A 44109-nucleotide genomic window follows, 5' to 3' on the forward strand; every position below is an offset into this window, starting at 1 on the left:
TGTGGGAGATTTTTAAGAACATTTTTCGAACTAGGGGTTTTTCGACAGTCTCGTTAGGCAGTCACCTATCTGTCCTGCAATTCATTAACAACAATGTGTAAGCTCCGCGAATAGCAAGGAGTACGCAAAATGAATGATTTCGAACGCAAGAAGACAATCTGGCTCATCGTGACCTTTACTGTTCTTGTAACTGTTATTGCTTGGGTCAGCCCCTTGCTGGGGGGGAGTCCATCTTCACCTGGGCTCGGATTTATACTTTGGGGGACTGCTCCATTACTTGTGTCATTGACGATGCGCTTCGTAACAAGAGACTGGTCCGACTTTGGGGTAAAACCTGCAATCAGTAAGAACGCCAGATGGTACTTGGTCAGCGTTCTAGCTTTCCCTGTCATTATGATACTGACACTGCTTATTGGTGTTTTGATTTCGGTTTCCTCAATATCTGAATTCTCGATGGGGAAATATCTTCAAACTGCGCTGACTGCATTGCCAATATTCTTTATTTTTGCCATCTTTGAAGAAGTGGGATGGCGTGGGTATCTCTCTCCAAAGTTGGCTTCACTCGGAATCAATAGTTACATTGCGGCGGCTCTGGTTGCTGTCGTGTGGGCTTCATGGCATCTGCCTTATTTTCGTGAACTTTCATGGGTCTACAGTTCGGAAGATTTAATCACCTTCATTCCCAGATTTTATCTGACCTGCTTTGCCTTATCCATTGTCTATGGCGAAATCAGGAGTATTACGGGTACCTTCTGGCTAGCCGTACTTATGCACGCTGTTGGCAATTCGTTCGGACATCCACTGTCCGCTGAATATGTCACTGTCGTGGCGGGCAAGGAGTATCTTGGCTCGATCAGCAATGGACTTTTCGTGATTGTTTTCTTTGTCTTTTTAGGGGTAGCCATAAACCGACGGCGATTGAAGGAATCTGCGCTATCAAAACCCTCAACCTAGCACAGTATGCACCCGACTGGTGGGAGTCGGCGCGTTTTCAGGCAGTTTTTGTGGCTTGGAGTTGGCTCCATCAAAGCGGCATTCTCTCGTCCCGCCCACCAGCGGGTAACGCAGGTCGTTACTCCCTAAAATAGTAGAATCAGAATATGCTTAATCAAAATTTCGTAATAGTTGGCACTCTAATTGGTGCCGCAGGTGCTTTCGCGTATTTATGGGACACAATTAAGGGGAAAGTAAAACCTAATAGAGTCTCTTTTTTATTATGGTCTATCGCTCCGATGATTGCCTTCGCAGCCCAAATAAAGCAAGGGGTGGGTTTAGAGTCATTAATGACTTTTAGTACTGGTTTTCTACCTCTTTTAACTTTTGTCGCCTCCTTTACCAATAAAAATGCTGAATGGAAATTAACAAGGTTTGATTTAGCCTGTGGCATTTTGTCTGTGGTAGGTCTGATCCTTTGGCTGATAACAAAGGTTGGTAATGTGGCTATTTTCTTTAGCATCGTGGCTGATGGTCTGGCTGCACTACCAACACTGGTTAAGGCTTATAAACATCCAGAAACGGAGATTGCATGGCCCTGGCTGGCAACTTGTTTTGGTGTTGCTTTAACATTACTAACATTAAAGGAGTGGACATTTGCCAATAGCAGTTTTATTGTTTACATCTTTATTGTGGACCTAATGATTTTTAGCTGTGTGCAATTCAAGTTAGGAAAGCGGGTTTAAAATACTTTAGTGGTATTGAAATAGAAGCTGATTTGTTTGCTGGTAAATGACTTCTGGATACTGTAACGCGTAGGAACTAACGAATGATATTACCAAAGAAGCGAGACCTCAGGTTCATCACTGTGCGTCGCGGCGGTACCCTCCAAGACTCCGATCATCACCTGCTTGCAGTATGGGCAGCCGATTGCGCACAGCATGTGTTGCACTTATTCGAGGAAATGCAATCTAATGATGATCGGCCTCGTCGAGCCATCGAATTGGCTCGCGCTTGGACGCGCGGCGAGATCGCAATGTCTCAGTCCCGCGCGGCGGGTGGCCATGCCATGGCTGCGGCAAGAAAGTTGAGTGGAGCCGCTCGGCATGCCGCGTATGCTGCCGGCCAAGCGGCGGTGGTGGCGCATGTCGCTGCACACGAGCTCGGTGCTGCGGCCTACGCGATCAAGGCCGCGCGTGCGGCGGCGCTTGACGGTCAAGCCGAAGAAGCTGGTCGCCTTGAGTGCGAATGGCAGCGTGCACAACTTCCAAGCGAAATCCGGGATCTCGTGCTTGACGACCAGAAGTTGCGCAACGAAATCTGTTGGTTTGTATTCGATTGTTGACTGGCTCGCTCAAATCACTCCTTCTGCTAGGCATTTTGTTCTGGCTTGATGCTGTCATGAAAAGACACCATGTTCTTATCCTTGTAATTGCCGTAATCGCAAGCATAATCTTGCTTCCATTCCTTGCGACATATTGGCAGATAAATCGCTATGATGCGAGCCTACAACTTTGGGAACAGAGTAAACCAACACATTACTCCTATGATGTGATATGGCAAGATGCCATCGCTATTGAACGTCAAACTCAACATCATTGGCATATTGAAATGCAGGACAGCCAGTTCATTCAGGTGCGTGACCTTGCGACAGGTCAATTGCTAGACCCACACACTTTATATTACCGTGAAGAGTTTGTGTTGACAGATAAACTGTTCCTACGTATTGATGAGAGCCTTCCGCGACAATTGAGCATTGGCGGATACCTTGGGCGCGCATATCCGAGTCTCGTTCGATTTCTGTCCAGTCATAGCATATCCATTCCGTATGACTGGGTTTGCGTTCCGCCTCTTCCCAAAGTTGTTTATGATGCCCGATGGGGTTATCCAACTTATGTTGAGTCCGAAACCAACCCGTGTTTTGCCACTTCAGCTGATAGAACAAAAGTAAAAGTGACAATCAACAACTTTCAACCCTTACCATGAACGTGGTGTAATTCCATCCCGCCCACCAGCGTGTAGCGCCAACCGTTAGCCGCCTGTACGAATCGAGAATCGATGAATGAATTACTGGAAATAGAAATCGAAGGACATCGACTGGCAGCCACTTTGACCCACTCTAACGATTCGGGGATGCCAGTTTTCTTTCTGCATGGCATAGGGGGCTCAATATATTTTTGGACTCCCGAAGAAACATCTCTCTTTCAAAAATTAGGCTCTTGTTGCTCTCTAAGTTTGCCAGGTCACTACCCCGCCATCCTTCCCAAAGAATTTACCGCCACCTCCCTTACAGCCGAGTTGATAGCCCAACTTTTAGCAAAAGCCATTCAAGAAATAGTTGGAAACAGGAAAGTTTTGTTGGTTGGTCACTCCACAGGCGGATTTGCAGCCTTATGCACAGCAATATACTTTCCTAAAGTTGTAGCAGGAATAATTTCTATTGCTGGTTTTTCTAAAGGTCAATGGACAGGTGCATTAGGCTTCAATCAATGGCTTGTTCGCCAAGGCTCAATGGGCTGCGCCATGTTCAAAAAGATATATCAACTCGGGGGTGTAAACAAAGAAGTTTTTCGAATGTTCTGGCAAGTCTACGCAAGGGACCACATGGCTTTATTCAAACATCCACATTTCAATGCGGTGGTGAATAGCACATTCCCTTATGTTCAGAACCTCGATTTAGATTCAATGGTCAGTTACTTTACAGCAATGTCCCAAATTGACATAACTCTACATCTATCAAAAATAGATGTTCCAACATGTGTGATCGCTGGGGATAAAGACCCTATTGTCCCCTCAAGGCAATCATTAGTTATTGCAGAGAAAATTGCCAACTCAAATCTAACCGTAATAAAGGGCTGTGGGCATCTTCCATTTTTTGAGAAGTCAATTGAATATAAAAGAGCAGTAGATACCTGGCTTGCAGAATTTCAATCTTTATCCTAAAACACCCAACCAAACATTCCTGATACAGAGCAAAAACTATGCCAAAATCAGTCAAAATAGCAGTTGTTCAAATGAAAGCCTCACCTGCCCCTACCAAAGAAAGGTTGGCGCGGGCTGAAAATTTTGTTGCCATGTGCGCTGAAAATGGCGCACGCCTTGTCGTTTTGCCAGAAGTTTTCAACACGGGATATGAATATAGCGACCAAAACTATTTGCAAGCAGAGTCATTTGATGGCATAACTGCCACTTGGATGAAACAAACTTCCGCCCGTTATCATGTTCACTTGGCGGGGTCATTTCTTCGCAGAGAGCAAAACGATATATTTAACACCTTGTTGCTTGTTGCCCCAAATGGTCGTCAGTGGCATTACGATAAAAACTACCCCTGGATATGGGAACGAGCCTATTTTCAAAAAGGAACAAATGTAACCATTGCTGATACCGAATTCGGAAAAATTGGATTCCTTATCTGTTGGGATGTTGCCCATCCAAATTTATGGCGACAATATTCAGGTAAAGTTGAACTAATCATAGTGAGCAGTTGTCCCCCAAAGGCTCTTGACTTGGCATTGGTCTTTCCAGACGGGAAACGGATTATGAGCAAGAATACGGGCGCGTTTACCCAATATGTAAAGCGCACCTCTGATAAAACATTTGGAGAATATTTGCGCAGGCAGGCCAGTTTTTTAGGAGTTCCAGTGGTGCAAGCAACAAGTACAGGAATTTTCACTTCATCCTTTCCGAATCCCAAATCATCTTTGGCTATGCTTTCAGTTGTTTATCCACCATTATTGAAATACAAATCTCAATTTGACCATGCTCGCATGGAAAGCGACTACTTCAACGAAACTTATATAACTGATAATTTGGGAGTTGTTTTACAGTCTGTTCGACCCAACACCGAAGGTTTTGCTATAAGTGATGTAACCTTGCCTGATTTCCCTCCGCAATCAAAAGGGAAACAACCTGCCTTTGGTATTCCTAAATCCATGTATTTGATTGACTCAATTGCTGAAATGATGTTTGCATCCGAATATAATAAAAAGACACAAGAGTAAATCTAATGTCAATATCTCGGTTTTTGAAACTTGTCTCGAACATAATAATTCTTGGATGCTTTACCTATGGGTGTAGCAGTCAATCCCAACAAGTTCCCACAAATATACCGACAATACTTTTGACGCCGTTAACATCAGGCATTCTTATTAGCGACGAAATTAACGCATCCAATTTATTGAAAGTGGATGATGGTCTGATAATATCTGATCGTAGCGACTGCTTGCCAAAAGACTGTGCTCGCAGCGTTTGGGACATTCTTGAGCAAGACTCGCTTGCGCTTACTGTTTCCAACTCAACCCTACAACTTGGAATATCACTAAGAAGTTTTCAGACCGCAGAGGACGCAAACTCCCATGCAGAAAAGATAATAAGGGAAAACGGCGGACAGCCCGGCATTCGGATGATCGAAATACCCAGTGAAGTCCTGCCTGAACAAAGTTGGGCATATGCGGAAGATGGAAGAGTCATTTATGTAATTACCGTCTACGGAAATATACAGATTGGCGTCTCACTCAGTCAATACACAGGAGGAATAAATGAAACGGAGAAAGCAGTAGTTCTTTTGGCAAATTTGGCTAAAATGCAAATCGATAAACTTGTGCTTTCAAACAAAAAATAAAGATCTGTGCCATGGATGTCAAAAACTCCTCTTACACATCCCCGCACACCTCGCGCCATGATATGCAAATAAAGAAAGAGGTAACATGGAATTTAGTCCTCTTTATCAGGAACTTCAAAATAGCACAGAGATGATCCATGCATTATTGTCAGGAGTCGCACCAGATGCAGCGCGCCTCAAACCGAGTGCGGAGTCGTGGTCGATTCTCGAAGTGGTGTGTCACTTATACGATGAAGAGCGCGAAGATTTTCGAGAACACCTCGATTTCATTCTTCACCGCCAATATGAAGAATGGCATGCGATTGACACCGAAGGTTGGGTAACCCAGCGAAAATATAACGAGCAGAACTTCGCTGAGATGCAGGAAAAATTCTTTGTCGAACGTGAAAAATCATTTGCCTGGCTCAATGGATTACAGAATCCAGATTGGGAGAAAACCTATACAACGGAGTACCGCACAATCAGTGCGGGAGAAATGTTCGCCTGTTGGGTCGCGCATGACAACCTCCACATCCGCCAATTGGTGGAACTCAGGCGCCTGATGCTGGAAAATATCACAAAGCCTTACAATCTCGAATACGCAGGTAATTGGTAACAGAATAGACGCAAATCGTATGTCGTGCAAGTTTGTTGGCATTCCAAGAGTGCGCCCATGGCATTAAAATTGAGTTCGGCTATAGATAATATGAATAATATACAAGAACGAATCACGGACAGTTTCAAATCACAAGGATTAATGACAACTTTGGGCGCACGGATTGTCTCGATTGCAGACGGTGAAGTCCAAATAGAATTACCGTTTTCTGAAAAACTTTCTCAACAACATGGGTACCTTCACGCTGGCGCAATCACAAGTATCGTTGATAGCGCATGTGGTTATGCAGCACTAACAAAAGCACCAGCAGAGTATGAAGTTGTGACTGCCGAATTCAAAATCAATCTCATGCGCCCTGCAATTGGCGAAAGATTTATAGCAATTGGGAAAGTGCTAAATTCAGGCAAAGTTCTCACCGTTTGCACAAGAGAAGTTCAAGCCTATTCAGGCTCAGATTACAAAGTGATTGCTGTCATGCAGGCAACTATCGTCAATGTTCGGATATAGCGCAAGAAAGTACCATTCAAACCTTATCATTTTTTCGCCCCATCTTTTGGTAGTTGTCAAAGACTATTTTTGTGTAAAAATTTTGTTGAGTTGGTTGCGTGCTAACGCAGGCTGCTGGCTGGCTTTGGGCAGATACTTTTAGGCAAAAAGGGATAAAGAGATGAAAGAACAACCCACTTCCCCTAAAGAAGTGATCTTCACACGAAGAGATAATGTCATAGGAAATATTGTCAAAGGAGTTATTTTCACCATTGTCTTCATTGTTGCCTGTGGCTATTTTATCTTGGCACTTATTTTTAATGGCGGAATAGATGGGCTCATAAGTAATTTGAAACCTGCACCAAACCCAAACAGTTCAGCAATGAACGCTAAAAGAGAAGCGGTTACAGCAGAAATCAATCAATCTTTTGATGAATTACAAAATATTCTTCACTACAATTATTACGAAACGGCTACGCATGACTATTGTTCCAGAGGAGATAATAATTATAAAAGATCTGACGGCTATGCTTATCGTTGTTCGCTCCGAATAACAAATTTTTACGGGTTCAATGGCGATTTTCGTCAACAAATGATTGACTTCGAGCAGAAAATTATTAGTATTGGCTGGTTCCCTCCATCCTATAGACAAGATAGCCCTTGTGAAAGGATGCTGGAAGAGTATTATGACCCGTATCCAGGAAAGCTTGTATCTGACCTACCTGGTTTTGATTGTAGTTATGAGAAAGACGGTCTTTCACTAGAACCTGAATTTGCCGAAAAAGAAACTCGTAGTTTTATTCTTCAAAATGCCGTTCAAAAAGTTAGCGGGGGGTCTTATGACGAGATTTACGATGAAAAGAATTTTCAAGATAGTAGTTTGGTTACAAAAATGATTACCGATACTGACAGGTTTGTTTTAATTATTTCAATACAAAAAAACTATTTTCAAAATTAGATTAAACTCGCGTCATACAATAGGTGATTAACTTACTGCCATAAAAGCCGGCCACCGATGAATAGCAGTTGTCAAAAGAAAATAAATGGACTTGGGAATAGGTTGAAGAGCCCGGAAAACATAAAAATTAATATTCTCTCATCCTTGACACATCCCATGGGCGAGAGGTAAACTACGATACATAGTTAGAAAATCTAAAGAAAGGAGCGCACTCTTGATGTCCACCATAATTTTCATCACCCCTAACGCAGTTGGCTTTTTGCCTTCTCGGAGTGCGCCTATAGACCGAATCTAGGTCTCTTTCTGTCCCTTGTTCGTTTTGGGCTGTGGCGCATGTGCCACAGCCCTTTTTGTTTAATTTGATTCATCGTCATTGCGAGGAGCGCACTTGCTCTTTGCGACGAAGCAATCCCCAACTCAATTATGAGATTGCTTCGTCGGGAAGAACACTCTCCTCGCAATGACGGAGCCACGGAGTAACCATGACCACACTACAACCCACCCACGAGCCTGCGCTCACTTTTGACTTCCGCCCCACCCTCCAGGAAAACCGCCTCAAGGGTTTATGGCAGATGATGTCTGACTATCGACTGTCCTATATTACGGCGACAGTCGCGCTTGCCATTTCAGCGCTTTCCAAAACCTTCACATATCTGCTTTTACGCTTCTTCGCGGATGATGTGCTTGCGCAGGGAAAATACATCGGTGATTCGTTGACCAGCTCCATGGTTTGGATCGCCGTTGGATTCGTCGGCCTGGCTACGTTTGAAGGCGGCTTCGCGTTTCTTTCGGGACGTTTGGCTGCTTACACAGCCGAGGGCATTACCCGCCGCCTGAGGGACTTCCTCTTCGACCACATCCAGCGCCTCAGTTTCTCCTATCACGCCACAACTCCAACAGGTGACCTGATCGAACGTGTCACCTCGGATGTGGATGCATTGCGCCGCTTCTTCAGCGAGCAAGCCATCGGGGTGGGGCGTATCGTCCTGTTGTTTGTGATCAACTTCATCGCCATCCTCAACCTCAATGTGGAACTCGCGCTTGTTTCGGTTGTGGTGATTCCTTTGATCCTGCTGGTCTCGCTTTGGTTCTTCAAAAAAGTGACCAAGGCCTATGAAGAATACCAGGCACAGGAAGCGATTCTTTCCACGACTCTGCAGGAGAACCTGACGGGTGTGCGTGTGGTGAAGGCCTTTGCACGGCAGGATTACGAAAAGAACAAATTCGAGAAGGATAACTGGGGTAAATACTTGAAAGGCAAAATTCTGCTTTTCATGCACTCCATGTTCTGGCCTCTCTCGGATATCGTGCTGGGCTTCCAGATGCTGTTCGGATTTATCTACGGCGCGACCATGGCAATTGATGGAGAGATTTCCGTCGGCACATATATTGCTTATGTGGGTCTCGTCGTCTGGCTGATCTGGCCGATCCGCAACCTGGGTCGCATTATCGTACAGACTTCTACCGGCATGGTTTCATATGCGCGCCTGATGGAAGTGGTCAAGCAGCAGCGTGAGCCGTTGTTCGATGGACGGCACCAGTTATCGGGTCAGGTACGAGGCGATCTTGTCTTTGACGATGTCTCGTTCATGTACTCGGATGGCAAATCGGATGTGCTGAAGAATGTCTCCTTCCATGCGAAACCCGGTCAGGCCATCGCTTTGCTTGGGTCAACAGGTTCAGGCAAGACTTCGCTAGTGAATTTGCTGCCGCGCTTCCACGAATACACAGGCGGACGAATTCTGCTCGACGGCGTGGAGTTGAAGGATTACTCGCGTTCTGATCTGCGAAAGCAGATTGGCATTGTGGAGCAGGAGCCTTTTCTGTTCAGCCGCTCGATCCGCGAGAATATTTCCTACGGTGTGGGGCGCGATGTTTCGCAAGAGGAGATCGAAAAAGCCGCGAAAGCCGCTGCCGTGCATGACGTGATACTAAGTTTCCCGGATGGTTACAACACGTTGGTCGGCGAGAAAGGCGTGACCCTCTCCGGCGGACAAAAACAACGCGTTGCCATCGCCCGCACCTTGTTGAAGAATCCGCGCATTCTGATCTTGGATGACTCCACCTCATCGGTGGACACCGAAACCGAAGCCGAGATCCGCGAGGCTCTGAATGGATTGATGAAAGCCCGGACCACCTTCATCATCGCGCACCGCATCCAATCTGTGATGGTTGCCGACTTGATCCTTGTACTCGATAAGGGTGAGGTCGTTCAGATGGGAACACATGCAGAGTTACTCAAGGATACAAACGGAATGTATCGTCGAATTTACGATATCCAAACCAAGATCGATGCGGAGTTGGAACAGGAAATTGCAAGAGTAAATTAGAAAAATTTCAACCCCTGATGGTCGAGTAGCCCCGAATGATCTTTGAGGGGCATATCGAGACCATCAATGACGAGAAAACAAAAAATAAAATGTATACCTATTATTAGTGGTTTCGATACGGTCTCGCGAAGAACGCTCGACCTACTCGACCACCGTCTATAACGGAGATTTTACAATGACCGAAGATCTTATCGAACTCGAAGAAGAAGAGTTCACCTCCCAACTAACTACCCCCATACTAAAGCGCATTGGTGGGTTGCTCAAACCGCATTGGAAATGGGTGGTCGGCTTTCTGATCACCATTGCCCTAACCTCGGCGCTCGATGCGTACTTTACATACCTGAACAAGCAATTCATTGATCAGGGTATCTTATTGAAGGACAGGGCAAGGATCATGTTCCTGGCCACCGTTTACGGCGGATTCATTTTGGTTCAATCCGCCGCCGTATTCACCTTTATTTACCTAGCTGGCGTACTGGGCGAGCGCATTCAATATGACTTGCGCAAGATGCTCTTCAATCACCTGCAAGACCTGTCGCTTTCGTATTATGCCCAAAACGCGGTGGGACGTCTAATCGCGCGTGTCACCTCGGATACAGGCCGCGTCTCTGACCTGCTGACTTGGGGCATCGTGGATACAACCTGGGCTGTAATGAATATCATTTCATCCACCATTTTCATGGCCATCATCAACTGGCGGCTGGCGCTGATCGTGCTGACCATCATCCCGATCATGATCTATGTCGGCATCGAATTTCGCAAGAAGATTTTGGCGGAGTTTCGTGTTTCGCGCCGCGCCAACAGCAAGATCACGGGTGCGTTCAACGAAAGCTTTCAAGGTATGCGCATCACCAAAGCCTTGGGCCGTGAGGATGAGAACACGCGCGAGTTTCAGGGCCTCACTACCAAGATGTACAACGCCTCTTATCGCGCGGCCTGGCTTTCGGCGCTCTTTCTGCCCACGGTGCAGATCATCGCGGCGATTGCGTTGGGCGTTATCGTCGGCTATGGCGGCAATCAAATTACCATCGGATTGATGACCATCGGCGGTATTCAAGCTTTCGTCTCGTATCTCACCTTCATGATGTGGCCGATCCAGGACCTGGCGCGCGTGTATGCCGAAATGCAGCACAGCATCGCATCAGCGGAGCGAATTTTCAAGTTGGTGGATACCCCGCCCGAGGTCCATAACAGAAGCGATGCCATCGAAGCGAAGACCCTGCTCGGCGAGATCGAATTCGATCACGTGGATTTTTACTACGAGGACAGGAAATCCGTTTTGACTGATTTCACGCTGAAGGTGAATCCCGGCGAAATGATCGCTCTGGTCGGGCCGACAGGGGGTGGCAAAAGCACGATAGTGAATCTACTGTGCCGCTTTTACGAACCACGCAACGGCGTGATCCGCATCAACGGCATGGATTACATGGACTATAAGTTAGAGTCGATACACGACAAGATCGGCATCGTCTTGCAGACCCCGCATCTCTTTTCGGGGACGGTGCGCGAGAACATCCGCTATGGGAATTTATCGGCCAGTGATGAGCAGGTGGAAGGCGCTGCCAAGATCGCAGGCGCGCATGATTTTATCGTGACGCTCGAGAAGGGTTACGAGCAGAACGTGGGTGAAAGCGGAAACCTGCTTTCGGTTGGTCAGAAACAATTGATCAGCCTGGCACGCGCTGTGCTTGCCAAACCTGAACTGTTCATCATGGACGAAGCCACTTCATCGGTGGATACGCTGACCGAGGCCTTGATCCAACGCGGCATGGAAGCTTTGATGAAGGGACGCACGTCCTTTGTGATCGCGCATCGCCTCTCCACCATTCGCCGCGCGAACCGCATCATCGTCATCGAAGACGGCAAGATCGCGGAGCAAGGCACACATGCCGAATTGCTCAAACAACGCGGACATTACTACCGCCTTTACACCCAGCAGTTCCGCCATCAGCTGGAAGTACAATATGGGGTGGCAGACGAGGTGATTGAAGGCAATGAACGCGAAGGTGTAACAGCCGATTCGATCATGGTGAGGCGTGAACAGCCAGCCGAAGAACCCACTGCGGCGGATTAAATAAATATAGACCTGACATGTCTCTACTAAACCGCGATTAACTCGCGTCATTGTCCGCGCAAGAGCTATGGTTAACAACGGCGCGGATGAGACATGTCAGGTCTAATAACAGCAGACCTCCGAGATTTTAAGCGAAGCGTCTCGGAGGTCTGGGGGGTTAACATAGTCTAGTGTATCTGGCCGCGAACTTCTCCACCAGGAAGATCACCCGGCCCTGTGTTTGTCGGAGCCACGCCATCGTTCGTGTGCACGTTGACATAGGCATTTCCGGCCTCAATTTCTGCAATTAGCGCACTAAGCGGTTGTCCTGCTAATAGGCCGGTCAGGTTTGCCGCGGTGATCGTGCCTTCTGCAAGGACGCCACTAAAACTGCCTCCTCCCGCTGCTGCCGGGCCATACAGGAATGCAACCACGGGGCCATTCACGCCTGCCGGCCCTAGATGGATGTGCGATGCGACAACACTATCGATGTTCGCAACGATAAGCATATAATGCAACTCAGTGCCGTCCTTGCTAAGTTTAAAGACAGCTTGACCGCTGGCCAGGCTTGCATTGGCGGGAACCTCTTCGTCACCAGTAAGATGTGCCACAAAGCTCCTGTTTTCGGCGGATACAACACCCGTGGTGCCAAAGGCAAACAACAAGGCGATGAGTATCAATATCATTGGACGGAATTTCTTCATGGTTCGTCTCCTTTCACTGTAATCAAAATTATAGCAATTTTGACTGCCCATCTTCAAGCAGAGAAAAAGACTATTAGGTCTTTCTTAAGTATTGTCAGAGAAAATTAGTGAAAATCACAGTAAAAACCATCCCCATAATCGCGTCCATTTTATGCAAGTCCAATAATCAACATTCGCCTGCCATAATAATGTTGGAGTCCAAAGTCTCCAGACTTTGATAACGTGAGTACAATGACTGGAGTCGTTGCACTCACGTTATGCCCAAGGCAGGTTATTAGGAGTAAAATTATCCGTATTACCAGCAACCAAATCATAACAATAGCAGGCCTCAATGAGCGATACTTTAAAGTTACTAGCCATATTAGCCCACCCCGATGATGAGTCACTTGGCGTAGGAAGCACGCTTGCAAAATACACGGCAGAGGGCGTGCATGTTTTTTTGATCTGCGCCACAAAAGGTGAAAGAGGCTGGATGGGGGAAGAAAAAGAGTATCCCGGTGAAACTGAATTGGGAAAGATCAGGGAAAAAGAGTTGCTTTGCGCGGCTGAAATACTTGGCATTCAACAGGTTTATTTTCTTGATTATATAGATGGGGATTTGGATCAGGCAGATTCAAATGAAGCTATGGAAAAAATTGCTGCCATCATCTGTAAAGTCCGTCCGCAGGTGGTGCTCAGCTTCGGACCCGACGGCGCATACGGTCACCCCGACCATATTGCCATATCCCAATTTGCAAATGAAGCGTGTCTACTGGCAGCAGACATGAACTATAAAGATTCGCATGGTCTCGCTCCACACCGCGTTAGCAAGTTCTATTATTTTGTGAATGATGCAAGCATCATCAAAAACTACACGGGCATTTTCGGGGATATTCAAATGGAGATCGATGGCGTCGCCCGCTCCTTCGTCCCCTGGCCCGATTGGATGTATACCACTGTGATCGATGGCTCAAATCATTGGCAAACTGCGCTTAAGGCAGTGAATTGTCACAAGTAGCTATTTATGGGGACTTGAACAAATTACCCGATGAAGAAAGTATTGCCTTATGGGGAAAGCGAGTCTATTATCGCGTGTTCAGTTCGGTCAACGGCGGCAGGGAACTTGAGACGGATTTGTTTCAAGGGATCAGGTAACACAACCAAATCATAAGGAGGCTCAAATGTCAGTTCTCGTTACCATGCGTGTGAAGGTTCATGATTTTGAAGGCACGAAACAGGCTGTTACCAAATATGGTGATGCCATGCTAAAGGCGGGCTGCCATTGGTTCAAGGTCTATCAGCGGGATGGGAATGACAAGGAAGTTTTGTGGTTGATGGAATTCGACAGCCATGAAGCCTTCGAGAAAAGCGGCGGCGAATTTGAAGATGATTTTGTCGGCCTGATCAACCCGGATGGTGATTGGGACGATGCAGTCTGGAAACTGTCGTTGGAAAAGTGATGTGTCACCCTGAAGGAGCGTTCGTTGCGACTGAAGGGTCTCTGACATCGTGATAGAGATGCTTCGGGGAAAAAGCGCCCTCAGCATGACACAACGCTTCATACATCAATTTTCCAAAAGCACTTTAAGTATGCCTGCTTTTGCAGCATGCTCAAACGCCTTTACAGCATCGCCTAATCTATAGCTCGCCATGATCAATACAGTGGGGTCGACTTCGCGTCTTTCCATTAAACGTAAGGCCGGTGCAAATGGCCCGCAGCGTGAGCCGATGATATTAATCTCGTCCACCACGATGGATGAAAAGTTGACATTCACATCACCTTTATAAGTGGACTTCAATACCAATGTCCCTCGCGGGCGAATGGCTTTTCTAGCCAGATTGAATCCATCTGCTGAGCCTGTGGCCTCAACAACGATATCCCATTTGCGCGGCTGAATTTCCCCTTCGGATATGATGCGAATCCCCCGTGCCGTGAGCAGGTCTTTCTGTAAAGCGTGACGCGCAACCACATGCAGGTTGCAGCCAGTAAGAGCTAGGGTCTGCGCGATGAGCTGTCCCAACCTGCCTGCACCCACTAAAAGAACGCGGTCTGTCGGCTTGATCTGCGCTTGTTGTTGAATCTCCAAGGCGGCAGCCAGCGGCTCGGTAAAAACTGCCATTTCATCGGGGACAGAGTCCGGCACGCGATGTAAGTTTTCAAGTGGTAATGTTGTATATTCCGCAAACACGCCGTCGCGATTGACGATTCCCAAAACTGTGCGGTTCTCGCAATGTGTGGGGCGTCTATTCATGCAGGCTTCGCAGAATCCGCACACAGCGTTGATCTCACCGACCACGCGTGCACCAACCCAGGCTGAGTCAGATGCGTTCGTCGCTTCACCTACAAATTCATGGCCAAGGATTCCTGTGTAGGGATAATATCCCTTTACAAGTTCAAGATCGGTACTGCAAATGCCTGCCTTGCGGATTCTGATCAAGGCCTCGTCAGGTTTATTCGGCACTGGAACGTCACGCAGGGATATTTGATTGTTTTCAAGCCATAACGCGTTCATGGAAATTTCTCTCTTCATTGATGATCGCCATTCGGTATCAACCGGGTGTCACTGTCCCATCGTACCAGATATTGATCTGGTTCTTGCCCGCATATTTTACCGAATACATGGCCTTGTCTGCGTGGTCTATTACCATATCTATGTTCTTGCTGGATTCGTCACAAGTCGCAACTCCCACGCTTACCGTAATCTTCAAATCCTCTTTTTTATATTCCTCGTTCGTCTCAAGGTCAAAAAGATCTTCGGCCGCTGATAGGTCTGCTCCCTCCACAACTTTGCGCAGGCGATTGGCAACCACAACTGCCCGTTTCAACTCGGTATCAGGCAATGCCGCTACGAACTCCTCACCTCCCAGCCTGCCAAAAATATCCACATCCCGTAGCGATAATTTACACTGCGCTGCAACCAGCTTTAATACCAGGTCACCTACCTTGTGCCCAAACCTGTCGTTGAAAGTTTTGAATTCATCTATATCCAGCATGATGATCGAAAGCGGTTTTTCATAGCGCTTCGATCGGACAAACTCCCGCTCAGCCAGTTCATAGAACTTACGGCGGCTGAGCACCTCTGTGAGCGGATCTATATCTGCCAATTGCTGCGCCCTTGCAAAAAGCCTTGCATTCTCAATGGCAATGGCCGCATGGGCAGCGAGCAGTTCTAGTAGGTACTGGTCTTCCTCGGTATAGGAATTTTCCTTGTACGATTGTGCCGAGATCATTCCCGCCACTTTGCCGTGCAGCAGCATGGGCACTGCGAGAATGGATCGTGTGGGGTCATCTGTAGGAAAGCTGCCATACACTTCAAAATCAATTCCGCAGTTATTTATTTCTTCCAGGCTATTCAACAGAATGGGGCTGCGGGTATGCACGACCATCCCAGCCATGCCGTGATCTGCAAAATATTTTTTTGTCACAACTCTGCGCCGCGGAAATTCTACTGCGTAGATGGGTATGATCTCATTGGTTTGCTCATCGTATCCATCGATCACGAAATCATCACAGGGCATTACTTTTTCCACAGTTGCATGGATGGAATCACACAACTGTTCCATGTCCAGGCTTGCGCTGATGGCGTGGGTGGCCTGATATAGAACTTTCAGCCTATCCACCATTTGCGCCAGCGCCTCCTGTGCCCAAATCCTTTCGAGTGCACCTGCACAATGGTTTGCCAGGGTCTTCAGGATTTCAAGCGAACTCTCAGTGTAGGCGTGTATTTGATAACTTTGTATGGAGAGCACGCCAATGGTTCGCTCCCCGCTGCGGACAGGCACAAATAGTTGAGACAGGGTTCTGCGCGAGCGGTCACCAAACGACAATGCCGGAGGCATCTCAAACGGGCCATCGTATAGGGAGAGATATCCGTTTTCACGAATTGCCCTGAGCATATTTTCACTTGGTTTTTCAGGCGCAACATCATGTTCGATAAATCGTTCATTATTGATCGTATCGATGGTCAATAGCGGGCGTGGTTTGCCCCCCTGCTGCGGGTCATACAAAATTAAATAACATGCATCCCATCCGATCAGTTCCTGGGCGGCGTTTAAAATAATTTCCGCCGCTGTCACTGCGTTGGTGGTCGCGCTTAGTTCCTTCCCCAGTTGGGCGAAAACTCGCCCCGACTTTATGGTGGACCCGTTTACTTCCATTTGCTTTCTATATTCTAACTTGATATGGGGAGATTATTTGTTTCTCTGCCTGACACTTTCGTAAGCGATCAATGCGGTTGCGATTGAGACATTCAGAGAATTCACTTTTCCCATCATCGGGATTTTTACTTTCATATCCGCATTCTGCATCCAGAAATCGGTCAGGCCTTCATCTTCCGTGCCGACAGCAATCGCGATGGGCTCACGCAGGTTGACATCTGTGTACAACACGTCGGCGGAGGGTGTTGCGGCAAGCACTCGCATCTTTCTGGACCTAAGCCATGCCAGCGCATTTATCGACTCAACCTCGACGGTTGGTACGGCAAAGACCGCGCCTCGGCTGGCGCGGATCACATTGGGGTTCCACAAATCCACGCGCGGATCACAGACGAGCAGTGCATCCACTTTGGCGGCGTCGGCTGTGCGAAGGATCGCACCCAGGTTGCCAGGCTTTTCAACAGACTCGGCCACAATCACAAGCGGTGTTTCAGATAATATAAGTTGCTCAAGTGAGGTCTTTGGGGTTGTGAAGATTCCGAGCCAGCCGTCTGGGTTTTCACGGTAGGACATTTTCTCGAAGACACCACGGCTGACGGTTGTCACCTCAATGTTGGGAAAGTTTATAGTTTGGCTAGCAAACTCCGGCGCGGTCAGAAGCGATTCTGGCTTAAGTCCAGATTCGAGCGCAAGGATTAATTCATCGTAGCCTTCCACAAGCATCAGCCCATCCCGCTGGCGCTGACGTTTATCCTCGCGAAGTTTTACGATGTGTTTTACTTTTGGGTTTTGAGTGCTGATGATATCCATAAATGTAAGGCGATTAATTTCGCGTTACTTCACCAACAGCAGGCAGGATGCTTGATGGGTTTTGCTAAGTGAAATGGGCGGCGGGTCGCTGGCCGTGCAGATTTGCATGACCACCGGGCAGCGCGGGTGAAATCGGCAGCCGCTGGGCAGGTCAATCGGGTTTGGGGTCTCACCCTGCAAAATGATGCGCTCATGGCGCAGGCGCGGGTTTGGAACAGGAATGACAGAAAGAAGCGCCTTGGTATATGGGTGTTGAGGTTTTTCCAGCACTTCCAGCATGGTGCCAATTTCAACGATGCGCCCAAGATACATAACAGCCACACGGTCTGCGAAGAAACCAACAGAGCCGAGGTCATGTGTAATGAAGATGACAGCGATCTGGCGTGTGATGCGAAGCTCAGCCAGCAGGTTGATGATCTCAGCGCGGATGGAAACATCCAGCATCGAAACAGGCTCATCGGCCAGGATGATCTCAGGCTCCAGCACAAGTGCGGCGGCAATCACCACGCGTTGGCGTTGACCGCCTGAGAGTTCATGTGGGTATCGGCCAAGGTATACATCCGCAGGTTTCAAGCCTGCATCTTCCATGGCTTTCTTTACACGTTCATCGCGGTCAGGTGTATTGGCAATGCCATGCACAAACAATGGCTCTGTGACGATCTCTTTGATAGTCTGTGTGGGATTCAATGATTCATATGGGTCTTGAAAAACCATTTGAATTTTTTGGCGTAGGTCTTTACGTTCATGGTCGTTCAAGTGTGTAATGTCGCGCCCTTCGAAAGTTACCAGGCCTTCGGTTGGGTCTTCAAGACCCATCAGCAAAAGCGCCAGGGTTGATTTTCCACATCCGCTTTCACCCACCAGCGCGATCACTTCGCTATGGTGCAGTTGAAAGTCCACGCCATCCACGGCATGGACTTTGCGCATATTTTTTGAAAATAGACCGGGCTGACCAGCTTCAAAATATTTTTTTAGTCCGCGAACTTCCAGGAAGTGTTCTTTGCTCATTTCGAAGCCTCAACCAGATGACAGCTTGCAATGTGCCCATTGCCATTCAATGTGTGCAGGATGGGTTGTTCTATATAACAGCGCTCGAATGAAACGGGACAGCGCGGCGCAAAACGGCAGCCGTCAGGTAATGCATCCAAACGCGGAGGATAACCAGGAATGGAGGATAGTTTTTTCTTCGGCTTTGTGAGATCGGGAAAGGCTTTGAGTAGTTCCTGTGTATATGGGTGTTTCGCATCGTTGTAGATGATATCCACATCGGCGTATTCGGCTGTTACGCCGCCGTACATCACCAGTACACTATCGCACATCTCAGCCACCACGCCCAGGTCATGCGTCACGAAGATTATGGCAAGCCCGAGTTTCTTGCGAAGCGAATCAAGCAATTCCAAAATTTGCGCCTGTATCATCACGTCCAGGGCGGTGGTTGGTTCATCTGCAATGATCACCTTGGGGTCGCAAGCCAGTGCCATGGCGATCATTGCGCGTTGCCTCATTCCACCCGAATATTGATGTGGGAAATTATCCTTTTGATCTGCGGTGATGCCAACCAGATCCAGCAATTCAATCACTCGCGCAGAAACTTGTGCACGTGGCAAAGTTGTATGCTTGATGATGGCCTCAGCAATCTGGTCACCCACCGAACGCACGGGGTTGAGCGCATTCATCGCACCCTGAAATACAATTGAGATCCCACTCCAGCGCACGCTGTTCATTTCATCTTCAGATAGTGCCGTCAGGTCTCTTCCGCCAAACAAAACCCTACCGTTTACGATCTGCCCAGCAGAGGGAAGCAATTGCAATAGTGCCAACATGAGGGTGGTCTTGCCGCATCCGCTCTCCCCCACCAGCCCGATCAACTCACCTTCCTTCAACGTGAAGCTGACATTTTCAACCGCGCGCGCCGGATTTCTTCCTTCAGTGACATAATTGACGGAAAGATTTTGAACTTCAAGCAGATTGGTCGCCGTGGTCGGCACTCCCATCACTTCGTTCTTAACTGTGGGCCTGCCCGGCATTAAATGATGTGTGTCCAGCCTTGGGTTTAGAACCTGCTCCAACCCCTGACCAAGCAGGGTAAGGCCAAGCACTACCCAAACGATCCCAAAGCCAGGAACTGCCAGGGCCCACCATGCGCCTATAGACATGGCTCCAGTGCCAAAAGCGTAGTTGAGCATTTGTCCCCACGATAATACTGTTGGGTCTCCAAGCCCAATGAAAGAAAGCGTGCTTTCATTGAGTACAGCCAGTGAAACCACCAGCACTGCCTGAACTACCAAGATGGGAGTTACCAACGGAAAAATGTGGCGGCGGATAACGTGGAGTTTGCTGGAACCAATCGCGCGCGCACGTAAAACAAATTTGCGAGATTTGACTGCCAGCGTTTGAGAACGTACCATGCGGGCGGTTGTCGTCCAACCCAGCAAGCCGATCACGAAAATAATATTCAATAAAGACGGTTTTGTCAGTGCGACAATGACCACCATCAATGGCAGGTCTGGGATGACGAGCATAATGTCAGTAAAGCGCATGAGGACATTTTCAACCCGCCCGCCAAAGAAGCCAGCCACAATTCCTAGAACCCCACCTATTACTATCGAAATAAAAGCTGCGAAGAAACCCACTGTCAGCGATACCCTGGCGCCGTATATAAAGTTTGAAAAAACATCTGCACCGGCATCATCTGTCCCGAATAAATGCTCTGAACTCGGAGGGTTATAAATATCGCTCACTCCCACATTTTGCGTGGATGCAGATTTATGAGGCGCGATGAGGGGCGCGAAAATAGCGATCAAAATGACTACAACCAACATGCCGAGCCCCGCCAGCCCCATGCGGTTTTTCTTGAACTTGCGCCAGAACTCAGTAAATTGAGAACTGGTTGGAACTACTTCTTTCCGTGTCAGTATTTCCATATGCTTTACTCTGTGTGTACCCGCGGATCAAGATAGGAATAAGCAAGATCCGCTATCAAATTTGCGACGATGACTGTTACAGCGATCAAAAGGAATGCTCCCTGCAACACAGGGAAATCGCGCCGGTTGACAGCTTCAAAGATCGCCAGGCCCAGCCCCGGCCATGAGAATACCGACTCGATTTGGATGGCGCCTGCCACCGTAAAGCCCAGGTTGATAGCAATAATCGTTACCAGAGGCAGCATGGCGTTCTTAAGCGCATGGTCGCGTAATATTTGGAAGATGCCCAATCCTTTAGCCTTTGCAGTCAGGATGTAATCTTCAGACAGCACATCCAGTAGACTGGAGCGCATAATAAGCATATATTCGCCCATGTATACAATCGTATAAGTTATTGTCGGGAGGATCATATGGCGGAGAATATCGCCCCATTGCTGCATGAGCGGTGCAGATGACATGCCCGGTGTAGCCTTCCCGCCAATGGGAAGGCCATTTGCAGACCCCCAGAATAATAGAATAATTCCAAGCCAAAAAGTCGGCAGGCTCCAAACCACCAGGCTGGTAGTCAGCGCCCCATAATCAATGGAAGTGCGCGCCTTCCACGCCGCAAACATGCCGAAAAACGCCCCTACAATAATGGATAGAATTTGCCCCGCCCCAATTAACAAGATTGTATTCCATAACCGTTCAGCCAGGACAGTGGAGACAGGTCTATTGGTGTGATAACTGATTCCCATCTCACCAGTGAAAAGATTTTTCAAGTAAATAAAGAACTGGGTATCCAGCGGATTGACCTTGCAACTTCCGATCTTAATTGGATTCAAGGAATCAAAACAATTGATCACGGGCTTATCCAGCCCGAAGCGGACTCTGATCGCCTCAATTGAATCCTTTTTCAGGCGGGGGTCATGCACGCCAGCGCGGGCTGGGTCACCTGGCAGAACGCGGAATAAAAAAAAGTTGAGCACCAGCACGAACATGATCGTCAGCAATGCCCATCCAACTTTATTTAGAAAATATCGGAAGCGATTCAAGGAAAACTCACTTTGATAGTTTGCTGGAGGCGGCGCTGAATACGCCGCCTCCAGCTTGGACTGTACAAGATTTACTTTACGGGTTCGATCACAACCAGCGAGGATGGATCAGAGAATTCGATCTTGGGCTTGTCTGTAACCCAGCCTGTAAAGCGATCGGTACGGAAGGCCTGAATGGCCGGGTCGTAATACGGAATGATATATACCACATCGTTATGGACAATTTCTTGCATTTTCCAAACAATTTCCACACGATCATCAAAATCCAGTTCAATGGCCTGCTGCGCGTATAAGTCATCGTAAACAGGGTTGGAGTAACCAGTTTCACTGGAGCCGGTGGGGATTTCGTCCGTGGTCATTACACTCAATAACAGGCTGGGGTCCGGGTCCGAACCCCAGCCCCAGAGCATCACATCGAAGTCAAATGCGGGGCAGCATACAGCGGTCAATGCGTCCGGGTCCATAGCTTGCAATTCGGTTTCGATCCCAAGTTCGCCCCACATTTCACTCAACAACTCTGCCAGGCGCGGCCCATCTACAGAATCGCTGGGCCAGTTGACGCGGAAAGTGAGGCTGCGAGAATTATCGGGCATATCGCGAATGCCGTCATTGTTGGCATCAATGTAACCAGCATCATCCAGGATCTGTCTGGCTTTGTCCAGATCGAATTCATAATCCGTCAGCGTGCTGTTGTACCAGACACCCAAACCATCAGGGATAAGCGTCAGGCCAGGCGAGCCGTTGCCGAGCAGGACGATGTCAATGATCTTCTGCTTATTCGTGGCATGGGCCAGCGCCAGGCGGACGTTGCGATCCTGTAATGCGGGGTGACCAGTACAGACTCCGCCCTCTGTTGGGCAATTATCCTGTGAGACCTGATTGAAAATTACATCTGTTACGGTAGGAGCAAATGGAGCGCCCACATAAATATCTATATTTGCTTCCTGCTTTAAAGTGTCTACGGCTGTGGCGGGCATCTCAGTGATCATATCCACCTGGCCGATCTTCAGGGCCTGCACAAGTGCATCGGTATTTTCAAAGGTCTGGAAGATGGCTTCATCCACCTTGGGTGGAGTGATGAAGTGTTCCTTATTCGCAGCCAAATGGACAAATTCATTCTGTTTATATTCAACCATTTTGAAAGGGCCGCTTCCGATCATAGCGACATTATCGAACTCAACCGCGCTTTCGTTCTCCCATATGTGTTTTGGAAGAACATATAGGAAAACCAACTGGCTTTCAATATTCGGAATCGGTTCGGATAGAGTGATCACAACTTCATTGTTTTTTGTTGCTTCCATGGTTTCAAAGTATCCTGTGTATCCACCCATCCACGGATAGTCCGCAGTGTTTTGATAGAGATCATACGAAAAGACGACATCCTCAGCAGTCAAAGGTTCGCCGTCGTGAAACTTGACATCGTCACGTATCTTATAGGTCCAAACCAGGCCGTCATCTGAAACATCTGCGCTCTCCGCCAGGGTCAGCGTAAATGTGCCATCCAGGTTCAGTTCATACATGGAGTCGTATACCAGTTCAAAAATCGTATACGCCTCCGAAAGGACGGCCATACCGGGGTTGAGCGTATCCGGGCTGCCGGCCCAGCCGATGCGCACAGAAACTTTCGCACCTGGGGCAGCCGACCCCCCGCTGCAAGCGGCAAGAATCAACGCGGCAAGGACAAGAATATAAAGGGCTCTTTGTTTCATATCTTCCTCCTCTGAAAGAGAAAACAAATTATGGTTTCCGATGAAAACAACATGCGCCATGACAGAAATTATCTGTCATGGCGCAATGCTCTTTCGTCAATGATCAACACATATCGACCACATCACATGGAAACTCATTGGTATTGAAATTTTACTGTAAATCCAAGATTAGGGATAGTACGGAATCTTGGTAAAATCGAAAAATGGATGGTGACACAGTATGGAAAACCACATCAAACTCACTGAAAAATATGAACGCAATGGATGGCCTTCCCTCAAACGGACGGATCTTAAACCACCAGCTGGATTAAATCTCTCGCTTCTGACTTCCCTTGAGCGGATTCGGTCTCATTCGCTTTCGTCTCAGGGACAGATTGCCTGCATCAAAGACGGCGAATCCCTTTCCGATGTCTTCACCATTTCAGCTAACGGAGGCTGGCTCTCACGAGTCACCACTGACCGTCCGCTGGCCGCCTATTGGGATGATGAGATTCCTGAATGGTCGCCGGATGGCAAATGGCTTGCATTTGGAATCAAAGGACATGTTCATATTGTGCCGTATGATGGTGGCCTGCCGAAAAAGATTACAGATTTTACATCTGCTGCCAGTGGCCCGCGTTGGATGCCCGACTCAAATGGCTTGATCGTGACTGTTGAACGGAACGATGTAGATCAATTACTACTCACTGATCGAGATGGCTCCTGGCCTCGCCCATTAACCACCGACATCCTTGGTGATCATTGGGATGCGTGTCCCTCCCCGGATGGAAAGTTTATTGTCTACAACCTGCGCCGCTTTGACGATCTAAATCGCCTCGATATTATTCTGCTTGAGATCGCCACAGGCGAACAAACTACTTTATATGGTAAGCCGCCCACCCGGGCATTATCGCCAAAGTGGTCACCAGATGGAAAGTGGGTTTCATTCATCGCACAGGAAACACAACACGAAGAACTGTATCTCATCAAACCTGATGGCGAAAGTTTACATCAGCTTACTAAAGCAGGGCAGGATATCTTCCAATATGAATGGTCGCCTTCCGGGAAACAGATGCTTGTGGTGGTAAATAGAGGCGGATCATTTGAACTAATGCTTATCGAAACAGAATCAGGCTCAGCGGTGAATTTGAGAAGCGAAAAAGGTTTTCATTCCAATCCAAACTGGGCGCAGGATGAATCGTTTATCACATTTGAGTTTGAAAGTCCCACTCTCCCACCCGATATTTACCGCATGGATTTAAAAAGCAGGCAGGTAACGCAGCTTACATTCTCAAGCCCGCCTGCAATGCAGAAGAATAACTTTGTTAAACCTGAGATCGTTTCATATAAAAGTTATGATGGGCTTGAAATTCCCGCATTTTTATATCGCCCTGCGAGGCCGAACGGCGCAGCGATTTTATATCCGCATGGCGGGCCCAAAGACCAATACGGTTTTGCTTGGGATGAGGTGGCTCAATACTTTACCGCAAAAGGTTATACATACCTTGCGCCGAATTACCGTGGCTCAACCGGATATGGAAAAGATTTTGAACGCGCCAATTACAGCGATTGGGGCAATGGTGATACGCAGGATTGCCTGCATGGCGCAAAGTATTTGCGGACATTCAAGGACATCAAACCGGACCGCATTGGCATTGCAGGCGGAAGCTATGGCGGCTATATGACCGTCAATGCCCTTTCACGTGACCCTGAATATTTGTTCGCGTGCGGCATTGCAAAATATGGAGATGCAAATTTGATCACATCCTGGGCTCAATGTGAAAAGCGTTTAAGGCTTTATACTGAAATCTTTTTGGGTCACCCCGCTGATAACCTGGACGCTTATCTTAAAGGCTCACCCATCACCGATGCAAGAAATATCCAAAAGCCTGTTTTGATCCTGCATGGATTACTTGATACTATTGTCCCACCTGAAGCCAGTGAAGAATGGGTGGAGGCACTGCGCCGCGAAAATAAAACTTTTGAATACAAAACATACGATGATGAACCGCATGGTTTCCTGCGGCGCGAAAATCTTATCGATGTATACGAGCGCATGGAAAGATTTTTGGATTGGTATCTGCTACCGAAATGAGCATCACAGAAAGATCATATCGCCCACTTACTCAAAGAAGGGTTAGGCTGGGTTATTGAGTTATTTCTGATGAGTTATTTTATGGTTGAATGGTTTGAAGAAATTAATGAGGTGAATACAATGACTACGCGAAATGCTGAATTTTTCAAATACGATGAAATGACCTGGGATGCAGTTGCTGATCTACCACGTGATACACCTCTCGTGCTTCCACTTGGCTCAGGCTATGACTTGGAACTGCTCACTAACCAATTGAGTCGTCCACCCCGTATCGGACTCCTGCCAGCTTTTCCATTTGGCTGGCGTGGCAGCGGCTTGGAATTTCCAGACCAAACATTCATACAATACATTATCAACTTATTGGATAGCCTGCGTGATGATGGCTTTAGCCGTGTCTATTGCCTTGCCCCACAAGGAATTGACCCACAATCCAGCTTCCTACTTCCTCATTCATCGTTAATTCTCCGTTTGCCGAATCCATCCCATAACATACGGCCTATGTTTTTGCCTCCAGATAGCGAGCGTGATAAAGTAATCCTCATTCCAATCGGCCACACAGAGCAACATGGCTATCATCTTCCCCTCTCGGTGGATACACTCATTATAGAAGCCATATCACAAGGCACAGCTAACTTATTGCCTACACGCAGTTGGACTTTTCCTGTGATGCCTTACGGAGTCAGCACACACAGATCGTCCTTTGCAGCAACCATGAACGCCGGCGGACGCGCCTTTGAAGATTTCTGGGGTGCGGTAATTGATGTGCTTGTTTCGCGTGGATTCAACCGCTTTTACTTCATGAGTGGACATGGCGGCAACTCATCGTTTCTTGTGAATATTGTTAAATACGCTGGCGAACGTCATCGCCGAATATTTTGCGCTACTGCCTGGCTGCATACCTCAGGCAGAATCGGCGCAGAGGCCTTGGAGAAATATCGGACATCCAAAATTGGAGGTATGGGACATGCTGGCGAATTGGAAACATCTTATCTCCTTCATTTGCGCCCTGATCTATGTCATATGGAGCGCGTTGTAGATGAGACTGATTTCGTAGCCACTCCGGATTATTATATGGATTGGATCGATGGAGGCTCTCTCGTTGCGAATCCGCCCTGGGACGATGACACAAAAACGGGCGCGTATGGAGCGGGAAGTCATGCTACGGCTGAGAAGGGCCGGCTGTGGCTCGAAGCTGCTATCAAAGAAAAGGCCGATCACGTGGAGCAAATCCACGAGCAGCATGAGCGGCGCGAAAAACGAAGGAACGAGGGGTATGGGTTGTGGGGAAAGTTCAGATAGAACACTACTTGACCACGAAGTTGAGCACCATGCCACAAAAAGTGTTATTGCCAACTTTTAAAGTCCAGATCGCGGAATATTCACCGGGGGCTTTCGGCGCAGTGAATTGAACTCTGAGCACAGCCTTTCTGCCCGGTGCGACAGTGGAGGAAAGATCTTGAATGATTTTGCCTTCGTGCCGGTAGCCGCTTTTGTAAACAAAGTCAATAGTATTGCTCGTCCAGGTTTTTGTTCCGGTGTTGATGACCGTCCACGAAGCAACAAAGTCTTTACCTGCTGCCAGCGTTGCATAATTGGGAGGGAATTTCTCCACGCCTGTACAGGTCCACGGTTTGCCGGTGTATTTGATGGGATCGCTTGCACCGGCAGCACCTCCAACACCGACAATGCCGCTGCTTTCCGCACTGTATAGCGGGTCGGTCGTCTCAATGGGTACTGCGGCTGAGGGCGTTGACGTGAAAAGGGAGAAGAAAAACGTTGGCGTGGGAGTTGCCGGTGTAGGTGTTACAGATGGAGTCAAAGTGAAAGTGGGGGATGGCTGCACTGTGGCGGTTTGTGTTTGGGCTGCGGCTGCCGTATTCGCGATCACCGTCCCAAGTTCGTCTATTGATTGCGATTCAGATACTTGAACAGGCGCGGGCGCAATTAGAGCTGGCAATGTGCAGGCCTGCAATAACAAAGCCAACACAAACCAACCGCCAATTTTCTGCGATTTCTTTTTATTCACTCATGCTCCTTAGAATCTAAAAGCAGTATATCATGCGTCAAACTTGAACCTTCTTGATAAACTCTTCGCCTCTTTTGATGAATTCATCGCGGTCATCAGGCGCGGAGGTGGAAGCCATCAGATCTTGTGTCTTCTCGCGTAATACCTGACGGGCAGGCTTGGCACCGGCTTCGAGCCATTTCTCCATGCTGTAGTGTGGATACACGCTGCTGACATAATACCCATTCTTATAGTTGCGCATGGTGGATGGTTGATTCAGGAAATTCTTGCCGGGGCCTACTTTGGCGATCTCATCCACGGCAGAGTTGACATCATCCAATTGAAAGCCATTGTGCAGGCGTAGAGCCTGGTCGATAATCTCATGCGTGTGGACAAAAGTGGTTGGCGAGATGGACTTCGACCCCAGAGAATCTCCAATGAATGGAGCCAGGTGTCCGTGTGAGAGGAGAAGCGCGAGGGTATTCATCCAGTAGGCATCTGCGGCGATCAGGTCCATACCCCAGCCTGTGCCGCTCCCTGAAGTGGAACAATGTGGAATGCCATAATATTTCATCATCTCGGAGCAGGCTACGCTGATGAGGATGCTTTGCGGATCATAAAAGTTGAGCATAGTACGCATATCAAAATAAACGGGCAACATACCGAGCAAAATGGGCGTGCCTTTTTTGATGGTTTGACTGATAACCAACCCTGCAAGCAATTCGGCCATGAGCAAGGTGAGCGTGCCTGCGGGCGTAAGCGGAGTGGATGCGCCAGCCATGCTGTAATTTGAAAAGATGATCGGCAGGCCGCGCTCGATGGAGACTTTCATTTTATCCACTGTGCCTGCATTCATCACCAGCGGGCTAACCGGGTTGAAGTACGGAATAATGAACGGCTTGCTTCCAAGGTCGCCATGAAGCATTTCGAACATTTGCATCACATCGGGAAATTTGTTTTCATCGGAAACGAGCAGCACCAGGGGCTTGGTGGTATTTGCAATGTGTTCAAGCGAGCCATATAGGTCCGTCATCTCTTCGGGAACATCACGCACGATGCCAACCGTTGAAATCACATCATAATGTTTGAGGCTCGAGCCTAAGCGCACGAGAGCTCCAAAATTCTCGCGCTTGAAAATATCGAGGGTCTCGTCAAATGGGTTTTGATAGAACAATGCCGTAACGCCCACACCAAAACGCAGACGGTCTTCCCCCAACTTTAATTTATGCTCACCGCGGCGGTCATATACGTCAATCGTTTTCGGTGCAAGCTTGATCGCATCTTCCACGATTTCTGGAGGAAACTTGATAATACGGTCTTGTGATTTCAACCCCAATTTCAATTCAAGCATTTGCAGGATGGCGGGCGAATCGACACGCACGCCAGTTTCACTCAATACTTTTAAAACATTCTTATGCGCTTCCTGAATCTGCTCTTCGTTCATCATCATTAATCGTGGGCGAACGTTATTCATAAGATAAATTCTCCTCCCTGCAATTTTACAGTAAATGCATAGACCTGACATGTCTCACCAATACTATTCATTTTATAACTCATCGCACGGGCGATGGTCACAATCAACGGGCGTTTACGGAGACATGTCAGGTCTTGTTAATACATTATTTCTGTTTCTCCCAGGCTTGCCGGTCTTCAGGCTTTTCGGGATCCAAATACTTGGGGTGGACTTTCTCAAAAATCCGATGCCCGTGGGAAGTCCACAAGTCGGCGGCAAGTTTGTGCGCATCGGTGCGCACGCCCTGCGCCGAAAAATATTGGCAGATGCGGGTCACATCACGCTGGAAGATGCCCCATGAAGCAGGGTTTGATTCAGGAAACACCACCTGCGGAAAATCAATCAACTTGATATTACCTTCCCAATACAGGATGTTATAGGCCGAGAGGTCGCCGTGAATTCTTTCCTGGGTAAGCATGATATCTATGTTCCGAATCACTCGCTCAAGAAGCGGTTTTGCCTCGTCCAATTCAAGAGCGATATGACTCAGCGGAGGTGCGGCCATCCCTGCATCGCCCACATACTCCATCAGAATGGCGTTCTTTTCTTTTGCATACGGCTTTGGCACATCCACCTCCGCAGCATGCAACTTTTCCATGGTCACATATTCATACGCAATCCAGGAGTGATGCCTGACCTCCTCACCATAACTGGTGCGTTTCGCGATGGCATTGATATCGGCTTCCTTCCACAGTGCGTGACCATCTTCATCGAGATCGGTGCGCCCGACGCGATATTGCTGATCGTTCTTTAGGTTACGCAACGAGCGTGGACGATAGACCTTCGCAGCAAGGAGAGGCGCATCCACCTCCGCTCCGGGCTGGCACTGGTATACGGATGCTTCCTTCCCACCCTTAACTCTTCTTAATACATCCGAGATCCACTTGTGTTCGTAAAACGCGCCAAGCGAATCCAACAGCCACCATTCCTCAAAGCGGGCCGCTTTGTATGTGAACTTGAAGGTACTGCGCGAATCATCCTGCGCATGTTTGAACTTGTGCTCTTCATGAGCCAGCTTTTTGGTGATGCGTTCATACGGGCGGCGCTTATCAATCCCGAGATGGGCATTCAGTTTATCTTCGTCATCAAGATCGTCAAAGAAATCGAAATAGTCTTTCGTGTTCATTTTTGTGTAGGTACCTTAAATAAAAAACCACAGGATACGATATCCTGCGGTTTGGGACAATTTACAAATTAAATGAAAACCGCAGGCGGAGCGCGCCTGCGGCTGGATGTCTCATTGCATCTCGGCAATCTTCAAGATTGCACTACAACTCACACACAGGAGGCGCACTTAATACAAGTTTGGTGGATGATGAGATAGCTTGCATGTTTTCGAGCCTCCTTTCTAGTCTTTCTAATTGGAATAAGATATTGGTCAGATTCTATGTCAACATAAAATACCCGTCAAGCCCCAGTTTTGCCGGGTGCAGAATTTGCTCCCTGCGCCGAGGACGGCGGCTGGAGCTTAAAACTCGCTGCTTTATTGACCTTTGACATGACGGTCAAAAAATAATTGAGTGCGCGCCATGAACACAAACCAGGGATCGCCGATGAAAGAATGTTTCTCGCCCTGATATGCAAAGAGTTCTGCATCCAGCCCGGCTTCGATGAAGGCATCATACATTTTTGTTGACCATTCCGGCGGCGTGCCCGAGGATACTTTGCCATCATCAGTGCCATATACAATTTGGACAGGCGCGGTGACATGCTCCAAATGGTACAGCGGAGAAACAGCCTCCAGCATAACGGGGTCAGTTACCACGTTAAAGTAAGAGGCGGTCAAATCGGGCGGCAGGTCTAAAGGAAGAATATCCGATGAGTTGCAGCCAAAGGCAAGCTCACCTTCGTAAACGTCGCCAATACAGCCCGGCCCCCAGCGCCCGATGACATCCGCAAAGTCCCCACTGACAGAGGAATAAATGACAGCAGCTTTGACACGAGAGTCAATCGTCAAAACCTTCAGTGTCACTCCCCCACCCATGCTATGCCCCCACATGCCAATTCGTTCAGGGTCAGCCTGCGGTAGGAACGGGATGGCATTGATCAAATTGACGACATCAATTGCAAGCCCGGAATAAAATAAACTCTCACCTGTTTCAGAGTCACCCCAACTGCGATAGTCGGAGGAGAGGGTCAGATAGCCTCGTCGGTTCAGGAACTCAGCGGCGCGGTCTGTGCCATCACCTGAATTGTAAACCGTGCGCGAAAAGAATCCGTGATTCATCACAATCACAGGATAAGGCGGCTCACCGATGGTGGGAACCTGCATGATGCCAGTAATGGTTAATCCATCGCTCGGATATACGATAAGATAGCGCGTGAAATTGGGAGTCCCAAGCAAGGTCTCGCGGATCGAGATCCTGCCGCTTTGAAAATCATGCTCGCGGAGACCTTCGATGGTATAGGGTTGTATTGCCTGTTCGGTGGTTCGTGTGGCAGTTGGCGTCGGCGTTTTCGTTGGCGTGGACGTGGCCGGCATGATCGTTACATTAGGAGGTGGCAGCGTTCCGGGAGATGATACAGGCACGGAGGCACAACCTGCAAGAAAAATAAAAAGGAACAGGCGGAATCGCTGTTTCATGAAATGATTGTAACAAACACGAAGGCTAACTATAGTCGCGAGTACTTTCCATTATCCCCTGCACAGATGCATGCTCAGCCTGACTCAATAAGCAAATCGCCACCTCTTCATCCACGATGGCATCCCCACAATTTGGACAAATTTGCGCGGGCACATTTTGGATCACCAAGCGGAACTCTTCCCGCTCAAAGGTGATCGAGGTAAAACCGTCAACCATTTTAGCTTGCCTGCAAATTAAACAATTCATATATCACCATTCTTAAGACCTGACAGGTTTCCACCAAGTTCTAATTGATCGACCAGCCTCTGGTTCACAGAAATCTCGATCAACTTTAGTCACAATAAAACCTGTCAGGTCTGAGCAATATTCACTTGCGACTCCGAAAGTCTTTTTTCCACTTATCCCCATCGGGCAGATAAACTGTAATAATAGTAATTTCATTTTCAGCGGGGTTTTCCGAAGTCACCACATGAAAAGGACGCTTGCCCTGAAAGCCCATTATCAAACGGCTTGGCTCCGGCATTTCAGCGGAATAATCTTCGATCATATCCTCCGCCTCCAACGCACGGCGGACTTTGCTCGCGGAAATTTCACGTTCAAACATCCTCTGCACAGCATGGACACGGTAGTTAAGGGTGGGGGTTGTCACGGCGGGGATTATAAGCGGAAAAGCAGGTTCCACTCTTCGCCACCGACTTTCAAACATACTACGTCATTCCAAAGTTCCGATTCCCGCGATTAGACAGGTATCGTAAAAAAGAACGAACTCCCCACGCCTTCCTTGCTCTCGAACCAGGTCTCGCCGTCATGCAGGTCAATGATATGCTCCACGATCTTCAAGCCGATCCCAAAGCCGAGGCGCGGGTCATCTTTATCTTCCAATATGGTCTCAAAAGGCTCGAAGACCAGTTCCTGATTCTCATCTGAAATCCCAATCCCCGTATCATGGACTTCAAACAGAATGTTATTCACCTCACGCGCCACGCGGATGGTGATATAGCCCTTATCCGTAAATTTGACGGCGTTATGGATCAAGTTCAATAAAGCTTGTGAAAGACGAGTGGCGTCTCCATCAATGGTCGGCAGGTTATCTGCTATGTCCTCTTCAAGCGTCACACCTGGTTTATCTTCCATCAATTGATCTGCAATGGTCATTACCCCATCCAACATGGCGTAGATGTCCACTTCTTCCAGATCCAATTCCATCCTGTCTGTCACAGTTTCTGCATAATCCTGAAAGTCGTTCACCTGCACGATCAAGGGCATCAATGCGGCCTTGATGTGTTCAATTGGGGAATCGGGAATATCAATATAATCTTCCAATTCCTCGATGCGGTACAGGTCGTTGACCTTCGCCTGCACCTCGACCAGTCCCATGCGCATGGTGTTGGATGTTTTATACAGATATTCATTCAGTTTGTTATCATCGACCATGTTATTCTCCTGAATTTTATTATGTGAGTCTCGGTGGTTGAGTAGCTTCGAGCGATAGCGAGAAGCATATCGAAACCACCACGTTTTCAAGCAATCTTCTGTTTCTTATAACTGTTGGTTTCGATACGGCGGACGAGCGCCGCCTACTCAACCAACGAACTACTCCTGAAAGCCTGTCTTATACAACTCGTAATACATTCCCTGCTGAGCCAGCAGTTCGCTGTGTTTACCCTGCTCAATAATCTTCCCATCGTGAATGACCACGATCCGATCTGCGCTCGTGATAGTCGACAACCTGTGCGCGATCACAAAGGAAGTGCGTCCCTTCAATAGCTTCGCGAGCGCGCGTTGAATGACTTGTTCGGTCTGAATATCCACCGAGGAGGTGGCTTCGTCCAAAATTAAGATGCGCGGGTCGGCCAACAATGCACGAGCGAAGGAGATCAATTGTCTTTGACCCACACTCAAAGTCGCGCCGCCTTCCTCCACTGAAGAATCATATCCGTTCTTCAGCCCCATAATAAAATCGTGCGCGCCCACAGCCTGCGCAGCAGATATCACATCATCGTCGCTGGCATCCAGCCGCCCGAACAAAATATTTTCCTTTACCGAACCGTTGAACAAAAACGGATCCTGCAAAACCATGCCCATCTGCTTGCGTAAAGATTGCTGAGTCACCTCACGCAAGTCCACGCCGTCCACGCGCAAGCAGCCCTCGGTTGGGTCATGGAAGCGCGTCAACAATTTCACGATGGTCGTCTTGCCCGCGCCCGTCTCCCCCACCAACGCGACAGTCTCGCCCGCTTTCACGTCGAGGTCAATTTGATCGAGGACCAAGGTTGGGTCATCGGAATAATGAAAGCTGACGTTTTCGAATCGCACCCCGCCGACAACTGCTCCAAGTTCTTTGGCATTTTCCGCATCCTGAACATCCACCTCAGTATTGAGCAATTCAAGGATGCGCTCCCCGCCCGCCATCGTGGATTGCAGCGTATCAAAGCGACGACTCAAGTCGCGGATCGGCTCAAAGAAACGGTCCACGTACAAGACGAAAGCAATCAGCACCCCGGGTGTGATCGACTCACCCAATACCGCAGTGCCGCCTACATACACGACCAGCGCCATTGCAATCGCTCCCAGAATATCCACCACAGGCGTAAAGACAGAAGCCACCTTCGCCGCATCGAGACTGGTTTCATAAAAATAACGATTGACATATTCCTTGAAAGTCTTGTAATTCCGCCCCTGACGCGAAAAGGCTTGCACGACCCGCACTCCATTAACATTTTCGGCCAGCACTGAATTAGTCCACGAAACTGCGGCGCGCACTTTGCGATAGTTCTTCCGCGCCATTTGACGAAATAAAATAGTTGCCAGCACCATGAAAGGCAGTACGGCAAAAGTTAAAAGGGATAGCTTCAGATTCAAGGTCAGCATCGCGATCAAGGTACCAATAATCCCCAGCAAATTGCGAATGATCGCCAGCACCGCCCAGGTGATGAACTCGCGCAACGTGCCCACGTCATTGATCACGCGCGTGATAACGCGCCCCACGCTGTAACGGTTGTAAAAACTCAACGAGAGTTTCTGCAGATGATCGAACATGGCAGTACGCACGTCATACAAAACATACTGTCCCACGCGGGACATGATCCGCACGCGCAAATAGTTCACTCCCAGTTGCACGACAGATACAGCCAGAAATATGAGCACTATATTCTTCAGCGCAACGGGGTTTTTGGCCGTGATCCCATCGTCAATGGCTAGCTTCACAAAATACGGTCCTGAAACAGAAGCCACTGTGACGATTATCATAAAGAACAGAGCGATCAGCATTTGCCTAGCGTACGGCTTCACAAAGCGCATGAGACCACGCGCCACCTTCGGGTCGTATACCTTGTTGATGATCTCTTCGGATTGAGTAATGAATGTTGGAGGAATGATTTTTGTTGTCATATTATTTTTTTAACCACAGATGAACATAGATAAACACAGATGGGCAGCCGCAAATCCATAAAATCCTTTTCATCTGCGTTCATCTGTGGTGAATTTCCCTTTACGTATTCGACCTTCTCTGCATCAATGTATTCTCATGCTCTTCGCGATTCGAGCTTGACTCAAGGACTGCTTCAAGGGCTTCCATCTCTTCCGAGAAGGTGGCACTGCCCACCAGTTGCAGGTCATGGATCTCTTTGTACAAACCGCCTTCACGCAGCAATTCATCATGCGTGCCGCGTTGGACGATTTGTCCTTTATCCATCACCAGGATCATATCCGCGCGGCGAACTGTGGAGAGGCGATGGGCGATCACAAAAGTTGTGCGGCCCTCCATCAATGTATCCAACGCAGCCTGGATCAGTTTTTCCGTTTGCGTATCCACGCTGGAAAGCGAATCGTCCAAGATCAAAATACGCGGGTTCATCAGCAGTGCGCGAGCAATCGCCACACGCTGACGTTGTCCGCCTGAAAGCGTGACTCCGCGCTCACCGACAACTGTTTCATATCCATTCGGAAAACCTTCGATGAATTCGTGCGCCTGTGCGGCTTTTGCGGCGGCGATCACCTCGTCCATGGTTGCGTCAGGCCTGCCATAAGCGATATTGGCCTTGATCGAATCCGAAAACAACAATGAAGTTTGCAGGACAATGCCAATTTGTTTTCGCAGCGTCACCAAGTCAACTTCGCGTATGTCATGTCCATCGACCAACACCGTACCATCACTGACATCATAAAAGCGCGGAATGAGATTCACCAGCGAGGTTTTCCCCGAACCCGTCGGGCCGATCAACGCCACCAGGCGATTCGGCTCAATCCGCAGATTGATATCGCTCAGAGACTCCGTTCTTTCGTTATGATATTTCAAACTCACATTGCGAAATTCCACTTCACCACGCAATGTCTCCAGTTTAATTGCATTCGTGGAGGATTGTATTTCTGGCTCCACATCCAACACCTCGAGCACACGTTGAGCACCTGCCGCTGCCTCGCCGCCCGCGTTGACCAATCCTGTCAGTGCCTGTGCAGGTTCGGCCATCATCAAAATGTAAGCATTGAAAGCCACGATCGTGCCGATAGTGAGAATCCCATCCATAACCATTTGACCGCCGAACCACAGGATCAACATCGTGCTTAGCAAAGTCAGCCAGTTGGTGGTTGGCATGATCTTTGCCCACTCATCGATGACTTTGATCCAGGTATGGAATACTTTTTTATTGGCTTTTTCAAAACGATCGATCTCATAATTCTCACGTGCAAAAGCCCGCACCACCTGCACACCGGTCACATTTTCCTGCAAACGATTTGAAACATCGCCGATGGCATTATCCACCGCGAAGAAGAGGGCGCTGATCTTTGTCCCAAAACTGGATGTCATGATAATCAACGGGATGATCGGTAATAGGGAAATAATTGCCAGTTTCGGATTCACGGAAAACATGACGAACAAAATTCCAAATGACAGCAATACAAATCGCACAAGCTCCGCAATGGATGAGCCTGCAAATTTTTCTATCGAACGCACATCTTCGATACAACGCGAGATCAACTGTCCGCTTTGAACATGGTCGTGGTAAGTAAAGGGTAAATGCTGAATATGGTCGTACAAGCGGTTACGCAGGTCATAGCCAACACTGGTGGCGACCCATTCGGAAATGTATCGGTGAGATAAATTCAGTATCGCTGAACCAAGCCCCAGCGCGAATAAAAGAAGCGCAGAGCGGATCAAGCTTGCGGTCTGGCCCGTTACGAGTCCATCATCGATCACAGATTGAATAATGCGCGGCACAAGCAGGTTCAGCCCGGTCAAGGTCAGCAACATCACGAGCGAAGCGATGACCTGCGAAGTGTAAGGCTTGAGGAAAGTGGATATACGGTATAGGTTTTTCATGGTCGGAAGTCTTTAGGATACCACAGGAATAAATGACCAATCAGTGATTTTCGTCAGTTGTGCGCACCATAAAACGTTTTTATACTGAGTTTGCAAGCCATATCAAAGGAGCGAATATGACGGAAGCCCGCAAGAAAATCACGTTGCCATATTTATTCAAAAAAGTTTCTGATAAAGAGCCGATCACCTGGCTTACCTGTTACGACTATCCAACTGCTTACCTGCAAGAAGAAGCAGGCATCGAGATGATCCTGGTGGGCGACAGCCTCGGCATGACCATGCTCGGTTTCGACTCGACCCTGCCCGTGAAAATGGATGACATGATCCGCCACGCTCAAGCGGTGAGGCGCGGCGCACCAACAGCATTTGTCGTTGGTGACATGCCCTACATGACCTATCAAACTTCGGTAGAGGATGCGATTCGCAACGCGGGCAGATTCATGTCTGAGGCTGGCTGCGATGCGATCAAACTCGAAGGTGGCGCGACAATGGCTGACCGAATCAAAGGGATCGTGGATGCGGGCATTCCTGCCATCGGACATTTGGGACTCACGCCTCAATCTGTCTCCGCTCTGGGCGGCTTCCGCTTACAAGGGAAATCTGCTACTCTGGCAAAGAAAATCCTGGACGATGCAAAGGCGCTCGAAGAAGCAGGTGCATTCTGTATATTGCTTGAACTCGTTCCTGACCGCCTGTGCAAACTCATTACAGAACGATCAGAGAATTGCATCATCATGTCGCTTGGTTCAGGGCCAGATGCGCACGGTCAACTATTGATCTATCACGATATGTTTGGGTTGTATCCCAAATTCAAACCCAAGATGGCAAAGGTTTATGGTAATGCTGGTGAGGTCATTCTTAACGGCTTGAAGGGCTATCACGATGAAGTCATCGGCCATAAGTTCCCTATGCAGGAAAACTATTTCGGAATGCCTGATGAGGAATTTGAAGAGTTGGTGAAGATATTGAAGTAGACACTTGTGTCTGTGTACCTGCGCACGTATTTGCACTTCCCAAGGAGTAATTATGAACAACATTCAAAACCTGCTAAAAATCTCGCCTGAAAAGCTGAAGACGTTCAATTCCGTATTGCTTGACCCCGAATCACAAATCATGAAGGATTTCATGGAGGTGGTTGCGAAGTATGGCACGCCTGAGGAGATCAATCGCAAGCATCGTGCGGCTCGCAAAATGGAGAATCTATTTAAGCTGGTTGAGGCGAAAAACCCTGATTATCTCAAGGATTTAAACTGGCTGATCGAACAGCGTGATAAATGCGCCTTTATCAGCATAAGCGACTACAGAAAAAAAGTATTGGGCAATGACGTCGAGAAGATGAAGTTCAAAGATAAGAATGCTGTCACGCTTGAGGTGTCCGCATTGCAATATTTCCCCTGGGTGCGTGTGATGGCAGAGCAAGCCATTGCGAACCAGACTCTGATGCCTGGGCGTTACATCGCCGTTCGCAAAATGAAGGAATCCGAGGCAGATGGTGACCTGCCGGCCATTGTCGCAGCCCTGGATATTATCGGCGCATCGTTTGTTGAAACACTGGATACCAAAGGAACGGATGGATCAAACCCGCATCTCGGCGGCCCCGCCACCATCACGGGCTATTTCGGCGGCATTGGTCAGCCCAATGAACACGCCCTCTGCTGGCTGGATGAGTTCCTGTATTATTACACCAACTATGGCGTGCAACACGTGCTGAATTTCAATGGGGGCACGATCCTGTTGGGCTTCCTGCTCTATCGCCTCGGCGTAAATATTCAATTCAAGATATCGGTCTTCTATGGAGCAGATAATCCATACAATGCCTTGTGGATCATGACTATGGCAAAATTATTGAGTCGCGATGATGGCACATCTCCGTTGATCGGTTTCAACTGGTCGAACTCGGTCAACAACCAGACCATGGAGCTGACCGCTCAGTTTAGAAAAGCGCTCGGTTTTGAAAAGATCGTCCGCTTTGAACATCACATCACGGAACCGCAGAAAAGCATTGTCATTCAACCATACAATCGACGAGCCGAGCTTGTGGAATTGGCCGGCCATGTGGCAAATATCGCTGCGAAACACGAAGGCGGCGACCCCGAAGTGGATGTTACCCGCGTGCATCAATCGGACCTTCTGGATTATTTCCGCGAGAAACAGGAAGTCATTGCATCCTGTGACTGGGATAATCTACAACAGAATTTTCTGGATAAAGTCGCTGCCTGTAACCACACCGCCCAGGAATTGACCAAAGCAGGCTTGAGCTTTATTGCGGCAAAGAATTTACACAAGTAGTTCTGTAGCAGTGCAGCTAACAACAAACAGGCCTCGCAATGTCCGCGAGGCCTGTTTGTTTAGAAAATTCACAAGGAAAGAATCTTTGATTACACATCCACCGCCAGGCAGGTTAATGTCTGCTCGACGCCGGGAATTGGCTGAATCTCCAGTGCAGTAATTCTGCCCAGGGCAGCAATGTCGGCGGTCTCCACGACTGCTACCGCATCGTACGGACCGAAGGTCATGTGGGCTTCCTGAACGCCTTTCACTTTACGAAGCTGTCCCACTACTTCCTTGACTTCACCGGCACGGATCTTGATCATGACATAAGCTTTCATGGTTTAGTTACTCCTTTTGGTTAGGTTTTCTTTATGCGAAGGAATACGACCCAGTAAATTGCTGCCACCAATACCGCACCACCAATGATATTCCCAATAGTAACAGGAATAAGGTTGTTAATAAAGAACGCATTCCATGTCAGTATTTCGAGGTTTGGAACTTTATCACCTACTTTTGCCATATAAGCCGGGTCAAAGCCCTTGATAAGCAATGCATACGGAATAAAGTACATGTTTGCGACACTATGCTCAAACCCTGCGGCCACGAACGCTGTGATTGGGAAAATGATTGAGATGATCTTATCAATGGTTGTACGCGCGCTATAAGTCAGCCAGACTGCAAGACACACCAGGGCATTGCACAAAATTCCCAGAGCAATGGCTTGCACAAACCCAAGGTCACATTTTGCAATGGCTATCTTTAATGCAGTAATGCCGACTGCGTCTGAACCAAATGTATATTGCTTCGAGAAGAACATCAACACGGCAGTTGCAATCGAGCCGATGAAATTGCCTGCATAAACAATGATCCAGTTTCGCAGGAGTGCGCGCCCAGTCACCTTGCCGCTGGCCCAGGCCATTACGATCAGGTTGTTGCCGGTAAACAACTCCGCGCCGCCCACGACGACTAGGATCAAACCAAGGCAAAAGACCAGCCCAGTCAACAGCCTTGTGATGCCATATGGCAGGCCAGTGGAAAATGCCACTGCCCCATCCGCGGCTGTAACAGACATGCCGCCCGCAGCGACAGTTGTGGCAAAGATCGCCCCTAATGAAATGAACGCACCGGCAAGCAAGGAAAGCATCAACATGGTAAACGCCGGCATTTCTGCTTTGCGAACACCAAGATACTCAGCCCGTGTTGCCATTTCGGCAGGCAGTAATGAATCTATTCTTATCTCACTCATAGGCCATCCTTTTTGGGTCTTATTGTGATTTTTTTCACAACACAAGTATATCAGGGAGAACATGAATGGGATAGTTAGTATGTAACCAAAAGCAGGTGATATTGTTCCAGTGCTTTATTCGATTTTTTTCCTGCCGAGCAAAGATCCAACACCTGCTCCAAGCAGAGCAATCAAAACAATAACACCAACCACCAATCCCCCATTTTGAAGTGAGGTGGGTGCTTTCGGCACCGGTGTCGATGTAGATGTCGCGGTTCGCGTGACCGGGCTAGTGGGCGTTGAAGATGGGATACCTAATGTAGCTGTTTGAGCAGGAGACGGAGTCACCGTAGGCGGGATAGGCTTATTTACGAGAAGGGTTTGTCCCTCAAAAATCTCATCGGTGACGAGGCCGTTCAATAGCTTAAGCTGTTCAATGGTTGTGCCATAAGCCACAGCAATGCTCCACAACGCTTCATTCTTTTTCACAACATGAAAAACCTCGCCATTCCCGAGGGGCGTGCTGATTCTAACAATAACGGCTTCGGTACCTGCCGCGCCAGCTGTGGAAATGATGATCTCGGATGAAGATAAGGTTGGGGTTGGAGTTAAGGCAGGGACTTCACTTTCAGAACCAGCATTCAGCACATAATAAGTGACGCCATCGGCAACCGACATGCCTGCGCCAACATCCGTAAATTCTGTTGAGAGCATGGTTTCCAAATCACCTGCATACCCTTTCCAAAAAGTGACTGCCCCTTCCGGTGAAAGATTCGCGCCCGAATGGATATTCTCGGCAAACAAACCGCCCAACGAAAGATCACCCGCCACAGAGTAGCCCGCATCAAGGGCGCGTTGATATGGGCGATTCCCGTTTGCGTCGAAATGAGTCACAACACCGGTGCCGGCAATATATTCTGCATGGGTTTGGGTAATATCCATCAAAATGGAATTCACCTGATAAGGCGGCAATTCACTTTCTGCGCGAAATGCATTCACTTCCGCGATCAGATCTAAGGCAGAGGGATTCGGCGAAAAATGCCCAGGTTGGGCACCTGCCTCTTCAGACGGAAGCAGGCTGAGGGTCAGAAAAAGAAGCGGGAGCAATATCCAAAACAGGTATCTTCTCATTCAGAGAATTATACCTGCCCCCAACTTTTCAAAAAAACCAGGGTTAGGCGGGAGAAGTATTAATGTAAATCGACCAGTGACAATGGTTGATCAATCCTCGATTTCTTTCACTACGAGCGGCTGGATGATATGATTGGCAAAAGCATCCATCTGAGTTGAAGAAAGCAAACATATCCATGCCGCCCGAATCATTTAACATCCGTATTTGTCTGAGTTGTGGGCTTCGCTATCCCCTGATGGAAGGCCACTCTTTTGGCGTTCGTTGCCCGCACTGTCTTGGAGAAACAAAAGTAGTGCTAAACAAGAATATGAGCAGTGAATCTATAAATCGCGTGAGTGATCAGCAAGGAAATAAACCAATCCTTGCAGTGTTGGTGGATAACATCCGCTCGGCGTGGAATGTGGGATCGGTCTTGCGCAGCGCCGACGGATTCGGGTTTGCTCACGCCTATTTATGCGGTATCACGCCCACCCCTGAGAATGAAGCGGTCAGAAAAACATCACTGGGCGCGGAGGATTTTGTCACCTGGTCACATCACAAGGATGCAGTTAAATTGATCAAGGGCTTGAAAAAAGAGGGCTGGAAGGTATTGGCATTAGAAGAGGATGCGCGCGCGATAAAAATGGGCCAGGCAGGCAGCCTGACCCATGATACAGTTTTGACGATCGGCAATGAAGTTACAGGGGTTGACCCAAGCCTGCTCTCCCTGGCTGACGAAATTATTTATATCCCAATGCTTGGTGGAAAGCGCTCATTCAATGTAGCAAATGCTTTTTCAATTGCAGCGTATACTCTGGTGGAACAAAGGCAGAACAGCTCGTAGAAGTTATAAGCTTCTCAACAAAAAATTCAACGAAGTTCGTGAGGTTGCACCTCGCGATAATACAAACCGTTTTCCAATATGAATCCCATCTTTTTCAAATACGATTCATGGCGCGCATCTCCGGGTGCAGAGACAAGCCATTTAATCCCCTTTTCTTGAAAATAATCTGCACTCTCTTCAAATAAAAATTTTCCCGCGCGAAAATCACGGTAGCCAGGGATGACAAAATCGAGAAAGATATCCGCCTGGTCTCCCTGCGGGCGGACGATCAACACACCGGCGGGAACCATATTCCGCAACACAAATACAGCCAACTGGTCTTGTTTTGGCTTGAATAGATAACTTGGAAAAAATTCCCGAATTTCCTTCTGGTAAAAATCAATAAAATTCTTCAAATAACGGCTGTCGTAATTAACTTCCAACAGCTTGAAATAATCTTTTTGATTCCACATCTGGGCGAGATGATAAACATTTACGCCAAGGATCAGGGTATTAAGTATGGCAATAGGCAGGGCGCCGATTAATAACCCATAAAGCACGAAAAATATCGCACCAATTAAATTGATTACCCGCAGCCGCACCAATGATTTCATCATCAATGAGATTGCCACCAACACAGAGCCGGCATAGCCAATAATTTCGTACAAGAAGGATGTTTCCATTAGCACCTTGAGTATTATTTTTGAGCAAGTTTACCCCATGCCTGGCTTTGCTACTTTTGAAAATACCCTGCGTATAAAGATTTGAATAAGAATAGGAGTTCTAAAATGACAACTCAACGACAAGCATTAAGACGATCGAAAAATAATCGGATCATCGCCGGTGTCTGCGGCGGGCTGGCCGAGTTCTTTGGTATCAGTTCCTTCTGGTTTCGGCTCGCCTTTATGATCGCACTTATACCGGGCGGCGTACCGGGAATTTTGGTCTATCTGATTGCGATGATCATGATTCCATCTGAATAGGAGTTGGTAGTTCCCATCTTGCTTCGGTCGGTAAAACATCACCCCTTCACATAAGAGAATTTCTCCGTGATCAACCCATCGCGCAGACGGTAGACATCCACACCACGGATATGACCCTGGTTGCCTTGCAAATCCTGCCAATAATAGATCCAGCGCATGGTGCATCGGTCTCGTACTGCGAAGATCTCCTCCACTTCAATACGGGCGGAAGCAGAGCCCAGGAAGAAAGACTTCCAAAAAGCGCGGACTTGCGGCTTGCCTTCATAACGAGTCCCATCTGGAGCAGGGTCTGTATTTTCGAAGACTGTGTCTTCACTTAATAGAGAAACCATCGTATCCACATCCGCAAGATTCAAGGCATCATTAAATCGACGTACGATCTCAATAATTTGCGATTCGGTATTCATGGCAATATACATCCTATATTGAAACGACTTTTTCTGCTCCTGCCTACCCAAAATCCGATTGGAGTTTATCGGGCTTGGGACGCCGAAGGCGGAGAGCATTATGTTGTCTTCCTTACCCCTTTCAAATACAACTCTTCAACTTTTTTTCTAGCCCAGGAAGTCCTCCTCAAAAACTTCAAACTTGACTTAATGCTCGGGTTATCAAGAAAGCATTTGATCGCAATACGCCTTCCCAGTTCTTCCCAACCATACTGCTCCACAAGACGGGTCAGGATCATTTCAAGTGTAATCCCGTGTAATGGGTTTTGAGGTTGTTGGTTATTCAATATAGAATCCATTCAAATCTGGGTTGAATACTTTATTTCCCATAATAACACTAGTGGTGTGTTTGAAAAGTAATTCAACATAGTCGTGACAGCTTGACAACCTTATACTTCTCATACAGTTTCTTTTGCGGAGTTGAGTATGAGAAGACGGAAACCAAAAACCATACGGCTGAGC

43 protein-coding genes are annotated in these 44109 nt (G+C 48.1%); 20 read left to right on the top strand and 23 right to left on the bottom strand.

The features are described 5' to 3' along the window. Positions 1–129: 129 nt before the first annotated feature. The 12 genes from AC14M5_RS00910 to AC14M5_RS00965 all read left to right on the top strand — a co-directional run bounded on the left by AC14M5_RS00910 (position 130) and on the right by AC14M5_RS00965 (position 11997). Complete coding sequence (locus AC14M5_RS00910) at positions 130–954, top strand: CPBP family glutamic-type intramembrane protease (RefSeq protein WP_484027735.1); 825 nt, start codon at positions 130–132, stop codon at positions 952–954. 146 nt (positions 955–1100) lie between these two features. Continuing rightward, on the top strand, positions 1101–1679 hold the full coding sequence (locus AC14M5_RS00915; RefSeq protein WP_484027736.1) for a hypothetical protein: 579 nt from the start codon (positions 1101–1103) through the stop codon (positions 1677–1679). An 83-nt stretch (positions 1680–1762) separates the two neighbouring features. Beyond that, entirely contained in the window at positions 1763–2278 is a 516-nt protein-coding gene (locus tag AC14M5_RS00920) for a putative immunity protein (protein WP_484027737.1), read from the top strand. Between the two features lie 56 nt (positions 2279–2334). Beyond that, on the top strand, positions 2335–2919 hold the full coding sequence (locus tag AC14M5_RS00925; protein ID WP_484027738.1) for a DUF6174 domain-containing protein: 585 nt from the start codon (positions 2335–2337) through the stop codon (positions 2917–2919). Between the two features lie 72 nt (positions 2920–2991). Beyond that, positions 2992–3876: an alpha/beta fold hydrolase gene (locus tag AC14M5_RS00930; RefSeq protein WP_484027739.1), complete on the top strand. Its 885-nt coding sequence runs from the start codon at positions 2992–2994 to the stop codon at positions 3874–3876. A gap of 38 nt (positions 3877–3914) precedes the next feature. Further along, positions 3915–4934: a carbon-nitrogen hydrolase family protein gene (locus tag AC14M5_RS00935; protein ID WP_484027740.1), complete on the top strand. Its 1020-nt coding sequence runs from the start codon at positions 3915–3917 to the stop codon at positions 4932–4934. Positions 4935–4939: 5 nt separating this feature from the next. Beyond that, a complete protein-coding gene (locus AC14M5_RS00940) occupies positions 4940–5554 on the top strand; it encodes a hypothetical protein (RefSeq protein WP_484027741.1) in 615 nt (204 codons plus the stop codon). An 85-nt stretch (positions 5555–5639) separates the two neighbouring features. Further along, complete coding sequence (locus AC14M5_RS00945) at positions 5640–6149, top strand: DinB family protein (protein ID WP_484027742.1); 510 nt, start codon at positions 5640–5642, stop codon at positions 6147–6149. 90 nt (positions 6150–6239) lie between these two features. Next, positions 6240–6656: a PaaI family thioesterase gene (locus tag AC14M5_RS00950; protein WP_484027776.1), complete on the top strand. Its 417-nt coding sequence runs from the start codon at positions 6240–6242 to the stop codon at positions 6654–6656. 160 nt (positions 6657–6816) lie between these two features. Continuing rightward, positions 6817–7593: a hypothetical protein gene (locus tag AC14M5_RS00955; protein ID WP_484027743.1), complete on the top strand. Its 777-nt coding sequence runs from the start codon at positions 6817–6819 to the stop codon at positions 7591–7593. 482 nt (positions 7594–8075) lie between these two features. Then, positions 8076–9923, top strand: coding sequence for an ABC transporter ATP-binding protein (locus tag AC14M5_RS00960; RefSeq protein ID WP_484027744.1), 1848 nt, complete (start codon positions 8076–8078; stop codon positions 9921–9923). 175 nt (positions 9924–10098) lie between these two features. Next, entirely contained in the window at positions 10099–11997 is a 1899-nt protein-coding gene (locus AC14M5_RS00965) for an ABC transporter ATP-binding protein (protein WP_484027745.1), read from the top strand. A 167-nt stretch (positions 11998–12164) separates the two neighbouring features. On the opposite strand, the gene AC14M5_RS00970 is transcribed toward AC14M5_RS00965, so the two are convergent. Continuing rightward, positions 12165–12680: a CHRD domain-containing protein gene (locus AC14M5_RS00970; protein ID WP_484027746.1), complete on the bottom strand. Its 516-nt coding sequence runs from the start codon at positions 12678–12680 to the stop codon at positions 12165–12167. Positions 12681–13011: 331 nt separating this feature from the next. Here AC14M5_RS00970 and AC14M5_RS00975 point away from each other — a divergent pair, with 331 nt between their 5' ends. Both AC14M5_RS00975 and AC14M5_RS00980 read left to right on the top strand, forming a co-directional pair. After that, complete coding sequence (locus AC14M5_RS00975) at positions 13012–13677, top strand: PIG-L deacetylase family protein (RefSeq protein ID WP_484027747.1); 666 nt, start codon at positions 13012–13014, stop codon at positions 13675–13677. A gap of 163 nt (positions 13678–13840) precedes the next feature. Continuing rightward, complete coding sequence (locus AC14M5_RS00980) at positions 13841–14119, top strand: hypothetical protein (protein ID WP_484027748.1); 279 nt, start codon at positions 13841–13843, stop codon at positions 14117–14119. A gap of 105 nt (positions 14120–14224) precedes the next feature. On the opposite strand, the gene AC14M5_RS00985 is transcribed toward AC14M5_RS00980, so the two are convergent. From AC14M5_RS00985 to AC14M5_RS01015, 7 genes are all read right to left on the bottom strand, one after another. Next, positions 14225–15172 carry an MDR/zinc-dependent alcohol dehydrogenase-like family protein gene (locus tag AC14M5_RS00985; RefSeq protein WP_484027777.1) on the bottom strand — a complete coding sequence of 316 codons (948 nt, stop codon included), beginning with the start codon at positions 15170–15172 and terminating at the stop codon, positions 14225–14227. A gap of 37 nt (positions 15173–15209) precedes the next feature. Continuing rightward, positions 15210–16817: a sensor domain-containing diguanylate cyclase gene (locus AC14M5_RS00990; RefSeq protein ID WP_484027749.1), complete on the bottom strand. Its 1608-nt coding sequence runs from the start codon at positions 16815–16817 to the stop codon at positions 15210–15212. A 33-nt stretch (positions 16818–16850) separates the two neighbouring features. Continuing rightward, positions 16851–17624 (bottom strand): TrmH family RNA methyltransferase, encoded by a 774-nt coding sequence (locus AC14M5_RS00995; RefSeq protein WP_484027750.1) that lies wholly within the window; start codon positions 17622–17624, stop codon positions 16851–16853. Positions 17625–17648: 24 nt separating this feature from the next. Beyond that, complete coding sequence (locus tag AC14M5_RS01000; protein ID WP_484027751.1) at positions 17649–18632, bottom strand: ABC transporter ATP-binding protein; 984 nt, start codon at positions 18630–18632, stop codon at positions 17649–17651. Continuing rightward, positions 18629–20548 (bottom strand): dipeptide/oligopeptide/nickel ABC transporter permease/ATP-binding protein, encoded by a 1920-nt coding sequence (locus AC14M5_RS01005; RefSeq protein WP_484027752.1) that lies wholly within the window; start codon positions 20546–20548, stop codon positions 18629–18631. Before AC14M5_RS01005 ends, AC14M5_RS01000 begins: the two co-directional genes overlap by 4 nt. A 5-nt stretch (positions 20549–20553) precedes the next feature. After that, a complete protein-coding gene (locus AC14M5_RS01010; protein ID WP_484027753.1) occupies positions 20554–21582 on the bottom strand; it encodes an ABC transporter permease in 1029 nt (342 codons plus the stop codon). Between the two features lie 71 nt (positions 21583–21653). After that, entirely contained in the window at positions 21654–23291 is a 1638-nt protein-coding gene (locus AC14M5_RS01015; protein WP_484027754.1) for an ABC transporter substrate-binding protein, read from the bottom strand. A gap of 220 nt (positions 23292–23511) precedes the next feature. Here AC14M5_RS01015 and AC14M5_RS01020 point away from each other — a divergent pair, with 220 nt between their 5' ends. Beyond that, positions 23512–25365 carry a S9 family peptidase gene (locus tag AC14M5_RS01020; protein ID WP_484027755.1) on the top strand — a complete coding sequence of 618 codons (1854 nt, stop codon included), beginning with the start codon at positions 23512–23514 and terminating at the stop codon, positions 25363–25365. 120 nt (positions 25366–25485) lie between these two features. Then, on the top strand, positions 25486–26664 hold the full coding sequence (locus AC14M5_RS01025) for a creatininase family protein (protein WP_484027756.1): 1179 nt from the start codon (positions 25486–25488) through the stop codon (positions 26662–26664). Positions 26665–26668: 4 nt separating this feature from the next. Here AC14M5_RS01025 and AC14M5_RS01030 read toward each other — a convergent pair whose 3' ends face one another. The 9 genes from AC14M5_RS01030 to AC14M5_RS01070 all read right to left on the bottom strand — a co-directional run bounded on the left by AC14M5_RS01030 (position 26669) and on the right by AC14M5_RS01070 (position 36788). Beyond that, the gene (locus AC14M5_RS01030) at positions 26669–27391 is read right to left on the bottom strand and encodes an NBR1-Ig-like domain-containing protein (RefSeq protein WP_484027757.1); all 723 of its coding nucleotides are present in this window, start codon (positions 27389–27391) and stop codon (positions 26669–26671) included. Positions 27392–27428: 37 nt separating this feature from the next. Then, entirely contained in the window at positions 27429–28844 is a 1416-nt protein-coding gene (locus tag AC14M5_RS01035; RefSeq protein WP_484027758.1) for a trimethylamine methyltransferase family protein, read from the bottom strand. A 145-nt stretch (positions 28845–28989) separates the two neighbouring features. Then, complete coding sequence (locus AC14M5_RS01040; protein ID WP_484027759.1) at positions 28990–30009, bottom strand: RIO1 family regulatory kinase/ATPase domain-containing protein; 1020 nt, start codon at positions 30007–30009, stop codon at positions 28990–28992. 357 nt (positions 30010–30366) lie between these two features. Beyond that, positions 30367–31467 (bottom strand): alpha/beta hydrolase family protein, encoded by a 1101-nt coding sequence (locus AC14M5_RS01045; RefSeq protein ID WP_484027760.1) that lies wholly within the window; start codon positions 31465–31467, stop codon positions 30367–30369. A gap of 25 nt (positions 31468–31492) precedes the next feature. Next, positions 31493–31714 (bottom strand): type II toxin-antitoxin system MqsA family antitoxin, encoded by a 222-nt coding sequence (locus AC14M5_RS01050; RefSeq protein WP_484027761.1) that lies wholly within the window; start codon positions 31712–31714, stop codon positions 31493–31495. 121 nt (positions 31715–31835) lie between these two features. Beyond that, positions 31836–32174 carry a DUF4258 domain-containing protein gene (locus AC14M5_RS01055; protein WP_484027762.1) on the bottom strand — a complete coding sequence of 113 codons (339 nt, stop codon included), beginning with the start codon at positions 32172–32174 and terminating at the stop codon, positions 31836–31838. Between the two features lie 32 nt (positions 32175–32206). After that, entirely contained in the window at positions 32207–32902 is a 696-nt protein-coding gene (locus tag AC14M5_RS01060; RefSeq protein WP_484027763.1) for a sensor histidine kinase, read from the bottom strand. A 159-nt stretch (positions 32903–33061) separates the two neighbouring features. Next, on the bottom strand, positions 33062–34858 hold the full coding sequence (locus tag AC14M5_RS01065) for an ABC transporter ATP-binding protein (RefSeq protein ID WP_484027764.1): 1797 nt from the start codon (positions 34856–34858) through the stop codon (positions 33062–33064). 100 nt (positions 34859–34958) lie between these two features. Continuing rightward, a complete protein-coding gene (locus AC14M5_RS01070) occupies positions 34959–36788 on the bottom strand; it encodes an ABC transporter ATP-binding protein (protein ID WP_484027765.1) in 1830 nt (609 codons plus the stop codon). A gap of 116 nt (positions 36789–36904) precedes the next feature. On the opposite strand from AC14M5_RS01070, the gene panB reads away from it, so the two are divergent. Beyond that, positions 36905–37762, top strand: a complete 858-nt coding sequence (gene panB / locus AC14M5_RS01075; RefSeq protein WP_484027766.1) for a 3-methyl-2-oxobutanoate hydroxymethyltransferase — start codon at positions 36905–36907, stop codon at positions 37760–37762. Positions 37763–37814: 52 nt separating this feature from the next. Continuing rightward, positions 37815–39077 (top strand): hypothetical protein, encoded by a 1263-nt coding sequence (locus AC14M5_RS01080; protein ID WP_484027767.1) that lies wholly within the window; start codon positions 37815–37817, stop codon positions 39075–39077. Between the two features lie 89 nt (positions 39078–39166). Here AC14M5_RS01080 and AC14M5_RS01085 read toward each other — a convergent pair whose 3' ends face one another. From AC14M5_RS01085 to AC14M5_RS01095, 3 genes are all read right to left on the bottom strand, one after another. Continuing rightward, positions 39167–39397 (bottom strand): Lrp/AsnC family transcriptional regulator, encoded by a 231-nt coding sequence (locus AC14M5_RS01085; protein ID WP_484027768.1) that lies wholly within the window; start codon positions 39395–39397, stop codon positions 39167–39169. Between the two features lie 20 nt (positions 39398–39417). Then, positions 39418–40305 carry a formate/nitrite transporter family protein gene (locus tag AC14M5_RS01090; protein WP_484027769.1) on the bottom strand — a complete coding sequence of 296 codons (888 nt, stop codon included), beginning with the start codon at positions 40303–40305 and terminating at the stop codon, positions 39418–39420. Between the two features lie 114 nt (positions 40306–40419). Next, positions 40420–41415: a CAP domain-containing protein gene (locus AC14M5_RS01095; protein ID WP_484027770.1), complete on the bottom strand. Its 996-nt coding sequence runs from the start codon at positions 41413–41415 to the stop codon at positions 40420–40422. 293 nt (positions 41416–41708) lie between these two features. Here AC14M5_RS01095 and AC14M5_RS01100 point away from each other — a divergent pair, with 293 nt between their 5' ends. Continuing rightward, a complete protein-coding gene (locus AC14M5_RS01100) occupies positions 41709–42239 on the top strand; it encodes a TrmH family RNA methyltransferase (RefSeq protein WP_484027771.1) in 531 nt (176 codons plus the stop codon). Positions 42240–42265: 26 nt separating this feature from the next. Here AC14M5_RS01100 and AC14M5_RS01105 read toward each other — a convergent pair whose 3' ends face one another. Then, the gene (locus AC14M5_RS01105) at positions 42266–42901 is read right to left on the bottom strand and encodes a hypothetical protein (RefSeq protein ID WP_484027772.1); all 636 of its coding nucleotides are present in this window, start codon (positions 42899–42901) and stop codon (positions 42266–42268) included. Between the two features lie 105 nt (positions 42902–43006). Here AC14M5_RS01105 and AC14M5_RS01110 point away from each other — a divergent pair, with 105 nt between their 5' ends. After that, the gene (locus AC14M5_RS01110; protein WP_484027773.1) at positions 43007–43201 is read left to right on the top strand and encodes a PspC domain-containing protein; all 195 of its coding nucleotides are present in this window, start codon (positions 43007–43009) and stop codon (positions 43199–43201) included. Positions 43202–43239: 38 nt separating this feature from the next. Here AC14M5_RS01110 and AC14M5_RS01115 read toward each other — a convergent pair whose 3' ends face one another. Then, the gene (locus AC14M5_RS01115; RefSeq protein ID WP_484027774.1) at positions 43240–43608 is read right to left on the bottom strand and encodes a nuclear transport factor 2 family protein; all 369 of its coding nucleotides are present in this window, start codon (positions 43606–43608) and stop codon (positions 43240–43242) included. A 98-nt stretch (positions 43609–43706) separates the two neighbouring features. Then, positions 43707–43946 carry a VF530 family protein gene (locus AC14M5_RS01120; protein ID WP_484027775.1) on the bottom strand — a complete coding sequence of 80 codons (240 nt, stop codon included), beginning with the start codon at positions 43944–43946 and terminating at the stop codon, positions 43707–43709. Positions 43947–44109: the final 163 nt, after the last annotated feature.

The sequence above is a fragment of the Candidatus Villigracilis sp. genome, assembly GCF_057083605.1.

Coding starts and splice junctions, on each gene's coding strand:
- AC14M5_RS00910 (WP_484027735.1), top strand. CDS start 130: ATGAATGATTTCGAACGCAAGAAGACAATCTGGCTCATCGTGACCTTT.
- AC14M5_RS00935 (WP_484027740.1), top strand. CDS start 3,915: ATGCCAAAATCAGTCAAAATAGCAGTTGTTCAAATGAAAGCCTCACCT.
- AC14M5_RS00930 (WP_484027739.1), top strand. CDS start 2,992: ATGAATGAATTACTGGAAATAGAAATCGAAGGACATCGACTGGCAGCC.
- AC14M5_RS00920 (WP_484027737.1), top strand. CDS start 1,763: ATGATATTACCAAAGAAGCGAGACCTCAGGTTCATCACTGTGCGTCGC.
- AC14M5_RS01065 (WP_484027764.1), bottom strand. CDS start 34,858: ATGACAACAAAAATCATTCCTCCAACATTCATTACTCAATCCGAAGAG.
- AC14M5_RS00995 (WP_484027750.1), bottom strand. CDS start 17,624: ATGGATATCATCAGCACTCAAAACCCAAAAGTAAAACACATCGTAAAA.
- AC14M5_RS01045 (WP_484027760.1), bottom strand. CDS start 31,467: ATGAAACAGCGATTCCGCCTGTTCCTTTTTATTTTTCTTGCAGGTTGT.
- panB (WP_484027766.1), top strand. CDS start 36,905: ATGACGGAAGCCCGCAAGAAAATCACGTTGCCATATTTATTCAAAAAA.
- AC14M5_RS01040 (WP_484027759.1), bottom strand. CDS start 30,009: ATGAACACGAAAGACTATTTCGATTTCTTTGACGATCTTGATGACGAA.
- AC14M5_RS01090 (WP_484027769.1), bottom strand. CDS start 40,305: ATGAGTGAGATAAGAATAGATTCATTACTGCCTGCCGAAATGGCAACA.
- AC14M5_RS01105 (WP_484027772.1), bottom strand. CDS start 42,901: ATGGAAACATCCTTCTTGTACGAAATTATTGGCTATGCCGGCTCTGTG.
- AC14M5_RS01000 (WP_484027751.1), bottom strand. CDS start 18,632: ATGAGCAAAGAACACTTCCTGGAAGTTCGCGGACTAAAAAAATATTTT.
- AC14M5_RS01015 (WP_484027754.1), bottom strand. CDS start 23,291: ATGAAACAAAGAGCCCTTTATATTCTTGTCCTTGCCGCGTTGATTCTT.
- AC14M5_RS00960 (WP_484027744.1), top strand. CDS start 8,076: ATGACCACACTACAACCCACCCACGAGCCTGCGCTCACTTTTGACTTC.
- AC14M5_RS00975 (WP_484027747.1), top strand. CDS start 13,012: ATGAGCGATACTTTAAAGTTACTAGCCATATTAGCCCACCCCGATGAT.
- AC14M5_RS01055 (WP_484027762.1), bottom strand. CDS start 32,174: ATGTTTGAAAGTCGGTGGCGAAGAGTGGAACCTGCTTTTCCGCTTATA.
- AC14M5_RS00915 (WP_484027736.1), top strand. CDS start 1,101: ATGCTTAATCAAAATTTCGTAATAGTTGGCACTCTAATTGGTGCCGCA.
- AC14M5_RS01020 (WP_484027755.1), top strand. CDS start 23,512: ATGGAAAACCACATCAAACTCACTGAAAAATATGAACGCAATGGATGG.
- AC14M5_RS01035 (WP_484027758.1), bottom strand. CDS start 28,844: ATGAATAACGTTCGCCCACGATTAATGATGATGAACGAAGAGCAGATT.
- AC14M5_RS01110 (WP_484027773.1), top strand. CDS start 43,007: ATGACAACTCAACGACAAGCATTAAGACGATCGAAAAATAATCGGATC.
- AC14M5_RS00925 (WP_484027738.1), top strand. CDS start 2,335: ATGAAAAGACACCATGTTCTTATCCTTGTAATTGCCGTAATCGCAAGC.
- AC14M5_RS01025 (WP_484027756.1), top strand. CDS start 25,486: ATGACTACGCGAAATGCTGAATTTTTCAAATACGATGAAATGACCTGG.
- AC14M5_RS00980 (WP_484027748.1), top strand. CDS start 13,841: ATGTCAGTTCTCGTTACCATGCGTGTGAAGGTTCATGATTTTGAAGGC.
- AC14M5_RS01050 (WP_484027761.1), bottom strand. CDS start 31,714: ATGAATTGTTTAATTTGCAGGCAAGCTAAAATGGTTGACGGTTTTACC.
- AC14M5_RS01085 (WP_484027768.1), bottom strand. CDS start 39,397: ATGAAAGCTTATGTCATGATCAAGATCCGTGCCGGTGAAGTCAAGGAA.
- AC14M5_RS00965 (WP_484027745.1), top strand. CDS start 10,099: ATGACCGAAGATCTTATCGAACTCGAAGAAGAAGAGTTCACCTCCCAA.
- AC14M5_RS01080 (WP_484027767.1), top strand. CDS start 37,815: ATGAACAACATTCAAAACCTGCTAAAAATCTCGCCTGAAAAGCTGAAG.
- AC14M5_RS00940 (WP_484027741.1), top strand. CDS start 4,940: ATGTCAATATCTCGGTTTTTGAAACTTGTCTCGAACATAATAATTCTT.
- AC14M5_RS01005 (WP_484027752.1), bottom strand. CDS start 20,548: ATGGAAATACTGACACGGAAAGAAGTAGTTCCAACCAGTTCTCAATTT.
- AC14M5_RS00945 (WP_484027742.1), top strand. CDS start 5,640: ATGGAATTTAGTCCTCTTTATCAGGAACTTCAAAATAGCACAGAGATG.
- AC14M5_RS01095 (WP_484027770.1), bottom strand. CDS start 41,415: ATGAGAAGATACCTGTTTTGGATATTGCTCCCGCTTCTTTTTCTGACC.
- AC14M5_RS01070 (WP_484027765.1), bottom strand. CDS start 36,788: ATGAAAAACCTATACCGTATATCCACTTTCCTCAAGCCTTACACTTCG.
- AC14M5_RS01060 (WP_484027763.1), bottom strand. CDS start 32,902: ATGGTCGATGATAACAAACTGAATGAATATCTGTATAAAACATCCAAC.
- AC14M5_RS00955 (WP_484027743.1), top strand. CDS start 6,817: ATGAAAGAACAACCCACTTCCCCTAAAGAAGTGATCTTCACACGAAGA.
- AC14M5_RS00990 (WP_484027749.1), bottom strand. CDS start 16,817: ATGGAAGTAAACGGGTCCACCATAAAGTCGGGGCGAGTTTTCGCCCAA.
- AC14M5_RS00950 (WP_484027776.1), top strand. CDS start 6,240: ATGAATAATATACAAGAACGAATCACGGACAGTTTCAAATCACAAGGA.
- AC14M5_RS01120 (WP_484027775.1), bottom strand. CDS start 43,946: ATGGATTCTATATTGAATAACCAACAACCTCAAAACCCATTACACGGG.
- AC14M5_RS00985 (WP_484027777.1), bottom strand. CDS start 15,172: ATGAACGCGTTATGGCTTGAAAACAATCAAATATCCCTGCGTGACGTT.
- AC14M5_RS01115 (WP_484027774.1), bottom strand. CDS start 43,608: ATGAATACCGAATCGCAAATTATTGAGATCGTACGTCGATTTAATGAT.
- AC14M5_RS00970 (WP_484027746.1), bottom strand. CDS start 12,680: ATGAAGAAATTCCGTCCAATGATATTGATACTCATCGCCTTGTTGTTT.